The 57,321-nt window shown below is 46.2% G+C and carries 57 protein-coding genes (2 of these 57 only partly in view); 37 read left to right on the top strand and 20 right to left on the bottom strand.

The window, feature by feature from the left end; translation table 11 throughout:
* Positions 1-741 carry the 3' portion of a HAMP domain-containing sensor histidine kinase gene (locus KB186_RS08835; RefSeq protein WP_173608804.1) on the top strand. It extends 639 nt beyond the left edge of the window, so only the last 741 of its 1,380 coding nucleotides appear in the window; its start codon lies beyond the left edge, outside the window; it ends in the stop codon at positions 739-741.
* Between the two features lie 153 nt (positions 742-894).
* On the opposite strand, the gene KB186_RS08830 is transcribed toward KB186_RS08835, so the two are convergent.
* Positions 895-1,716 carry an S-layer homology domain-containing protein gene (locus KB186_RS08830; protein ID WP_232773432.1) on the bottom strand — a complete coding sequence of 274 codons (822 nt, stop codon included), beginning with the start codon at positions 1,714-1,716 and terminating at the stop codon, positions 895-897.
* Between the two features lie 203 nt (positions 1,717-1,919).
* Here KB186_RS08830 and catA point away from each other — a divergent pair, with 203 nt between their 5' ends.
* From catA to htpG, 3 genes are all read left to right on the top strand, one after another.
* Positions 1,920-2,579 carry a type A chloramphenicol O-acetyltransferase gene (catA, locus tag KB186_RS08825; RefSeq protein WP_232773431.1) on the top strand — a complete coding sequence of 220 codons (660 nt, stop codon included), beginning with the start codon at positions 1,920-1,922 and terminating at the stop codon, positions 2,577-2,579.
* Positions 2,580-2,660: 81 nt separating this feature from the next.
* Entirely contained in the window at positions 2,661-3,824 is a 1,164-nt protein-coding gene (locus KB186_RS08820) for a PstS family phosphate ABC transporter substrate-binding protein (protein ID WP_221867597.1), read from the top strand.
* 264 nt (positions 3,825-4,088) lie between these two features.
* Positions 4,089-5,969, top strand: a complete 1,881-nt coding sequence (gene htpG / locus KB186_RS08815) for a molecular chaperone HtpG (protein WP_221867598.1) — start codon at positions 4,089-4,091, stop codon at positions 5,967-5,969.
* Between the two features lie 69 nt (positions 5,970-6,038).
* Here htpG and KB186_RS08810 read toward each other — a convergent pair whose 3' ends face one another.
* Positions 6,039-6,800: an SDR family NAD(P)-dependent oxidoreductase gene (locus tag KB186_RS08810; RefSeq protein ID WP_221867599.1), complete on the bottom strand. Its 762-nt coding sequence runs from the start codon at positions 6,798-6,800 to the stop codon at positions 6,039-6,041.
* A gap of 114 nt (positions 6,801-6,914) precedes the next feature.
* Between KB186_RS08810 and KB186_RS08805 the strand changes: the two genes are divergently transcribed.
* The 4 genes from KB186_RS08805 to KB186_RS08790 all read left to right on the top strand — a co-directional run bounded on the left by KB186_RS08805 (position 6,915) and on the right by KB186_RS08790 (position 11,632).
* A complete protein-coding gene (locus KB186_RS08805; RefSeq protein ID WP_173608799.1) occupies positions 6,915-7,277 on the top strand; it encodes a MerR family transcriptional regulator in 363 nt (120 codons plus the stop codon).
* Between the two features lie 151 nt (positions 7,278-7,428).
* Positions 7,429-8,169, top strand: coding sequence for a LytR/AlgR family response regulator transcription factor (locus tag KB186_RS08800; RefSeq protein WP_221867600.1), 741 nt, complete (start codon positions 7,429-7,431; stop codon positions 8,167-8,169).
* 1 nt (position 8,170) lies between these two features.
* Positions 8,171-9,442, top strand: a complete 1,272-nt coding sequence (locus tag KB186_RS08795) for a sensor histidine kinase (RefSeq protein ID WP_221867601.1) — start codon at positions 8,171-8,173, stop codon at positions 9,440-9,442.
* Between the two features lie 138 nt (positions 9,443-9,580).
* Positions 9,581-11,632: a serine hydrolase domain-containing protein gene (locus KB186_RS08790; RefSeq protein ID WP_232773430.1), complete on the top strand. Its 2,052-nt coding sequence runs from the start codon at positions 9,581-9,583 to the stop codon at positions 11,630-11,632.
* Positions 11,633-11,824: 192 nt separating this feature from the next.
* Here KB186_RS08790 and KB186_RS08785 read toward each other — a convergent pair whose 3' ends face one another.
* The gene (locus KB186_RS08785) at positions 11,825-12,493 is read right to left on the bottom strand and encodes a DUF5701 family protein (RefSeq protein WP_232773429.1); all 669 of its coding nucleotides are present in this window, start codon (positions 12,491-12,493) and stop codon (positions 11,825-11,827) included.
* A gap of 161 nt (positions 12,494-12,654) precedes the next feature.
* Here KB186_RS08785 and KB186_RS08780 point away from each other — a divergent pair, with 161 nt between their 5' ends.
* Complete coding sequence (locus tag KB186_RS08780) at positions 12,655-13,362, top strand: MerR family DNA-binding transcriptional regulator (protein ID WP_173608794.1); 708 nt, start codon at positions 12,655-12,657, stop codon at positions 13,360-13,362.
* Positions 13,363-13,418: 56 nt separating this feature from the next.
* Here KB186_RS08780 and KB186_RS08775 read toward each other — a convergent pair whose 3' ends face one another.
* The gene (locus KB186_RS08775) at positions 13,419-15,248 is read right to left on the bottom strand and encodes an adenine deaminase (protein WP_221867603.1); all 1,830 of its coding nucleotides are present in this window, start codon (positions 15,246-15,248) and stop codon (positions 13,419-13,421) included.
* A 108-nt stretch (positions 15,249-15,356) separates the two neighbouring features.
* Here KB186_RS08775 and KB186_RS08770 point away from each other — a divergent pair, with 108 nt between their 5' ends.
* Positions 15,357-15,698, top strand: coding sequence for a hypothetical protein (locus KB186_RS08770; protein WP_173608792.1), 342 nt, complete (start codon positions 15,357-15,359; stop codon positions 15,696-15,698).
* Between the two features lie 49 nt (positions 15,699-15,747).
* Here KB186_RS08770 and KB186_RS08765 read toward each other — a convergent pair whose 3' ends face one another.
* The gene (locus KB186_RS08765; protein WP_173608791.1) at positions 15,748-17,118 is read right to left on the bottom strand and encodes an amino acid permease; all 1,371 of its coding nucleotides are present in this window, start codon (positions 17,116-17,118) and stop codon (positions 15,748-15,750) included.
* 417 nt (positions 17,119-17,535) lie between these two features.
* On the opposite strand from KB186_RS08765, the gene KB186_RS08760 reads away from it, so the two are divergent.
* The 4 genes from KB186_RS08760 to KB186_RS08745 all read left to right on the top strand — a co-directional run bounded on the left by KB186_RS08760 (position 17,536) and on the right by KB186_RS08745 (position 20,980).
* Positions 17,536-18,279: a metal ABC transporter ATP-binding protein gene (locus KB186_RS08760; RefSeq protein ID WP_173608790.1), complete on the top strand. Its 744-nt coding sequence runs from the start codon at positions 17,536-17,538 to the stop codon at positions 18,277-18,279.
* Complete coding sequence (locus KB186_RS08755) at positions 18,279-19,139, top strand: metal ABC transporter permease (protein ID WP_173608789.1); 861 nt, start codon at positions 18,279-18,281, stop codon at positions 19,137-19,139. The genes KB186_RS08760 and KB186_RS08755 overlap by 1 nt, the downstream gene beginning before the upstream one ends.
* A gap of 15 nt (positions 19,140-19,154) precedes the next feature.
* Positions 19,155-20,099 carry a metal ABC transporter substrate-binding protein gene (locus KB186_RS08750; protein WP_232773428.1) on the top strand — a complete coding sequence of 315 codons (945 nt, stop codon included), beginning with the start codon at positions 19,155-19,157 and terminating at the stop codon, positions 20,097-20,099.
* 161 nt (positions 20,100-20,260) lie between these two features.
* On the top strand, positions 20,261-20,980 hold the full coding sequence (locus KB186_RS08745; protein ID WP_221867606.1) for a YebC/PmpR family DNA-binding transcriptional regulator: 720 nt from the start codon (positions 20,261-20,263) through the stop codon (positions 20,978-20,980).
* 803 nt (positions 20,981-21,783) lie between these two features.
* On the opposite strand, the gene KB186_RS28425 is transcribed toward KB186_RS08745, so the two are convergent.
* A complete protein-coding gene (locus KB186_RS28425; protein ID WP_173608786.1) occupies positions 21,784-22,551 on the bottom strand; it encodes a carboxymuconolactone decarboxylase family protein in 768 nt (255 codons plus the stop codon).
* A 190-nt stretch (positions 22,552-22,741) separates the two neighbouring features.
* On the opposite strand from KB186_RS28425, the gene KB186_RS08730 reads away from it, so the two are divergent.
* Positions 22,742-23,119 carry a MerR family transcriptional regulator gene (locus tag KB186_RS08730; RefSeq protein WP_088906424.1) on the top strand — a complete coding sequence of 126 codons (378 nt, stop codon included), beginning with the start codon at positions 22,742-22,744 and terminating at the stop codon, positions 23,117-23,119.
* A 111-nt stretch (positions 23,120-23,230) separates the two neighbouring features.
* Here KB186_RS08730 and KB186_RS08725 read toward each other — a convergent pair whose 3' ends face one another.
* A complete protein-coding gene (locus tag KB186_RS08725; RefSeq protein WP_304502614.1) occupies positions 23,231-23,524 on the bottom strand; it encodes an ATP-binding protein in 294 nt (97 codons plus the stop codon).
* Positions 23,525-24,369: 845 nt separating this feature from the next.
* Entirely contained in the window at positions 24,370-25,308 is a 939-nt protein-coding gene (locus tag KB186_RS08720) for an ABC transporter substrate-binding protein (RefSeq protein ID WP_232773427.1), read from the bottom strand.
* Positions 25,309-25,525: 217 nt separating this feature from the next.
* On the opposite strand from KB186_RS08720, the gene KB186_RS08715 reads away from it, so the two are divergent.
* Both KB186_RS08715 and KB186_RS08710 read left to right on the top strand, forming a co-directional pair.
* On the top strand, positions 25,526-26,068 hold the full coding sequence (locus tag KB186_RS08715) for an RNA polymerase sigma factor (protein WP_221867608.1): 543 nt from the start codon (positions 25,526-25,528) through the stop codon (positions 26,066-26,068).
* A complete protein-coding gene (locus KB186_RS08710; RefSeq protein ID WP_173608783.1) occupies positions 26,052-27,434 on the top strand; it encodes a hypothetical protein in 1,383 nt (460 codons plus the stop codon). Before KB186_RS08715 ends, KB186_RS08710 begins: the two co-directional genes overlap by 17 nt.
* A gap of 58 nt (positions 27,435-27,492) precedes the next feature.
* Here the strand turns inward: KB186_RS08710 and KB186_RS08705 are convergent, their stop codons facing one another.
* Complete coding sequence (locus tag KB186_RS08705) at positions 27,493-27,975, bottom strand: GyrI-like domain-containing protein (RefSeq protein ID WP_232773426.1); 483 nt, start codon at positions 27,973-27,975, stop codon at positions 27,493-27,495.
* A gap of 232 nt (positions 27,976-28,207) precedes the next feature.
* On the opposite strand from KB186_RS08705, the gene KB186_RS08700 reads away from it, so the two are divergent.
* From KB186_RS08700 to KB186_RS08680, 5 genes are all read left to right on the top strand, one after another.
* The gene (locus KB186_RS08700) at positions 28,208-28,540 is read left to right on the top strand and encodes a PadR family transcriptional regulator (protein WP_221867611.1); all 333 of its coding nucleotides are present in this window, start codon (positions 28,208-28,210) and stop codon (positions 28,538-28,540) included.
* Positions 28,537-29,844 carry an FtsW/RodA/SpoVE family cell cycle protein gene (locus KB186_RS08695; RefSeq protein WP_173608780.1) on the top strand — a complete coding sequence of 436 codons (1,308 nt, stop codon included), beginning with the start codon at positions 28,537-28,539 and terminating at the stop codon, positions 29,842-29,844. Before KB186_RS08700 ends, KB186_RS08695 begins: the two co-directional genes overlap by 4 nt.
* An 80-nt stretch (positions 29,845-29,924) precedes the next feature.
* The gene (locus KB186_RS08690) at positions 29,925-30,341 is read left to right on the top strand and encodes a VOC family protein (protein WP_232773425.1); all 417 of its coding nucleotides are present in this window, start codon (positions 29,925-29,927) and stop codon (positions 30,339-30,341) included.
* Between the two features lie 253 nt (positions 30,342-30,594).
* Complete coding sequence (locus tag KB186_RS08685) at positions 30,595-32,325, top strand: ABC transporter ATP-binding protein (protein ID WP_232773424.1); 1,731 nt, start codon at positions 30,595-30,597, stop codon at positions 32,323-32,325.
* 1 nt (position 32,326) lies between these two features.
* Positions 32,327-34,171 (top strand): ABC transporter ATP-binding protein, encoded by a 1,845-nt coding sequence (locus tag KB186_RS08680; protein ID WP_232773423.1) that lies wholly within the window; start codon positions 32,327-32,329, stop codon positions 34,169-34,171.
* Positions 34,172-34,226: 55 nt separating this feature from the next.
* Here the strand turns inward: KB186_RS08680 and KB186_RS08675 are convergent, their stop codons facing one another.
* The 3 genes from KB186_RS08675 to KB186_RS08665 all read right to left on the bottom strand — a co-directional run bounded on the left by KB186_RS08675 (position 34,227) and on the right by KB186_RS08665 (position 36,069).
* A complete protein-coding gene (locus KB186_RS08675; RefSeq protein ID WP_221867614.1) occupies positions 34,227-34,964 on the bottom strand; it encodes a class I SAM-dependent methyltransferase in 738 nt (245 codons plus the stop codon).
* Positions 34,961-35,719 carry an MBL fold metallo-hydrolase gene (locus KB186_RS08670; protein WP_232773422.1) on the bottom strand — a complete coding sequence of 253 codons (759 nt, stop codon included), beginning with the start codon at positions 35,717-35,719 and terminating at the stop codon, positions 34,961-34,963. Before KB186_RS08670 ends, KB186_RS08675 begins: the two co-directional genes overlap by 4 nt.
* Positions 35,720-35,802: 83 nt before the next feature.
* Positions 35,803-36,069, bottom strand: a complete 267-nt coding sequence (locus KB186_RS08665; protein WP_232773421.1) for a CD3324 family protein — start codon at positions 36,067-36,069, stop codon at positions 35,803-35,805.
* A gap of 285 nt (positions 36,070-36,354) precedes the next feature.
* On the opposite strand from KB186_RS08665, the gene KB186_RS08660 reads away from it, so the two are divergent.
* Positions 36,355-36,570 (top strand): hypothetical protein, encoded by a 216-nt coding sequence (locus KB186_RS08660; protein WP_221867616.1) that lies wholly within the window; start codon positions 36,355-36,357, stop codon positions 36,568-36,570.
* Positions 36,571-36,661: 91 nt separating this feature from the next.
* A complete protein-coding gene (locus KB186_RS08655; RefSeq protein WP_056496517.1) occupies positions 36,662-37,492 on the top strand; it encodes a prohibitin family protein in 831 nt (276 codons plus the stop codon).
* A gap of 48 nt (positions 37,493-37,540) precedes the next feature.
* Here the strand turns inward: KB186_RS08655 and ahpF are convergent, their stop codons facing one another.
* A complete protein-coding gene (gene ahpF, locus KB186_RS08650) occupies positions 37,541-39,070 on the bottom strand; it encodes an alkyl hydroperoxide reductase subunit F (RefSeq protein ID WP_221867617.1) in 1,530 nt (509 codons plus the stop codon).
* 13 nt (positions 39,071-39,083) lie between these two features.
* Positions 39,084-39,647: an alkyl hydroperoxide reductase subunit C gene (ahpC, locus tag KB186_RS08645; RefSeq protein WP_016741021.1), complete on the bottom strand. Its 564-nt coding sequence runs from the start codon at positions 39,645-39,647 to the stop codon at positions 39,084-39,086.
* A gap of 307 nt (positions 39,648-39,954) precedes the next feature.
* Here ahpC and KB186_RS08640 point away from each other — a divergent pair, with 307 nt between their 5' ends.
* Both KB186_RS08640 and KB186_RS08635 read left to right on the top strand, forming a co-directional pair.
* Complete coding sequence (locus KB186_RS08640; RefSeq protein WP_232773420.1) at positions 39,955-40,446, top strand: PH domain-containing protein; 492 nt, start codon at positions 39,955-39,957, stop codon at positions 40,444-40,446.
* Between the two features lie 2 nt (positions 40,447-40,448).
* Entirely contained in the window at positions 40,449-41,957 is a 1,509-nt protein-coding gene (locus tag KB186_RS08635; RefSeq protein WP_232773419.1) for a PH domain-containing protein, read from the top strand.
* Positions 41,958-41,998: 41 nt separating this feature from the next.
* Here the strand turns inward: KB186_RS08635 and KB186_RS08630 are convergent, their stop codons facing one another.
* Positions 41,999-42,391, bottom strand: a complete 393-nt coding sequence (locus KB186_RS08630; protein ID WP_173608770.1) for a VOC family protein — start codon at positions 42,389-42,391, stop codon at positions 41,999-42,001.
* 155 nt (positions 42,392-42,546) lie between these two features.
* Between KB186_RS08630 and KB186_RS08625 the strand changes: the two genes are divergently transcribed.
* Positions 42,547-43,257 carry a YetF domain-containing protein gene (locus KB186_RS08625; RefSeq protein WP_232773418.1) on the top strand — a complete coding sequence of 237 codons (711 nt, stop codon included), beginning with the start codon at positions 42,547-42,549 and terminating at the stop codon, positions 43,255-43,257.
* A gap of 34 nt (positions 43,258-43,291) precedes the next feature.
* Here the strand turns inward: KB186_RS08625 and KB186_RS08620 are convergent, their stop codons facing one another.
* Positions 43,292-44,152 carry an S-layer homology domain-containing protein gene (locus KB186_RS08620; RefSeq protein ID WP_221867621.1) on the bottom strand — a complete coding sequence of 287 codons (861 nt, stop codon included), beginning with the start codon at positions 44,150-44,152 and terminating at the stop codon, positions 43,292-43,294.
* 36 nt (positions 44,153-44,188) lie between these two features.
* Positions 44,189-44,371, bottom strand: coding sequence for a hypothetical protein (locus tag KB186_RS08615; protein ID WP_173608767.1), 183 nt, complete (start codon positions 44,369-44,371; stop codon positions 44,189-44,191).
* A 138-nt stretch (positions 44,372-44,509) separates the two neighbouring features.
* On the opposite strand from KB186_RS08615, the gene hrpB reads away from it, so the two are divergent.
* Complete coding sequence (hrpB, locus tag KB186_RS08610) at positions 44,510-47,014, top strand: ATP-dependent helicase HrpB (RefSeq protein ID WP_232773417.1); 2,505 nt, start codon at positions 44,510-44,512, stop codon at positions 47,012-47,014.
* A gap of 254 nt (positions 47,015-47,268) precedes the next feature.
* Here the strand turns inward: hrpB and bluB are convergent, their stop codons facing one another.
* Positions 47,269-47,922 carry a 5,6-dimethylbenzimidazole synthase gene (gene bluB / locus KB186_RS08605; RefSeq protein ID WP_232773416.1) on the bottom strand — a complete coding sequence of 218 codons (654 nt, stop codon included), beginning with the start codon at positions 47,920-47,922 and terminating at the stop codon, positions 47,269-47,271.
* 138 nt (positions 47,923-48,060) lie between these two features.
* On the opposite strand from bluB, the gene KB186_RS08600 reads away from it, so the two are divergent.
* The 6 genes from KB186_RS08600 to KB186_RS08575 all read left to right on the top strand — a co-directional run bounded on the left by KB186_RS08600 (position 48,061) and on the right by KB186_RS08575 (position 54,086).
* A complete protein-coding gene (locus KB186_RS08600; RefSeq protein WP_173608765.1) occupies positions 48,061-48,744 on the top strand; it encodes a response regulator transcription factor in 684 nt (227 codons plus the stop codon).
* Positions 48,710-50,143, top strand: coding sequence for a HAMP domain-containing sensor histidine kinase (locus KB186_RS08595; RefSeq protein ID WP_232773415.1), 1,434 nt, complete (start codon positions 48,710-48,712; stop codon positions 50,141-50,143). Before KB186_RS08600 ends, KB186_RS08595 begins: the two co-directional genes overlap by 35 nt.
* Positions 50,144-50,290: 147 nt before the next feature.
* Positions 50,291-51,883, top strand: a complete 1,593-nt coding sequence (locus KB186_RS08590; RefSeq protein ID WP_232773414.1) for an efflux RND transporter periplasmic adaptor subunit — start codon at positions 50,291-50,293, stop codon at positions 51,881-51,883.
* A gap of 4 nt (positions 51,884-51,887) precedes the next feature.
* A complete protein-coding gene (locus KB186_RS08585) occupies positions 51,888-52,619 on the top strand; it encodes an ABC transporter ATP-binding protein (RefSeq protein WP_173608762.1) in 732 nt (243 codons plus the stop codon).
* Entirely contained in the window at positions 52,606-53,817 is a 1,212-nt protein-coding gene (locus KB186_RS08580; protein WP_232773413.1) for an ABC transporter permease, read from the top strand. The genes KB186_RS08585 and KB186_RS08580 overlap by 14 nt, the downstream gene beginning before the upstream one ends.
* Positions 53,818-53,870: 53 nt before the next feature.
* Entirely contained in the window at positions 53,871-54,086 is a 216-nt protein-coding gene (locus tag KB186_RS08575) for a hypothetical protein (protein WP_232773412.1), read from the top strand.
* A gap of 341 nt (positions 54,087-54,427) precedes the next feature.
* Here the strand turns inward: KB186_RS08575 and KB186_RS08570 are convergent, their stop codons facing one another.
* Positions 54,428-54,769 carry a hypothetical protein gene (locus KB186_RS08570; RefSeq protein WP_232773411.1) on the bottom strand — a complete coding sequence of 114 codons (342 nt, stop codon included), beginning with the start codon at positions 54,767-54,769 and terminating at the stop codon, positions 54,428-54,430.
* Between the two features lie 216 nt (positions 54,770-54,985).
* Here KB186_RS08570 and KB186_RS08565 point away from each other — a divergent pair, with 216 nt between their 5' ends.
* Genes KB186_RS08565 through mscL form a run of 3 tightly spaced genes read left to right on the top strand, consistent with a single transcriptional unit; the run spans position 54,986 to position 57,249 of the window.
* Entirely contained in the window at positions 54,986-55,834 is an 849-nt protein-coding gene (locus KB186_RS08565; RefSeq protein WP_232773410.1) for a nucleoside hydrolase, read from the top strand.
* A gap of 4 nt (positions 55,835-55,838) precedes the next feature.
* The gene (locus tag KB186_RS08560; protein WP_232773409.1) at positions 55,839-56,771 is read left to right on the top strand and encodes a nucleoside hydrolase; all 933 of its coding nucleotides are present in this window, start codon (positions 55,839-55,841) and stop codon (positions 56,769-56,771) included.
* A gap of 13 nt (positions 56,772-56,784) precedes the next feature.
* Positions 56,785-57,249, top strand: coding sequence for a large conductance mechanosensitive channel protein MscL (mscL, locus tag KB186_RS08555; RefSeq protein WP_221867627.1), 465 nt, complete (start codon positions 56,785-56,787; stop codon positions 57,247-57,249).
* 36 nt (positions 57,250-57,285) lie between these two features.
* On the opposite strand, the gene KB186_RS08550 is transcribed toward mscL, so the two are convergent.
* A protein-coding gene (locus KB186_RS08550) for a YheC/YheD family protein (RefSeq protein ID WP_173608755.1) crosses the window boundary here: on the bottom strand, positions 57,286-57,321 show its 3' end. The gene runs 738 nt beyond the window's last position; 36 of the gene's 774 nt are visible here — the last part of the coding sequence; its start codon lies off the right edge, out of view; its stop codon occupies positions 57,286-57,288.

The following is a 57,321-nucleotide window of genomic DNA, read 5'->3' as shown; positions in this document are numbered from 1 at the left end:
ATCCGGGAAGCGTTTAACGGAATGGCAGAACGACTACAGCAGACCTCGGCAGAGAAAGAAGCGGTAGCGGACAACAAAAGAAACATGCTGCTGCATTTGTCTCACGATCTGAAAACGCCGATTACCTCTGTATTCGGTTATTCTCAGTTGTTGCTGGATAGGCCGGAGCTAGAAGAAGAGCAAAGGCGTCAGTATGTTCAATATATTAACGACAAATCGTCTTATATGGCCCATTTGATTCAAAATTTGTTCGAGCTGGCAAAGCTGGAAGACCAGCACGTGAGACTTGATAAAGAAAAGGTGAATATCAGTAAGTGGTTTATGCAGCTTGTTGCGGAATTTTATCCGGAAATAGAAGATAGGGGATTTCAGCTGGATGTGAAAATTCCAGAGGAGCCGCTGTTTGTCATGTTCGACAAAATGCATATGAACCGCGTTATTACGAATTTGATCGGTAACTCACTAAAACATAATCCTCCGGGAACGCAGCTATTCGTTTCATGCGAGAAAATAGAAGCCGGCGTTGTTCTGTGGTTGGGTGATAACGGTACAGGTGTTCAAGAGGATGTTAGGGAACACATTTTTGAAGAGTTCATAAAAGGGAGTAATCCTGTGAAAGATAGCACCGGACTCGGTCTAGCCATTTGTAAAAAAATTATAACGTTACATCAGGGGACCATTCATTTGGAAAGAAATCAACGGTATACGACTCTATTTAAAATAACGTTGCCTCTTGAATGAGCGGTACTGTCCGGGAATGTATGGGGTGGGCTTCGCTGAAATCTGCTTGTATATGGATATGAGCAAAATGCAGATGGAGTAAAAGGTGCATTTGCTAAAAGGAGCCTTCCAAATGTGAGGGCTCCTTTTCCAAAACGAGAGTTTGGGCGAGGGTTATTTACTCGTATACGTTGAGAGAGACCCATCCGCTAATAATACGTTGTAAGTACGGTGCAGCATGACTACTGCCTCCGCTCGTGTGAGTGGATCGTGTATTTCCAATTGGTTATCCCACGTACTCATGATGTCGTTGCCCACTAGCCATGCGAGTGCATAAGCTTTTAATGCATCAATGTCACCATTGGCGAAAGTTATTTCTCCAGAGTCGAGGTGACTGTAGCTAATTGTGTATTCGGCGTTAGGAATAGCAGTGGAACCAGGATAAGGTGATCGATAGTTAGGTGAATCGACCGACTGTACGGTAATATCGTCAATTCTAGCGAGGACTTGCAAAACTTGATCGGCGGGCATTTGATACATCTCTTGGTAAAAAAACGTTTGGAAGAAGTACATAGCTTCCCACCGCGTTACCTTTTTTTCGGGATAGATGTAGACTTTGTCCCAGTCCCAATCTACAACACCAAATGAGTTTGCATCGTACATTTCCATTAATGGCTGATAGGCCCAATGTTTTTTGGGGACATCTTCAAACTTCTGTATTTTCTGCTCGGAGGATTCTTTGTTTAGATTCGGACGGAGCTTATTAAACAGCTTATGAAACATAACAGTGAGCTCGGCTCTGTCAATCGCCTCATTCGGCCTGAAGGCTCCATTGGAATAACCGCTTAATACACCTTTTTTCACCATGAAATCAACGGATTCCCGAGCCCAATGTCCATTCGGGATATCGCTGAACTGACTGGCTTGAACAGGCATGGAAGTTGAGAAAAGAATCGAAACGATAAGAGCTAAGCATAAAGACATATTTTTCATCATGTTCCTCCTTTACCATCCCTTTCCTTTTCCCTTCCCTATTTCTGCTTAAACATTGGAGCTATACACAGGCTGATGTCAAAAAGAAATACAAGTGGTATGCTGGAGGAGTAAGGCAGGATTGGAGAAGGGGATGGTGTTATGAAAAGGACACGCAAAATCACCTCCTAAAATCATGATGTTTTCGATTTTAGGAGGGATATCCAATGAAATTTCAGCGAATCGATCTAAACAATTGGAGCAGAAAGTCTTATTTCGAGCATTATCTGAACCGAGTGAATTGCACCTTTAGTTTGACAGCCAACATTGATATATCGGGATTGCTCCCCGCTCTACGGCAAAAAGGGATGAAGCTGTACCCGGCTTTTCTGTATATGGTGACAAACGTTGTCAATGAGCATCGTGAATTTCGGACATCGTTTCATGCGGATGGCGAGTTGGGCTACTGGGAGAGCATGATACCCAGCTATACTTTTTTTCACAAGGACGATCAAACTTTTTCTACGATGTGGACGGAATTCGCTGATGAGTTCCCTGTGTTTTATCAAAATTACGTAGCGGATATGAAACAGTATGGGGACAACAAAGGTTTTGTAGCGAAAGAACCGGAACCGCCTTATACCTTCCCTGTCTCGTGTATTCCCTGGGTTAGCTTCAGTGGGTTTAATCTGAATATTTCGGGAGATGGGCGATATTTGCTGCCGATCATTACGAGCGGAAAGTATTTCGAGCAAGGAGGCAAAACGTTATTGCCTGTTTCTTTGCAAGTCCATCATGCGGTTTGTGATGGCTATCACGCCAGCTTGTTCATCAACGATTTGCAAAAATGGGCAACAAATTATAAGGAATGGTTAGGTGTCGAGTAAATTGGCTCGTTTGGTATGCTTCTTCTTCCTAATCTCTCCCAATCATTTATAATAACGGTAGGAGAACTGGGAGGAGAAGGAATGAACAAAGAATTGGTAGGAAAAATCTTCGGCTGTATTGTTTTGGGTGCGATCATCACTGTGATCGGAGTCGTGGCGATGGTGATGACTGCCTTGAACGCACAGGGAAGAGTTTATTGCCTACTTGTCGCTGTCACGACGGTCGTTTTTATCATCTACATCATCGGCCAAATGTTCGCCCCGCAAAAGAGTCGGTTATGGAACCGGGCCCTCTTTGTCTATTTTCTCTTTTGTACGCTGCCAGTTGCAGGATATGAGATCAGCAGCTATTACCATAACAGCATTCCTGTGGTCAGTGAGGCAGAGGTCGATCTGGAACAGTATAAACCGTTCGCCACAGACTCCAAGGTCCATAAACTGGATCAACCAGCGACATTGTCATTACAGTCTGATTTGCCCAAAATAGATGGGGCGACGGCCTTGTATCCTCTTTACGCTTCCTTTGTGCAGGCTGTTTATCCCGAGAAAAATTATGATCTTTACGACAGTGAAGTCATGGTAAACAAGACGCCAAATGCGTACGAAAACTTACTGGATGGCAAAGTCGATATCATTTTTGCGGCAGCGCCTTCCGAGGAACAGCTCCTGTCAGCAAAAGAAAAAGGCGTAGAGCTTAAGCTGACCCCGATTGGAAAGGAAGCTTTTGTCTTTTTCGTCCATGCAGAGAATTCTGTTCACGGACTCACTACCCAGCAGATTCAGGACATTTATGCGGGAGACATCAATTCCTGGGATCAAGTCGGGGGCGGGTATGAGTATATTCGATCCTTTCAGCGTCCTGAAAATAGTGGAAGTCAGACGATGCTCAAGAAGATCATGGGAGACAAAGAGCTCATGAAAGCACCACAAGAAGACGTGGTAACAGGAATGGGTGAAATCATCGAGCAAACAGCCAACTACAAAAATTATTCGAATGCCATCGGTTACTCGTTCTTGTTTTATGCCACGGAGATGGTGCGAAACGGAAACATTCGTCTGCTCGCGATTGATGGGGTAATGCCTAATAAGGAAACGATAAAAAGCAGAGCGTATCCGTTTGCGGCCGATTTTTACGCAGTGACAGCCGGGACGGACAATCCGAATGCAGAGAAGCTGATCGAATGGATTTTGTCTCCACAAGGACAAGAATTAGTAGAAAAAACGGGCTATATTCCGGTGAAATAAAATTAGGCGAAGCAAAGGAGACCCTTGGGAGATTGACCCGAGGGTTTCTTCTTCGCTCTCCCTTTGTCTCGATTTTGGGTCGTGATTGTCGCGATGATCCGGGAGTCAGGCTTGCAGGCTGGCAGGCTGGCGGTTTTATTTCTAGTTGGATCATATTGACAGAAAAATCTAAGACTGTTATAAAAATAGTGAATAGCACTCGCGAGGTGAGAGTGCTAACATCGAAAAAGGAATACATAAGAAGTCCGGAAGGGTGGGTATTTCATGGAAAAAAAGCAGTTTCAAGCAGAATCTACACGTCTGTTGGAAATGATGATCCATTCTATTTACACACAAAAGGAAATCTTTTTGCGCGAGTTGATCTCCAATGCGAGTGACGCGATTGACAAAATTTACTACAAGTCGCTCACCGATGATCAATTGGTGTTCGATAAAGAGAACTATTACATCAAAGTAGAGGTTAACAAAGATACCAGAACATTGACGCTGACAGATACCGGGATCGGCATGACGCAGGATGAGTTGGAAAATAATCTGGGTGTCATTGCGAAGAGTGGGTCTTTGGCGTTCAAAAAAGAAAACGACGCGAAGGATGGCTACAACATCATCGGTCAATTCGGCGTTGGTTTCTACTCGGCTTTCATGGTTGCCGACAAGGTTACGGTTATCAGTAAAGCACTGGGCAGCGACACTGGGTACAAATGGGAGTCCAGCGGTGCGGATGGCTACACGATTGAGCCTTATCAAAAAGATTCCGTCGGAACCGAAATCATTCTCGAAATCAAGGAGAATACGGAGGAAGAGAATTACGACGAGTTTTTGGAAGAGTACCGATTAAAAGCGATTATCAAAAAGTACTCCGATTTCATTCGGTACCCGATCAAAATGGACGTTACGCAGCATAAGCCAAAAGAGGGCAGCGAAAACGAGTACGAACAGGTGAAGGAAGAGCAAATCGTGAACAGCATGGTTCCGATTTGGCGTAAAAATAAAAGCGAGCTGACCACGGAGAATTACGAGCAGTTTTATGCGAGCAAGCATTACGGCTTCGACAAGCCGCTGACGCACATCCATATCAATGCTGATGGAGCCGTTGTTTATCAGGCGATTTTGTACATCCCGGAGAGCATGCCGTTTGATTACTACTCGAAGGAGTACGAAAAAGGTCTGGAGCTGTATGCGAACGGCGTACTCATCATGAACAAATGTGCAGACCTGCTTCCCGACTACTTCAGCTTTGTAAAAGGGATGGTTGACTCCGAGAGCCTGTCGCTCAACATTTCCCGTGAGATGCTCCAGCATGACCGTCAATTGAAGCTGATTGCAAAAAACATCACGAGCAAAATCAAAAGCCAGCTGCAAAGCATGCTGAAAACAGAGCGGGAGAAATACGAGCTGTTCTACAAGTCGTTTGGCAGACAGCTGAAATACGGTATGTACAGCGACTACGGAAGGCATAAAGAAACGCTGCAAGACCTGTTGATGTTCTACTCTTCCAAAGAGAAAAAGCTGGTGACGCTAGAAGAGTACGTAGAGAGAATGCCAGAAGATCAAAAGTACATCTACTACGCATCTGGCGAGTCGATCGAGCGAATCGAGAAGCTGCCGCAAACAGAGCTCGTATCCGAGAAAGGCTACGAAATCCTGTACTTCACAGATGACGTCGATGAGTTCGCGATCAAAATGATGATGAACTACAAGGAAAAGGAATTCAAATCCGTATCGAGCGGGGATTTGGGAATCGAACCGGGTGAAGAAGAAAAAGCAGCCGAAGCAGAAAACGAGAACAACAAAGAGCTGTTCGACTATATGGCATCGCTGCTCGAAGGAAAAGTCAAAGCTGTCAAAGCCTCCAAGCGCTTGAAGTCACACCCTGTCTGCTTGTCGACTGAGGGTGAAATGACGATTGAAATGGAAAAAATCTTGAATGCGATGCCGAACAATCCGAACGTCAAGGCCGACAAGGTGCTGGAGATCAATGTGAACCATGCGGTGTTCCAGTCGTTGAAGGGTGCATTTGACACAGACAAGGAAAAGGTCAATTTGTATACGGCGCTTCTGTACAATCAGGCTCTCTTGATCGAAGGCTTGCCGATTCAAGACCCAGTAGAGTTTACGAACGATATTTGCAAAGTAATGGTTTAATCATCAAAAAGGGGATGAGACTTACTCATCCTCTTTTTGATGTGGAAAATGTCTCGGAATGATAAAAAACTAGTTGCTTGGCCTCGATACATACGTGAAGATTGGATCTCTTAGCTCGAACTCATATGTTGCTCCATTCACGATTCCAACGACCTTCTCACTGTCATATAAATCGAGCAAGAAACCGGCCATTTGTTTAGCTGTATGGAACTTAGGAACTGCACCAGCATATTCAAAATGATCCATATCAAAGGAACGCTTCGCAAATTCGGTCTCTGTTGCAGCAGGTGCCAAGACTTTTGCTCGCATTTCTGCTCCGTTCTCCCTCAATTCTTGTGCTAGACCTTCCGTAAAGGCACTTACATAAAACTTCGTTGCACAATAGGTCACGGCGTTAGCAATGATTCTGTAACCTCCGCCTGAAGAAATATTGATGATTTGTGTTCCTTTCACATGTGCATAGTCATGAGCATAACGAGAAGAAAGAATCGTTAGTGCTTCAATATTCAAGTGAAGCATGGACTCAATTTTATTCAAGTTTTGTTTTCCAACAGAAGCAAAGTTTCCAAACCCCGCATTATTAATCCAGGTCTCAATCTCATAATCCTTTAGACTGTCGTAAAAGTCATGAACATTTGCACGTACACTTAAGTCAACTGTTCGAATGACTACATCCAATTTTGCGTTGATTTCAGCCACTTTTGATTGTAACTTTTCTAATTCATTCGTTCGACGTGCTGCTAAAATTAAGTTTTTTCCACGAGCAGCAAATGCCAGAGCGGTTTCAAAACCAATTCCTGAACTTGCCCCCGTAATGACCGTATAATTCATGTATACCCCTCCTGAATTTATTCAATAGCTTCCATTGAGATTGAATGTTTCATTGAGTATACAGATTAGAGTAAACTCTAAGTCAAGGGTATAAAATCCATTCGGAGGTTTCTCATGCACACGATTGGTGAAGTGGCACATCTATTAGGGATCAGCACACATACGCTGCGATATTATGAAAAGGAAAAAATAATTATTCCGGATCGCGATGAAAGTGGTGACAGGCGATATAACGATTCGCATATTCAATGGCTGCGATTTGTTATCAAGTTAAAAGAAACGCAAATGCCTATCTCGAAAATCAAGAAGTACGCTTCACTATTTTTAGAAGGAGAACATACTGCTTCAGCTCGATTGAGTCTTTTAGAAGATCATAAACACTATATTGAGCAACAAATAAAAATTTTAATCGATGTGGACGGTATGCTAGAACGTAAAATTGTTGCTTACAAAGATTTCATCCGTAACAGAGATTGATTTTCCATTCATAAGGGCCAGGGGGGTGATTGTGATTTAAGGGATTCAAATTTGCATTTCATCCAAAATCTATCTATATAAAGTTAAGAGGTTGTATCATGTTTATGATAGAACTTTAAAATAAAGGTAATGGAACGAGGGTACATCATTTATGTATAGAGTGGCTATTTGCGATGATGAGGAGAAACACAGAGAGTTTGTTAAAAGTATTCTACTTACATTGTCGATAAAGACAAATATTGAGTTTGTAATCGAATCATTCGACTCGGGAGAGCAGTTGGTATCTTATTATGAGCGCCAAGAAATTCCGTTCCATATTTTAATTTTGGACATTGAAATGGGTGGAATGAACGGAATTCAAACAGCCCGAACCATAAGAGGGTTACATAACCTGGATGAACAAATTATTTTTCTGACAAGTTACCCAAAATATATGGTGGAAAGTTTTGACGTCATGACATTCCAGTACTTGATAAAACCCATTGAACCTTCGATCTTGGAGGAGAAAATCATCAAGCTACACCAATACTTTCAAGCACTTGATAAAAAGTATATGGTCATCAAGTCAGGCTATGAAGAAGTCGTATTGAAACATGATGAACTTATTTGTATTGAAGCTGCCAAAAGCTTAACCATAAAAAGCAAGCTGCATTTTACGACCACGAATCAAACCTACGAAAGCAAAGGCATCATTTCTGATTATGCTCTGGCCTTAAAGGATTGTAACTTCATACAAATCCATCGTTCCATTATTATTAATCTGCTTCATGTGAAGAAATTTGCTAGTGGAGTGGTTCTCATGTCCAATGGGAGGGAATTGCCTATAGGGCGTTCTAAAATGAAAGAGGTTAAAGACACTTACACCAAATTTATGATTATGAAGGTCGATTGATATGATTCAAAATAATTTTCCGATTGTCTTTTGCATTATACTTCTGATGGGTGTGCAAGTTAATTTTTTCTTCAATTCGGTATTTGATAAATCAGCTAAAAAACAAAACCGATTTATATACTTCATTATCTTTGGATTGCTCGATTACCTATATTTAGTTATACCAGCCTCTCTTATTTTATCTTCGATGCTATCTTTTCTTGTGATATTTAGTTTTGCGCAATCTTATACAGTAGAATTTAAAACGAAGTTTACTTTTTCTATACTTTACAGTGTTTTAGCATCTCTCTCTTATTTTATATCGCTATATTTATTTTATTCCCTAGATTCCGTTGACTTTAGCTTTCACTCTATAAATGAACAAGATCAAATAGCCAATACGAAAGCTATTTTACTCAGTTCCATGATCATGTTTGCGATCATTCAGATCATACGACTACTTGCAAAACGTAGAAGTTTCTCTTTGGATAATCGTTACTACGCATTATTCTTGGTTATTCCTGTCGTAAGTATATACCAGCTGAGTATTCTAACTTATATGGACGTTTATTCTTTCATTTCCGTCATTGGAATGCTTCTCTTAAACGTTATTATTTTCTATATTTTTGATAATATCGTTGATAAATTTCAATTTATGCATGAGAATTCGCAATTGCAACATCAAATGGACTATCAAGATGCGAATTACGAAAAAACAGTTCACAGCTTCAAATCGATTAAACGAATCATTCATGATACGAACCAACAGCTTTTGTATATCGAAGAATGTATTAAGCGAAATGAGTTAGAAGCGGCAATGGAACATATCAAGACTACTTTAAATAAAGTCGAAGGAGCCTATCATCGCGTTAATACGGGGAATCTGGTTATAGATGCCCTTGTCACAAATACGCTTAATATTGGACAAGCCAATGGTATAAGAATAGATACTAAGATCAACTTATATTCACAGGAAGTTAATATTGACCGTTATGACTTATGTGTAGCTCTAGGAAATATGCTAGATAACGCAGTGGAAGCTTCTAAACGAGTAAAAATCGCAGAAGATAGGTACATTCTAATCAAAATATATTCTACCGAGTCTACCCTTCTCATTCACATCTTGAATCATATGGAGAATGAAGTTGCCTATTTGCACAGCCAAAAATCAAACGCGGAATTTCATGGTATCGGATTAACAAACATAGCTAGAATTTGTGAAAAGTACGGTGGTCATATGACCATTGAAACGAAACATAAAGAATTTAATAATATGGTCGTACTTCCATATTAAAGCAACAATCCTTAGACAACATGTTGTTTAGGGATTGTTTTTTTCGTTTCAGGGTCATTTTTATTCTAGTAGACTTTTTCCTTGTATGATCATTTCAGCGAAGTACAATACAGCAAGAATTACGAGGAGGAATTAACAATGAAGAAGGTGGTTTCTGTATTCATGACCGCTATTCTTGTTGCAATACCAGTCACCCCTGCTTTTGCTCTAACGAATCCTGATACTGTAGAAGAAAAGGCACGGGAGCAGGCTTCGAAGATCGTATCCGAATATGGTGCTAGTGGATTGCAGTATGCAATTAGGGATCATGGATCCATTGTCTTATCAGGCAGTGCTGGTGTATACGATAAAGAGACCAAGAGTCCGATCACCGAAGACACGATGTTTGGAATCGGCTCGGTAAGTAAAATGTACGTGACTGCTGCAACGATGATGCTGGCTGATTCTAAAAAAATTGATATTGATAAGCCGCTAACCACGTATATCAAGGACTTTAAAATGGCAGATAAGCGATATAAACAGATTACGCCACGTATGTTGATGAATCATTCTTCAGGAATTTACGGTAGTCAATATGGGAATAGTTTTTTATTTGATGATAATGATACGAAAAATCATGATGAATTATTGGTAAGATTACAATCCGAAAGCTTAAAGTCAACTCCCGGCGAGTTTTCAGTATATTGCAATGATGGTTTTCAGCTGCTTGAAATATTGATTGAGCGAGTGAGCGGTTTACGTTATAGCGAATTTCTTGAAACCTATATTTCTGATCCTCTTCAATTGACCTCTACCAAAACACCACTTGATTCTTTTGATAGAGACAGGCTCATAAAAACTTATTATCCTGGGTTGGATCAAGCTTTACCCGTTGAGAATGCCAATCTCATAGGGACAGGAGGCCTTTACTCCACGGCTGAAGAAGTAACTGAATTCGCTGAAGTATTAATCGGGAATCGAACGGATATTTTATCTGAGAAGTCAGCAAAGGCTATGCAAAGTCATGAGTATAGAAAAGGCGTGTGGGTTCCTGAAGAGACAAACTCGATTAACTATGGTCTTGGTTGGGATGCTGTCCGTTTAGCACCGTTTAGTGATTACGGAATAACAGCATTATTTAAAGGTGGAGATACGATTATGTATCACGCTGCTTTGGTGACCTTACCCGAACATGATATTACGATTGCTGTGCTTTCATCGGGAGGCAGTGGTATCTATAATAGTTTAGCTGCATCAAATATTTTATTGGAATATCTAAGAGCCAAAGGCACCATTAAAGAAATTTTACCTGAAAAAACATTTGAACCTCCAGTGAAAGTGGACATGCCATCCGATATGCTTGCATACTCTGGGTTATACGGTAGTGTAGGTAAAACGGTAAAACTGGAGATAAAGAACGGGGAGATTCATTTACCTGATCTAGCATTTGGAGGGGTACCGCCGCAAAAATATGTATATACCGGCAATGGACAGTTCAAAAACAACGATGGGAATGCAACGATAAGCTTTGACCGAGCGAAGAATGGAAAAACCTATTTAAAACTTAACGCTTATATAAATAATCCAGGATTAGGTCAAGCGTTTTCGGTAACCTATGAATTTCAAAAGTTAGCTTCCAATCCACTAAAACAGTCAATGAAAACAGTATGGGAACATAGGGATGGAAAAAAATACTACGCTGTAGATGAAAAGATCACTTCAGTAATGTATCTAAACAATGCGCTTGTGACCAAAACTATATCCGTTGATATCAGCCATGGATACGCTTCAGGCACTAAAATTGTTGACAAGAATAATGCAGTAAATGTAATTCAGATTCCTGTTGCAAACGGAAGAGACGCTTTTGATTTGAATTTCTATCATAAGAATCAAAAAGAGTATGTAAAGATCAATGGATTATCCTATATCAGTGAAGATGCTATTCCAACCTTTCATGATGGGAAAGATTCATTATGCATCATACCATCGGATGGTCAGGCTAGATGGTATAAAATCGATGCAAAATCAGCCAACCGAGTTATCAACGTTGAGACTCCGGTAAGCGGTGGATTCGCCGTTTATGACAAGAATGGAATGACTGTGAACTTTTCAAAGGCAAGTAACAAGCATTCGGTAGTACTGCCTGAGGGTGGGATGATCGTTTTTGGTGGGAATGCGGGTGATGTATTTAAAATTAATTTTGAAGAATAGATAGATGTAAGCATAAAAGTCCGCATTACTAGTAATATCCCCTTTGAGTAGACAGTGTTAAAAGCCCGCCAAACTAACAGTGGGTGGTACACTCTCCTTGGAGGGGATTTTACTATGGCTAAAAAAAGGTCAAACATTCAAAACCAGTGTGCCCCGGTCGAATACCGAAACACACTGGCTACTTAGAATTTTCTAGTTGTGTTTACTTGACAGGGGTAAGACCACCTCAAGTTTTTTTTCACCCAAACGAGCTTTGCAGGAAGCCGAACCAAGCCACGTATGTGGATTGCCAGCCCAGCACCAGCCTAGCTTTGGCTTGTTTTCGCTGATCCACATGGCCGTTACTCGTCGATCGCCACAACGAGAGCCGAGTAGAGAAAAGCCGTTGTTTTTCTTTACCAGATCCGGGAAGTGGGTGATCAGGGCAATTCCTTCCTCCAGCGTGAGCGGAGAACGCTGCTGCTCCAAGAGGATGGGCATCGCGTCATTCGGAGTGATGTTCAGCGTTTCTTTTCCCGTATCAATTCCGGTCATCAGGTAAGCCATTCCTGTAGGAATCTCGATGTCTTCGATGGGTGTAAATCGCCGGATTTCTTCTGCATCCATGACACTGAAGCCAGCTTTCTTTTTCCGCTCGATGGCTTGCATCGCTTTTTCTCCGTCGAACCATTCGCCTTTTACCACGAGAACAAAGGGGACGACGCCCGCTTGCAGGTCGTCTTCTTGAATGGTGAGAGCTTCTGCCAGTGGTTGCAGCGGGGTCAGATTTTCCCGAAATTCATCTGCTGTCATGCCCGCCATTTCAGGATAGCCCTTATGAATGAGTGTTGTCAGTTGCCGTTCGAATTCAGCTTTGTGCATAAGTTAATGCGCCTCCTTCCACTTGTCACATTCATCTTACAACATTCGCGCTAATTGAAAGGTTTCTCCAAAAGAAAAGGAATGAAGCTGATTTGGGTTGAAGTAACTTTACAAATAAGCTTTAATCTTTGTGGAAGAAAATCGGAAGGAGGCTGGCTGCCGTGCGCCCCATTGATATTGCACGTAAGCTGAAACTGAGTACGAGCGCCTTGCGCAATTATGAAGCACATGGGCTGGTTCCACCTGTAGAACGGTCAGTGAGCGGCTACCGGAAGTATACGGAGGAACACGTCGCTTATTTTACCTGTATCCAAGCCATGTCCCCAGGCTTTGGAATGGATGTGACGGCGCAGGTCATGCGATTGATTCAGGATAGACAGTTGCAGGCTGCTCTATGGCTTGTGAATGAGGTACAGGCTAACTTGCAGAGGGACAAACAGTTAGCGGAACGAAACGTGGCGATGCTTGAAGACGGTCCAGCTGGAAAGGGTGAGGAAGCTGGAAACGGCGAATGGATGACGATTGGGGAGGTAGCAACCATGACTTCTCTGCCGAGCTCAACCATCCGCCACTGGGAAAAGGTTGGACTTATTACGACTTCCCGCGATGAGAAAAATGGCTACCGTCTCTTCAATCGCTCGCAAATCCGCAAAATCATGCTGCTACGCACGCTGCGACCTGCTGTCTATTCCTTATCGGTTGTGGAGCTGAAGGAAGCTATCGCGAACATGAATGAAGAGGATGTAAAAGAGGCGCGAAACATCGCTTTGGAAACGCTGCGCTATCTGGATCAGATGAATCTCGTACAAACGCGTGGGGTTTTCTATTTCTATCAATTATGCAAAGTGGTTCAGTTGGTCGAAGAATAGGGTAGCGAAAAGAGAAAACCCTCTTCTGCACATTCGCAAAAGAGGGGATGTCATCGTTATTCCACAAACAGTGATACTCGCTCAAATCCTGCATCTGAAATGCGAATCAAGCCTGTATCGGATATGTGCAAAGTCGGTATGACGACCAGAGCAAGCAAAGACAATGTCATAAAGGCGTAGTTCATCGTGCAGCCAGCTTTCACCAAGGCTTGGCTAATCTCCATGGATTGCTGCACAACTGTTTCATAAGGCTCGGTCGACATCAGTCCAGCTAAACGCAGCGGAAGCTCCACCATTTCGCCGTCTCCAGTCACGACAGCGATGCCGCCTTGCATGCTGATCACAGCATTGGCTACTTGTGCCATCCGCTCATCATCGTTTCCGATGACAAGCACGTTATGGCAGTCATGGGCGACAGTCATGGCAATCGCTGCTGGCTGGTTAAATCCGACATTGCCGACAATCCCGATGCCAGAGCCGCCTGTTTTCCCATGGCGTTCGAAAACAGCCATTTTGCACAAGGTACTCTCGGGCGTGATCTGGAGCTCGCCATTTGCGACAGCCACATCGACAAATACTTCGTCCGTCTCTACATGATTTTCGCGGACAACTGCGACGCGTGTCTTGATCGTCCCGGACGGAACGGGGGTCTTGATGATGAAGTCAGATGGAGTGAGCTCAGCCTTGATTTTCACAGAGTTGATGGCAAACTCAGGGTAAGGGAACGGAGAAAGTTCGAGCGTCATTTCACCGTTTTCCGCCACTACGTCACCGCGTGCGATCGTCGTCACGACATTTACATCAGCCAGATTCCCGTCGAGCAAAATGATATCGGCGATGATACCCGGTGCGATCGAGCCTACATCTCGTGCGACACCGAATCGTTCTGCTGTATTGATGGTCGCCATCTGAAAGGCAGTCACAGGCTTGACTCCTTGCGAGATCGCATGTCTGACGATGAAGTTCATATGACCTTCTTCTTTCAACGAATCACAGATGCGGTCATCGGACACGAGCATCATCCGGCGGGAGTCAATGCCCTGTTCGGTGTGTGCCTTGATCGTTGCTGCAACATCGTGCCAGGCTGAGCCGCGGCGCATTTTGGCATACATGCCAAGGCGTACCCGCTGTGCGACATCTTCGCTGGTCACACACTCATGGTCGCCGGTTACACCCGCAGCTGCATAAGCAGCCAGACGTGGATCACTTGACGGCCATGTATAGTGACCATCCACTACTTTTCCTGCCCGCAGTGTCGCTTGAATCTCTCCAATCATTTTCGGGTCTCCGTACACGACCCCAGGGAAATTCATGACTTCTCCGAGCGCGATCATATCGGGTCCCCAGCTCAATGCTTCCGCGACTTCCGCTGGTCCGAATTCTGCCCCAGCCGTTTCAAAAGAAGCATCCGTTGAAGGGACGCAGGAAGCGACCTGCATGTAAGCAGCCATCGGGGTTTGTCTCGCCTCATCCAGCATGATCCGCAAACCAGGTAAACCGAGAACATTCGAGATCTCATGTGCGTCGAAAAAACCGCCTGTCGTTCCGAGGGGCAGTACCGCATTGGCGAATTGCGTCACGGACAGCATGCTGCTTTCGATATGACAGTGCCCGTCCAACAGTCCTGGTGCCATATACTTTCCTTTTGCATCGATGGTCCTGGTGGATTCATCCGTCATCCCTTCTACAAAAGGACCGACATAGGCGATACGTGTGCCAACAACAGCGATGGACATATTCGGCAAGATTTCACCGGAGAGAACATTGACGAGAGTGCCGTTATGGATGAAGAGGGTCGCTTTTTTCTCCCCTCTGGAAAAGGCAACGAGATCAGGAATGCAATCTGCGAGTGGAGGTCTTGCAAAGGACGGATGCTGCTGTGTCATGTTTACTATCACCTCATGCTGGATTTGGTTTTTTACATATAGTACACATCGAAGAGGAAGGAAGCTAGTTTTCTTTTAGAAAAAATTTAAAAAAAGAGGGTGTAGTGGATGACGAGAGTAAAAGTCATAAACATAAAAATATCGTCCTACATCAAGCTGTGTGCGGGAGCCGGGGTTTCGATCGGGGTTTTGGATGGTGCCTTTCGTTTCCTATTTTTACTTGTAATGGGGCAGTTTGGCGCTTCGGAAGCTTTGATTTTCAGTATGCAGGTCAAGGGATGGACAGCGGGAATCTTGCATGTGCTTTCTGTACCGCTGCTGTATGGATTAGGCGCAGTCCTATTTGGCTTTGTCTCCTATTTTCCGTTTATGTACTACCTAAAGTGCAAGAAGGGTATTGTGATCGAAGGGGTATTTGAAGGGGAGCAGCGCGAGGAGATACCAAAATAAAGCACCTCCCGTTTTCACCGTTGTTGAAAGTGAAAACAGGAGGCGCTGCTTAGTGTTCGGCTACCTCTATTTCATTTGTTCTCGTTTTCCGCAGTTTGTAGATCACGACGAGCAGAATAAACCATACAGGTGTGATAAACAAGGCGACTCGTGTATCTTCCGCGAGTGCAAGGACGACCAGGATGAAGGCAAGGAATGCCAGGATCAGGTAATTGGCAAAAGGATAGAGCGGCATTTTAAATGGGTTCGCTTTTGCTAATTCTGGTCTCGTTTTGCGATATTTCAAATGACAGATGACCGTGATTCCCCAAATAAAGATAAAGCAAACGGTCGACACACTAGTAATCAGAGTAAATACGCCCTCTGGCATGACGTAGTTCAATACGACTGCGATTAGAATGACAACTGTCGAAAAGAGTAGTGCATTTGCCGGGACCTTGTTGGCAGTCAGTTTGGTAAGGGGCACAGGTGCATTCTTTTCTTTGGCAAGGGAGTAAACCATCCGGCTTGTACTGAAAATGGCGCTATTACATGCGGAAGCGGCGGATGTCAGTACGACAAAGTTGACGATACCGGCAGCGGCTGCAATGCCAATCGCTGCGAAGACCTGCACGAATGGACTCTCCAACGGGTTGATCGCGTTCCAAGGATAAATGCTCATGATGACGATGAGTGCGCCAACGTAGAAAATCAAAATTCGAATCGGAATTTGGTTAATCGCCTTTGGAATGACGCGTTTTGGGTCTTCTGTTTCACCGGCCGTCAGACCGACGAGCTCGATCCCAACAAATGCGAATACGACCATCTGGAATGAGAGAAGGAACCCATTGAAGCCGTTCGGGAACATACCGCCATGACTCCAGAGATTCGTAAAGGTGGACGCACCTGCATTCGTAGAAAAACCTTTGATGATCATGAAAATGCCGACAAAAATCAGGGCGAGAATCGCGATGACCTTAACGAGCGCGAACCAAAATTCCATTTCTCCAAAAAGCTTCACCGTAGCCAGGTTCATGATTAACAAAATCACGAGGGCGATTAAGCCTGGCATCCACTGCGGTATTTCCGGAAACCAAAATTGCGTGTACAGACCAACCGCTGTCAGGTCGGCCATGGCGATGGAAATCCAGCAAAACCAGTAAGTCCAGCCCGTGACAAATGCGGCCATATTCCCCAAATAGTCTTTGACGAAATCCACGAAAGAATGGTAGTTCAAATTGCTCAAGAGGAGCTCACCGAGGGAGCGCATGATTAAAAAGCAGATGACGCCCGTAATCAAGTAAGCAAATAAGATGGATGGGCCGGCTAAATGAATCGATTTTCCTGCGCCCAAAAATAATCCTGTTCCGATTGCTCCACCGATCGCGATGAGTTGTACGTGTCTGTTTTTTAGACCTCTCTCCAATTTTTGATCCTGCATACGATCCACCTCTCTCTATTTTTAGTTAGTTTTCAATTTTTAGATTTTTATCAAACAGATAATCTTCATATTAACATAACTATAGCGATTTAACATATGTTTATTTATTTTTATAGAAAAAAAGCTTTTGGATATGAACGGAATAGGAACATCCTGGAAGTGCTGACTCTTTTAAACATAGGCTGCACTTTTTTTGTATTTCAGAAAAAAGAATATATTGACATGAGAATGGAAATCATTTAATTTTGCGTTAGGGCAACTTTTTTATACGAATGCATATTAGTTTGTTTAGGTTAATATTATTGGTACAAGACTACATTGTTGTGTGTAGGCATATGTACATGTGGGATTTACCCGTTTCACCATCGGTTTTTGGGCGGGATCATATAACGGGCTATTATTTGGAGGGAAAAAATCATGGAATCTGCTATCGCGGTAAGGGGCTTGCATGTCTCCTACTTTGGGAACGAAGTTGTTCGGGATGTTTCTTTTGATGTTGAAGTAGGGAGCATGGTTGGAATCATCGGTCCAAACGGGGCAGGGAAGTCAACCCTGATCAAAGCGCTCTTGGAACTCATTCCGAGAGATAAGGGGAATGTGCGGATTTTTGGGAAAGAGACAAATGAATTCCGGAAGAAAATCGCCTATGTACCACAGCGGAGCATAATTGATTGGACGTTTCCGATCACCGTCATGGATACAGTGCTGATCGGGACATACCCAAGTGTTGGACTGTTTAAATTTCCGAAGAAAAAGGAAAAAGCGTGGGCGTTGGAATGCCTGAGAAAAGTAGGGCTGGAGGATTTCCGCGACAGGCAGATTGGGGAGCTCTCCGGCGGGCAGCAACAGCGTGTCTTCCTGGCAAGGGCACTTGCGCAAAAACCAGAGCTGCTGCTTCTGGACGAGCCGTTTGTGGGAATTGATGTGGCGAGCGAGGATACCATCATTCGCATTTTGAAAGAGCTGCAATTTCAGGACAAAACAATCGTCGTCGTCCATCATGACTTGTCCAAAGCATATGCGTATTTTGATCAACTCCTTTTAATGAACAAAGAATTGATCAAGTTCGGTACGGTCGATGAAGTGCTGAATCGAGAAGTCATGTCGAGAGCATATTCCTATCAACTCCCATTTCTCGAAAAGACCGAGGTGCTTGCATAATGGATTTCTTGATGGCAATTGGACAGTATGAGTTTTTGCAAAAAGCAATGTTTACATCTGTAGTGGTTGGGTTAATCTGCGGCGTCATCGGTAGCTTTATCATCTTGCGTGGAATGTCCTTGATGGGGGATGCCATCTCGCACGCTGTATTACCTGGGGTGGCACTCTCCTATGCTTTTGGGATCAATTTCTTCGTGGGCGCTGTTTTAACAGGTGTGCTCACCGCTGTTGGAATTGGCTACGTGAGCCAAAATAGCCGCATCAAGAACGACACGGCGATTGGGATTATGTTCACGTCCGCCTTTGCAATCGGAATCATCATGGTTACGATGCTGAAGAGCAGTACGGATCTCTATCACATTTTGTTCGGGAATGTATTGGCTGTGCGTTCGTCAGACATGTGGGTGACAGTCGGTATCGGGGTTATCGTCATCGTGACAGTCTACGCTTTTTTCAAAGAACTGTTACTGACTTCGTTCGATCCGACCATTGCTGCCGCCTACGGCTTGCGTAACAACCTCATTCATTACTTGCTGATGACCTTGTTGACGATGGTAACTGTCGCTTCCTTGCAAACTGTAGGAATCGTGCTCGTCGTCGCCATGCTGATTACACCGGCTGCTACTGCTTATCTTTTGACGGACCGTTTGTCGATCATGATCTTTTTGGCTGGCGGTTTTGGGATGTTGTCTTCGGTTATCGGCCTTTATTTTAGCTTTACCTATAATTTGGCCTCTGGTGCCACAATTGTCGTGGTTGCAACTGTGCTCTTCTTCCTGGCCTTTCTTTTCTCCCGAAAACACGGGGTAGTATGGAAATCAATCCGAGCCCGGCAAAAACGGGTCGAGCTCTTAAAGTAAAGGAGAATTATTGTTATGAAGAAGTGGAATCTGTTTTTCGTTTTTCTACTATCAACCGTATTGATGGCAGCGTGTGGTGCTCCGCAAAGTGCGAACGAGCCCACGAAATCAGATAGTGATAAGCTGCGGGTCGTAACCACGTATTCCATCCTGTATGACATCGTGAAAAACGTTGGGGGGGATCGGGTAGAGATCCATAGTCTCGCTCCAATTGGCTCCAATCCGCATGAATATGATCCACTGCCTGCTGACGTGCAAAAAACGACGGATGCAGACGCTGTTTTTTACAATGGACTGAACTTGGAAGCCGGTAACTCCTGGTTCGATAAACTGATGACCACAGCAGGCAAATCAGGTCCGGATGCACCTGTGTTCCGTCTCAGTGAGGGCGTAGCTGCCAAGCACTTGACGACGAAAGGCAAAGAGAGCGAAGAAGACCCGCACGCTTGGCTGGATGTACGCAATGGCATCAAGTATGCGGAGAATGCAAAAAATGCCTTGATCAAGGTGGACCCAGCGCACAAGGAAACGTATGAGCAAAACGCCAAGAAGTACATCGAACAGTTGACTGCACTGCACGAGGAAGCGGTGAAGCAATACAACCAGATTCCGAAAGAACAGCGTTTGCTTGTGACGAGCGAGGGAGCGTTCAAATATTTCAGCGAAGCGTACGATTTTGAAGCGGCGTACATTTGGGAAATCAACTCGGAGAATCAAGGAACACCAGAGCAGGTTACGCAGGTGGTCGATACGATTCGTGCGAAAAAAATCCCGGCTCTGTTCGTAGAGACGAGTATCGATCCGCGTAGCATGGAGATGGTATCGAATGAAACGGGTGTACCGATTGTCGGGAAAGTATTTACGGACTCTCTCGGAAAGCCGGGAGAAGATGGTGATACGTACATCAAAATGATGGAGTGGAATATCAAGACGATTTACGAAGGATTGACCAAAAAATAAGCCTGGCAAAAGCAAAGCACAGCTCTCCTAATCAGGGGCTGTGCTTTTAAATTCTTCCACTGCTTAACATCTTTCGTCAGATTGAGGTATAATAGGCTAGTGTGTAAAAGGAATCCGGAGTATTCATATTTTAATCTGTCATATTGAAAGAGAGTGGGATTATGGGTCGTAAGTGGAACAATATTAAAGAAAAGAAAGCTTCTAAAGACGCGAGCACCAGTCGTATTTACGCGAAGTTCGGGAAGGAAATTTACGTAGCGGCAAAGCAAGGCGAGCCGGACCCAGAGTCCAACCGTGCTCTGAAGGTCGTCCTGGAGCGTGCCAAAACGTACAGCGTACCGAAAGCGATTATCGACCGCGCGATTGATAAAGCAAAAGGCGGCTCTGATGAAACGTTTAGCGAGCTGCGCTATGAAGGCTTTGGGCCAAACGGTTCCATGATCATCGTGGATGCACTGACCAACAACGTAAACCGCACAGCTCCTGAAGTGCGTGCCGCTTTCAACAAAAACGGCGGTAACATGGGCGTATCCGGTTCGGTTGCTTATATGTTTGACCCAACAGCGGTATTTGGTATGGAAGGCAAATCCTCTGATGAGGTGCTGGAAATCTTGATGGAAGCAGACGTAGACGTCCGCGACATTTTGGAAGAAGACGGTGCTGTCATCGTTTACGCAGATGCCGAACAGTTCCACGCTGTACAAGAAGCACTTAAAAACGGCGGCGTCACAGAGTTTACCGTAGCTGAACTGACCATGCTGCCACAAAACGAAGTAACGCTGACAGAAGATGTACAAGCTCAGTTCGAAAAGCTGATCGATGCTTTGGAAGACTTGGACGATGTGCAGCAGGTGTACCATAACGTTGATTTAGGTGAATAATTTTTTCGATGGGGGAAGACCTTTGTTTTAGGACAGAGGTCTTTTTTATGTTGCTTTGGTGAAGAGAAGAATATTTCCAGTCTAGGCTCCAGGCTCCGTCCCGCTGGGGGCTGGGGCTGTCCGCTCCGAAGGGATTTGCGGGGAAACGCAAAAGTGGTAGCCGCTTCGTAGCGTGGGCACGTTGCGTTTCTGTTGCCCGCAAATCCCTTCTCCGCTCGGTAGGACTCCACAAGTCGCTACGTCTGGAAATATTTTTCTCTGTCGTAACAGATTACATTCTCCCATCTTTTAAGGCTTTTAAAACCCGTCTAACACGGAATGCTCGTAGAGGAAACAGGAGAAAAAAGCAAAACACGCCCTTAAGCGTCCACCTCTGAAAAAACATCCTGAAAGGACCACTTTGGACGCGGTTTCGCTTTTTGCATAGTTATTGAGATTAATAAATAGAGTGTTTAAAGAAATAGTGAAATAATACGGGATTCTGAAGGTTCTGATAGGATTGTGAAATATGAGGGGAGTTCATATTGGAATTTAATATGACTTGGAAGGTTCTCTGGGTGTTTTAGTGATGTAGATATAGCGGAGGTGGTTTACACCATTTTTGTGTTAGTTGGATTAAGCAAGATAAAGGGTATGCACATCCATCACCTAAGAGTAATTTTCGACAATCACTGATTCCAACATATAGGAAAAATGATGAATGTACACTGAAAAAAGTAGTAAAATTTATCTAATTAAAAAGACCGGAAAAACTCTGTGAGTGAAGTCCGGTCTTTTTATCAACTTGCCCTATCGGTGAATAACTATGTTAAAAATATCTTTTTGGCAACATTTATAGCATTCAAGACTTTAGGAAATCCCGTGTATGGGTAGCATTGCAGTAATGCCTCAATCACTTCTTGTCTCGTTAGACCTACACGAATGGAGGCATTGAGATGAACGTGCAACTGTGGCTCGCATCCACCTTGAGCAGTTAAGGCTCCTAATGTGACGAGTTGGCGCTGTTTAGGGTTTAGTCCTGAGCGGCTGTAGATTTCACCAAACGCAAATTCAATGATTTGTTCAGCTAATACAGGGGCAATCTCGGCAAGTGAATCGGCAACCGCCTCACCATGTTTGCCGTCGATTTCTTGAAGTTTTGCTATGCCTCTTTCCCGTCGTTCCCCTACAGAATGTAGTAGTTCGTCCTCGATGTTTACTTCGATATTTTGTTCTGCAAAAAGTTGTTTCGCAACGGTAATGGCATTTAAAGCACGAGGAGCGCCGCAAAACGGAATACAATGGGTAGCAATTTCAATAATTTCGTTCGGCGTAATTCCAACTTTCAAACCGAAGTTCATGTGCCATTTGAGTTGATTTGGAGTATCACCTAACGATATTAACGCAGAGATCACGATTATTTCTCTTTGTTCATAGGTGAGTACGGGATTATTGAAAACTTGCCCAAAAAATTCAATAATGTACCGACTTATGTGGGGAGATACATCGCTTAAAGCATGAATAACCGCTTGGATTCCTGATTCATCAGTTTCTTGAAAAAGTTTTTTTCCATTTTCATAGTTTGAGTTCATCGCTTAATTGCCTCCAGTTTTGAGGTTTTCTATTTCCCGGTACTTCTAATGTAGTTTATTATTGCTGCTCGAAGTCAAATATAGGTTTTTACAATAGAATTTGCTATTAGTGTAGAGGTTACTAAAGCATTTTTCTATTTTTTTGATCTACATTTCGTTATAGTAACTATAACGAAAGGGGACGGATCGGATGTCATTTTCAATGAAATATGTAGTTGATAACTTACATGTGTCTGCAAATACACTCAGATTTTATGAAACGGAAGGGTTGTTAAGAAATATTTCTCGAGATTCAAATGGTCGTAGAATATATAATGATGAAGATTTGAGATGGATCAACTTTATCCGATCTCTGCGGTTGACAGGAATGCCTATTTCTAAAATAAAAGAATATATCGATCTTTATGAATTAGGCGATGAAACATTCCTGCAAAGAAAAGAAATGATGATGCAGCATAAATTAGAAGTGCAGAATAAAATCAATGAAAACCTAAAACATTTAGAAGTAATAAGTTATAAGGTTGCGATGTACGAACTTCAAGAAAGGAAAGACACGCAGAAAATTTAGTATACTGGACTGTAAGATAAAAGCTCGGCTGTATGCCGAGCTTTTCCAATGATTACACAGTTGTTTCAACATGGTTGTTTGTTACACGTTCCCACGCCATATGCTTTTTAGTCAGTCCAGCTGAACATAAAACGTCGTCTTATCGTTCGGCACACTCTTCGCATAGATCTTGCCCGCATGTTCGGCGGGGATGCCCGGACCAGTATTGGTCACCGATAGCTGGATATGGCCCTGATGCTTTTTAAGCGTTAGGTGGATTGAGCCCTTTGGATTGGCATACTTGATCGCGTTGTCCAGCAGGATCATAAAGACCTGCTCCATTTGCTCGCTGCAGCCGGTGACGGTGAGGCCGGGTTCGATGTCGTAGTCTAGCGCGAGATCCTTCTCGAAGATGACGGCTTCCATTGTGAGAATAACGCTCTCGACAGCTTCGCTCAAGTTGAACGGAACGTGAAGCGTCCGCGACCTTGTGCCGTCCAACTCGGTGAGATACAGCAGATCGTTCGTGAGCGTTTCTGTTGAAAGTTCCTGAAACGGTGAGTATCGGAACAAAATCGAATCTCAGGTGCTATTTTCCAGAGGATCGTTTGAATTTTTGACCTGTTGAAGTGCCAGGTTTGCGTTTCTGTTGCCCGCAAATCCCTTCTCCGCTTGGTAGGACTCCACAAGTCGCTACGTCTGGAAATATTCTTCTCTGTCGTAACAGATTACATTCTCCCATCTTTTAAGGCTTTTAAAACCCGACTAACACGGAAAGCTCGCAGAGGAAACAGGAGAAATAAGCGAGGATCTTTGGGACACCGACCGAGGCGCAAAGAAAAAAAGGGAAACAAGCTCTTAGCGTCCACCTCTGAGAGACCTCCTGAATGTACGACTTTGGACGCGGGTTTCGCTTTTTTTCATGGAGCCGGGCAGTGAATCCAACAGGAGGTGGCCCTAGAATCTGAGCGTTTTCTCCTGTTTCCTCCCCACCCCTACCGCCCGATAAACGCACTTTAAAAGAAATAAAACCGCCTCCATAAAGGAGACGGCATATATCGAGCTCGTTAGTTTTGAGGTGTTACCGATCATCACGTGCGACGCATCTACCTCCAATATGAAGTTAGAAGCTTAAAGCAGTGTACGGTTTCCCTTACTCACTAGGTGATCGTGTAAATCATCCATGGCACATCGCCTCCGTAAAGGACTACAGCCTGATTGAAAACACACCACCGAGCTCGATGAGTATAGTATGAGCAAAGCCCATCTTTTTATTCACTCATCTTTAGCATCTGTTTTCGAATTGCATTTAAAAACGATTGGTTGCTGTAGGCTGTGCCACCAGCCAATCCTGGTTCAACGGCATTCACGTACATTTGACCCGTTTTGACTGCGCTTAGATTTTTCCATGCAGGCTGCTCTTGCAACTGCTTGAAAGCGGGCTGGTCCTCTTTGTTGACCATCACAAACAAGTAGTTAGGATTTTCTTTTGCCAAAGCATCCATAGGGAGCGCTGTACGCTCCTGCATATTCGCGACGACATCAGGGACAGGCAGGGCCAAGTCCGTATATAACAGGTAATTGTACCGTTCATCCTTTGGATACGCGTAGAAGGAGCCTTCTTGGAACCATAGCGTCAGCACTTTCTTTTCTGGGAGTTCGGCGAGCTTGTCGCGGAGTTCCTGTGTGTTTTGCTTCACTTTTCCTATAAAGGTATCCAAATTGTCGTCTCTTCCACGAACATCAGCAAGCAGACGCAAGTTATCTTGCCAATCAGCTCCGTTGGTAGAGACGGGAATGACGGATGCAGCGGTTTGTAATTTGGCCAAGTCTTCCTTGGAGGTCTTGTCGGTTGTCATGATGACGTCAGGATCGAGGGCAACCAGCTCATTTAAGTTATCTACTATATGATAAGGGAGATGCTTGGCATTTCTGATCATAGCTTGATATTCCGCCGGAAACTTTCCGTTTTTATCCACCGTAGCTGCGACGGGCGGGACTCCCAGCAAGAAAGAATCTTCATAGGAAGCAGGGAAGCCAACGAAAACAATTTCTTTGGTTCTGGCTGGAATTGTATAAGTGTTGCCTAGGTAATTGATCGATCTGGTCGGTTTCGATGCCGCAGAATCGCCCGTTTGTCCACCATTGCCGCAAGCTGCCAGGACGAGGAGCAAAGCGGCAAGCGGGATAGCTAGTAGCCGTTTATACATACAGGTCACTCCGTTCTTACTTCTGTGTTATCAGGAGAGTAGCAGGACTCATGTAAATTATAGGCTACCCGATCCATCCGTCGCTGTTGCATTCCTGAACATTTTCAAACATTCTGCTGTAACCTTTTTCCTGCTCAAGACACTAATGGGTATCCAAGAAAATTTTCGCATAGGAAAGTAGTCGATCAGCCGACAGCAAGAGAATGGAGGAGCTTCTTTGTATGAAGAAATGAAACATCAGGTCATGACCATCTATGAGCGGCATTATCACGATGTGTATCAATTTTTGCTGTACTTTGCCGGCAGTCAGAATGATGCGGAAGATTTGACACAGGAGGTATTTTTGCGAGTGATTCGCTCGCTTGAACGATTTGAAGAGCGATCTGACGTGAAGACATGGCTGTTTGCGATCGCGAAGCATACAGCGATGAATTACTATCGAAAACGCAAGTGGCAAAAGCTGTTGTCAGGGGACTGGCTGGCTGTTGTGATGCCAGCCTCGGAAGGGAATCCGGCACAGGAAGCGGAAAGCCGGGAGGACGAACAGGAATTGATCGATGCGATCAAGGGACTACCACCGCATCACCGCATGGTTGTCATTCTGCGAGGCATTAAAGAGTACAGCGTCAAAGAGACTGCTGAAATACTAGGTTGTTCTGAATCAAACGTGAAAACGACAATGCACCGGGCACTGAAGCTGCTGCATGGCAAACTTTCGCATACGAAGAAGGGGGAATTGTACAGTGGATTGGCAAAATGAACGAGATATGCTGGAACGGTTAGTGACTCTGCAAAAAAGTACACCCCCACGTAAGGAGTTTGTAGAGAGTTTACGTACAGTGCTGGAACAAGAAGTAATTCGGGTCGGCAAGGGGAGACGGCTGTTCATGAATCCGCTGACAGTAGGGTTGACAGCAGTGGTGATCGCTTCTGGATTCGGCCTGTATATCATGGCTGGGATGGGGCAAAACGAAAGCGTGAACCCTCAAGTGACGGCAACCAGTAGTCCGCAGCTTCCCGCCCATCCTGTATACGAGCAGGCGAAGAAGCTGCTACAAGAATTGGCAGGGCGAGATGCAAGTCAATATGCGGTAAACGGCATGCTGTCCAATACAGAAACAGGTCATGTCGTGATGAACAAGACGGTTAACAACATTCCGGTTCTTGACGACCAATACACGTTTACAATAGACAAGGCGGGCAGGCATCATAAAAAAGTGGTACAGACAAACGATACGACAGGCATGGTCTTTCCAGATCCCAACAAGGCAATGCCAGTAAAAAAGGCAGAACAAATTTTTGGGCAAAGCGCCCGGCTGCTCTATTCAGAGTGGGAATGGCGATTGCAATATGAGTTTCCTTTTTCAGGTGACATTGATGCCATTACAGGAGAAATTTACCCCACAGAACGCTATCATCCCGATTACAGTCTAGTAGATATGCCGCCAATTCCTGTGAAACCGGGAGGCATAAAGCTGGTAGCTCCCAACATCGAAGAAGCAGATAGACTTTTTCGGGAGTGGGGATTTGAGCCTCCGTTTTCCTTCGTTATTCAAGAAGGCTCAGGCGTACATACGTACAAAATGGAAACCCGAACCAAACAGAAAATAGAACTGGACGTAGTAACAGATACAGGAAAAATTCTGAACTATCGGTATGAAAAGGTCCATGAGAAAAAGGAAAAGCTCCCTCATCCAAAGCTGGAAAACGTACAAGAAGCAGCAAAGCAATTTCAGAAATACCTTCCGTTAGACACCAAAGAACTGTTACTTGGTTCTGCCACTAGAAAAGGCAACATCGAAACCTATCAATTCTTCAAGTCCCATCAGGGAGTACCGATTATGGGGGGGTATACGGTTCATTTTGATGTGGACAGAAAACAGGTGATCGGGGTCGATCCTACGTATACCATGGAGTCTAAGCAGCTTCCTGACAAAAGCAAGGCAATGTCACGGGAAGACGCGACTAGCGTATACGTCACCCATCGCCCGCTCCGATTGGTCTACAAGTTGATGGAGAATCCAACTACAGGAAAATTAGAACCCCGTCTCGTCTATCATATTTATTATCACGACACACCGCTCTATATGGTTGATGCGCTGACAGGGGAGTGGGTGCGTAGTTAATAACATCGAAACAACAGAAAAACCAGGGAGGAGATTCCCTGGTTTTTCGCTATGTCGCTTATTTGAAAAGCGGAACATAAATATCAATCTCATTATCTTCTTGCTCTGGCTTGTAGCGCTCGTCCCAGCACTCAAAATCAAATCCGGCATACTCATATCCCGATTCAGAGAGCCAGAACCCGTAAAGAAAACCATACGTCTCGCCCAAGTTTGTCTCAGGTCCCTTGTGTGTTACTTTTGCAAATGTCCCCGCGGGAATCGTGTGACTGACCATCCCTTCAGGAATATCGGCCAGGCTGGAAACTTCGAGTCCAATAATTGTGGTAAAGGGATCTACCGCCGCATCGAAGTCAGCTTTGTCAGGATAGATTTGAATCAGATATTCGGCCTCACCAACCTGATGGTGAATCTCGCTTTTTCTAGCTCGCAAAGCTTCCGTTGTAGTAGCGGAGAGCTTTTTGCCCAAGTCTTCTGTCACATTCGCCGTAAAAGTGATACCAATTACGTGTGTTTCCTCGCGGGAGAGAATAGTTGGCTCCACGAAATAACGTCCCTTCATTTAGTAGAATAGGGAAAAGGCTAATCCAGCAGCTATTTCAGCTCTCGGGCAAAAGGGTCTTTTTTCTTTCGTTTTTTATCTGTAGACGGTAGACGTACCGTGAAAGCTGATGTTACACATGTGTTGATCTTACAAGATTTGGGTGATAGAATCATATACATAGATTTATGATGTATTGTTTATCTAGGTATTTGCGGTTAAATCGGGAGGCACTATGAAAATCAACAAGGAGCTTTTAAAGGGCAGTACCGTGATCCTGATCTTGACGATGCTGGATCGAAAGGAAATGTACGGGTACGAAATCGCGAAAGCCATCGAGAAGGAGTCAAATGGTCTGTTTACGCTAAAAGAAGGGACGTTGTATCCGATCTTGCATGCACTCGAAGCGGAGCGTTATGTGGAGGCGTATTGGGATGAGAAGGATGGGAGGAAGCGTAAATACTATCGGATTACGGCAGAAGGTTGCGGGCAATTGAAGGAGAAAAAGCACGAGTGGCATACGTTCCGCGATGGGATTGATCGGGTGCTGGGAGAGGGAAGAGCATGAAGCAGACGAATACACATCCATTGATTGCAGACTATCTCGATCAAGTATGTCGCCATGTGCGGGCAACGGAAATGCATCGCAGAATTCGGGATGAGCTGGAAAGTCACTTGCTAGATTTGATGGATGAGCAGATGGACGAGGGGTTGGGAGAGGAAGAAGCGGTAAGGCAAGCCATTTTGCAAATGGGGGATTCTGCTGCGGTTGGGAAGCAGCTGCATCGGATTTATAAGCCCAAAGTGGAGTGGAGGCTTCTAGTGTATGTGGTGGCTTTCCTGGCTGTAGGGTTGTTTACGATGTATGGCATGCAGGTCAGTTTTATCGAGTTTAAACTGGACAGTTACTGGTTCTATGCCTTATTTGGTATCGGGGTGATGCTCGCTGTTACTTTTACGGATTATCGCAAGCTTTTGCGGTACTCGTTGCATTTGTACATGCTGACTGTGGGCGTGTTTTTTCTCATTCTTGCGTACGGCTATACAATGAATGGAAAAACATATATGTACCTTGGTGGCTCGATTAGGATCGATTTTGTGGCAATGTCCATGTATTTGTTTCTCATAAGCGTTGCGGGTATGCTTCTTACCAGGACGTGGCGATTTCGGAGCACGGCTTCCAAGCTGACCGTATTTGTTTTGCTGCCAGCTTGCCTCTTTGTTATGGCTGGATCGATTATGGAACTCATGCTGTACCTATTTGGATTCATGATACTCATGATGTATACGAAAACCGTCCGGAAAGAAAAACTCTATCTAATGATTGTGTCTGCTATTGTTTGGACAGCTGCCTGTTTATTGGATAGATACACGCTAGGAAGGGTGCAGGGCTGGGTACAACCGACCCAAGATCCGCTCGGAAAGGGATATGAATATCTAGAGGCGATGGAAGCAATTCGCTCGGCAGGTTTTTGGGGAAGGGGCTCCAATGCTCCATTACCGAGAATGCCTTATTTAGACTCCGATTTCAAATTTACTTACTTAATCCATAGTTATGGCTGGATTGCGGGCATTTTGATCTTGTTAGCCATTGTTCTGTTTATAATAAGACTGGCTCGGGTAGTCAAGGAAGTGGACGAGCCGTATGGGAAGCATCTCATTGTCAGTATCGTTCCTTTATTCTCTCTGTTCTTCGTTTGGCCACTGCTGATGTCAACCGGCATGCTGCCAATCGTGAATATTGAGATTCCTTTTCTCAGCTATGGCAACATAGGGACTGCTTTGGCTCATTTCGCTGTCTTAGGTCTCGTTCTGAGCGTCCATCGGCATAGAAGCTCAATTGGAAAGCCACATACTTACATGGCAAAATAGCAATCGATGAGAAGCCTCGGGTAATCGGAAATGCTAGGATATAGACATCAAGGAAAAACAAACCCGAGGAGGAATCACACATGGCATTGCAATCCAAACAAATTTTCGTTAATTTACCCGTGAAGGACCTCAACAAATCAATCGACTTTTTTACGGCGATCGGGTATGAATTTAACCCGCAATTTACGGATCAAAATGCAGCATGCATGGTGATCGGCGAAAACATTTTTGCCATGCTGCTCGTTGAAGAGTTTTTCCAAACGTTTACGAAAAAAGAGCTGACGGATGCAACCAGAAGTACCGAGGTCATTGTCGCGTTGTCTGCGGACAGTAGAGCGCAGGTCGATGAGATCGTAAACAAAGCACTTGCTGCGGGTGCAACTCCATCGAAAGACCCGGTTGACCATGGCTTCATGTACGGCTGGAGCTTTCAAGATTTGGACGGCCATCTGTGGGAGTTCTTGCATATGGATCAAAGCGCTGTTCCACAGGAATAAAAGACGGAGTAAACGAACTGAGGGCAAAAAGCATGGGATCGAAAAAAGATTCCAGCTTTTTGCCCTTTTTGTCCATTCAATACTGGCACATCCCAAGTGGATTCCCGTCCGGGGTCAAAAAACGTCAGCACTATAAACCCCTTCCATGCCTTTTAACAGTGATTGAGCTACACACTTTCATTTTGACAATCACTCGTGACATTTCGCTAGCTAAGCGTTATCTTGTACGTAAGAACACAGATGGGGTGAACGGATGCGCTTCTACACAGCCTATATAAAAAAATACGGCGTAGTCGCTGGGATTTCCATGTTTTTCTTAGCTTTGGAGGCGGTATGTGATCTTTTGCAGCCGACGATCCTGTCGCACATTATCGATACGGGTGTAGCAAACCGGGATATGGATTACGTGCTCAAGACCGGTGGGCTGATGCTGCTCGTTACGGCGCTGGGGGCAATTGCGGCATCGATCCGTAATGTGCTGGCTTCATACGTCTCGCAAAACTTTGGTGCGCAGCTGCGCGCAGATTTGTTTTCCAAAGTGCAGTCCTTATCCTTTGAAAACTTGAACAAATTCGACAGAGCCTCGCTCGTGACACGTCTGACCAATGACGTCAATCAAGTACAAATGTTTGTAAACGGAATGATGCGAATCTTCGTCAAAGCGCCGTTGATGTGCATTGGCGGGTTGTTTATGGCAACCCAATTGAACGCGGATTTGGCGGTGATTCTCGCCATTGTCGTGCCCATTGTGGGATTGTTTATTTTCTTGAATATGAAAATCGGTTTCCCGTTCTTCCTGAAGGTACAGCAAGCGCTCGACCGAGTGAATGGTGCGATGCGTGAGTATTTATCTGGGGTACGAGTCGTTAAGGCATTCAATCGCTTTAATTTTGAGCGTGGCAAATTTACACGGGCAAACGAAGAGCTGCAATCCAAATCGGTCTCGGCTACGCGGGTAATGTCCATTTTCAGTCCAGCGATCATGCTGACGATGAACCTCGGAATTGTCGCGGTCCTCTGGCTTGGGGGGCTTGGCGTAGAACAAGGAAGCATCGAAGTCGGACATATCATCGCATTTACGAACTACATGACGCAAATCCTGTTTTCACTCATGATGATTTCCTTGGTATTTAACATGTTTGTGCGGGCTAAAGCATCAGCGGGACGCATCGGAGAAGTATTTGCTGAGGAAAACCAAATGAGCTGGAAAGAAGAACAACCTCAGGAGCTTCCAGGCAAAAAGGGACGCATCGACTTCGAGGAGGTCAGCTTCTCGTATGATGGAGAGGGTGGCCAGCCGGTACTCAAGCAGATTTCATTTACTTGTCTGCCGGGGGAGACCGTCGGGATTATCGGGTCGACAGGCGCTGGAAAAAGCAGTCTGGTTGGCTTGATTCCACGGTTTTATGACGTAACGGAAGGCACGATTATGGTAGATGGCATCGATGTACGCGACATCGAACCGAAGCGATTGCGAGAAAAAATGGCGATTGTCCCGCAAAAAACCATGCTGTTTACAGGCACGGTGATGGAAAATATTCGTTGGGGCAAGGCAGAGGCTACCCACGAGGAAGTCGAGCAAGCGGCACGCATGGCACAGGCTCACGAGTTCATCTCCGCCACTCCTGAAGGCTATGAAACACGCGTAGGGCAGGGAGGAGTCAACTTTTCTGGAGGGCAAAAGCAGCGCATTTCCATCGCCAGAGCCTTGGTGAAAAAGCCGGAAATCCTCATTCTCGACGATAGTACGAGTGCGGTAGATGTGGCGACAGAAGGGAAGATTAAGGATGCGCTTCGAGCCTATGCGGCTGGCCTCACCTGCATCCTGATTGCCCAGCGGATTACGTCTGTCATGGATGCGGATAAAATCATTGTACTCGACAATGGAGAAGTTGCTGGCATCGGTACGCATGACGAATTGATGGTCTCTTGCCACGTATATCAGGAAATCTTTCAGTCACAAATCGGCCGGGAGGTGAAGTAAGGTGGGTCAACAGAAGCAACAACAACCTGTCTTTTCACCGAGACCTGGTCGAGGCTTTGGACATGGTGCTGCCAGAGGACCAGTGAGTAAGCCCAAAAATTTTTCAGGTACACTAAAAAGGCTCTGGCAAGCTTTTGGCAAAGAAAAAAAGCTGCTGCCGATTGTATTCGGCATTGTTTTTGTCGATGCACTACTCATGCTGTCTGCGCCTTATTTGATTGGTAAGTCGATTGATGCGATGACAGGTGGCGAGGAAGCTCTTAGCTTTTTGTCTATCATCATTCTTGCGTTGCTCGGCTCGTACATCTTGGATGGGGCACTGACGTTTTTGCAAAGCTGGTTGATGGCAGGCATCTCGCAACGGATCGTCACGAATCTAAGGCAAACCCTTTTTGACAAGCTGCAAAAGTTGCCGATTGCTTATTTCGACGCTCGCACGCACGGCGAGTTGATGAGCAGGCTCACGAATGATATCGACAACGTCAGCAACTCCATTTCCCAATCCACAACGCAATTGATGTCAGGAGGGATCGTGCTCCTCGGTTCGCTGGTGATGATGCTCGTCTTGTCTCCGATCCTGACACTCGCATGCCTGATCACGGTGCCACTCGTGTTCCTGCTCACACGCACGATTGCCAAACGAACGAGCGTACTGTTCAAAAATCAGCAGATGGAGCTAGGCAAGCTTAACGGACACATTGAAGAGACGATTTCAGGCATACAGGTAGTGCAGGCCTTCAATTATGAGCAAAAAGCCATTGAGGACTTTACGACGATCAATGAACGGCTCTGCAAGGTCGGGATGAAGGCACAGGTATGGACGGGCTTTCTCATGCCGATCATGAACGTGATTAACAACCTCGGCTTTGCCATGGTGGCGATTGTCGGAGGCGTTCTCGCTGTCAAAGGATTGATCACAGTAGGTGTGATTGCGAGTTTTCTCAGTTATTCCCGCCAGTTTGTCCGTCCGCTGAATGACCTCGCGAATATTTTCAATGTGCTTCAATCCGGTGTTGCTGGGGCGGAGCGGGTGTTTGAGGTATTGGATGAACAAGAGGAGCCAGTGGATTCTCCGGGTGCCACTGTGCTCGCACAGCCGAAGGGTCACGTTGTTTTCGATCAGGTCAGCTTTGGCTATCGTCCCGATCAACTGATTTTGAAAAATATCAGCTTCGAGGCACAGGCAGGGAGCACCATCGCGCTAGTCGGACCGACGGGTGCAGGCAAAACCACTATCGTGAATTTGCTCACGCGGTTTTATGATGTGACCTCGGGTACGATTTATTTGGACGGAAAAGACATTCGAGAGTATTCGCGGGACAGCTTGCGGCGCAGCTTTGGCTTTGTTTTGCAGGATACGTACTTGTTTTCTGGTACCATCAAGGAAAATATTATGTACGGCAAGCCGGATGCGACAGATACGGAGGTAGTAGCCGCTGCGAAAATGGCAAATGCAGATGTGTTCATCAATCGGCTTCCGATGCGTTATGATACGATGCTGACGGAAAATGGGGGCAACCTGAGTCAGGGACAACGCCAGCTTTTGGCGATTGCCCGCGTCATACTCGCCAAGCCCTCGCTGCTCATACTCGACGAGGCGACAAGCAGTATCGACACACGGACAGAGCTGAATATCCAGGATGCGCTCCTCACCATTATGGAGGGACGTACGAGCTTTGTGATTGCACACAGGCTTAATACCATTCGGGATGCCGACACGATTATGGTCGTGGATCGGGGAGAGATCGTGGAAAAAGGCAGTCACGACGAACTTATCGAACAAAAAGGTACCTACTATCAATTGTTTTACAACCAGTTTAAAAATCTGGAGGCTGCTGGGGAATAACAGAGCACCCCGTCCAAACACGGAAATGACGTGGAGGACGGGGGCTTTTTAATAGTTAGGATGCTGGTTTGCTGGCAGCGATCAACAAGAAGATCGGCCGACGGATTTCGTCTCGCATCCCGGGTATATCCAGCATTTCTTCAGGAGGGCCAGGTTCGGCGACTTTTGTTAGGTGAAATCCGGCAGCAAGGAGGTCGTTCATATAGCTCGAAAACGTTCGGTGATACTTGACAACTTCATGATCCAGAAAGCTGGTATGCCGGATGCCTTCCTGCTGATAGTTGTCCACTGGCCAGTGCAAGCGTTCGCCTTGGGGGCCGTAATGCCAGTCCTGTTCAGCCAGAGCAGTGAAGACGGGATGCTCCACGGAGAAAACGAAGGAACCTCCAGGAGCAAGACAGTGATAAACACGTTGGCAAAGCAAGTCAAAGCGCTCCACATAATGAATGGCCAAGGAGCTGATGACGACGTTGAATTGCTCTGGAGCAAAATCAATGTCTTCAATCGGAAGACGCAGATACTCAATGGCGGGATCTGTTGTCGTCTCTTTGGCACGAGCCAGCATTTTTTCGGAAAGGTCCACACCTATAACGGAGCGGGCCTGCTGCTCGCGCGCATAACGGCAGTGCCAGCCGAAGCCACAGCCTAAATCGAGTACTTTTTTCCCGCGAAGGGAAGGCAGTAGCTCCCGAAAAGCGTGCCATTCTCCTGCGGCGTTCAGTCCCTCAACCGAACGGGCCATTTGACTGTAAGTGGTGAAAAAAGTTGACTCATCGTATTTGTTCTGTTTCATCCGTTCAAAACCTCCGGCGTCGGGTCGTAGGCTTGGATTAAATCTCGAAGTGCTTGCTTGACGTCCCCCTGGAACAATCCACCATGATAGCAAATCAACTGCTCGATGTCATAATCGAGCAAGCGGCGGACAGAGCGAATCGCTTCCTGCATATCCAGCGTATAGGACGGATTGGCGATTTCGAGTCTACTGTTTTCGATTACAACAGCATCACCGGCAATCAGCGTTTTGCTTGCGATCACATACAACGAAATATGTCCCGGCATATGTCCAGGTGTGTGAATGATCTCGATGCCGCCGCACCAAGGCAGGCGTTCGCCATTCGTTACGGTTCGATCAACCGCTGTGGGCTCGATGGACTGTAAAAAGCGAATAAATTCATGAGCGTTCTGCTTTTCATCCAACGACAGATGCTCCAGTGTTGCTTGCGCCTGTTCCAATCGCAAAGATGTCTTTTGTCCGGCGATGTATGGTGCTTCTCCTTCGTAGGCGATGATTTCGAGGTGCGGATAGGTTCTTTTTAACGCTGCCAAAGAACCGATGTGATCCATATCGTGATGCGTCACAATGACCTTCGTAAGGTCATCGAGCGTAAGCTGTTGCTTGTGTGCGGCCTCCAGAAGCAGAGGCAAAAAGTCCGGATACCCACAGTCTACAAGAATCAGTTCATGCTCATCCTGCAACAGCACCGGGGTAATGACCTGTGCAGATCCATTGTACATAAACGAAATGTCGAGAAAGTGAATCTGGTTCATACGTTGTCCCTCCTGACTGACTGATCTTAAAAAGGAGTGTAACGCAAGAGTAGAGCAGACACACGGTCGACTTTTTCTCTGTCTCATTTATGTCCACGAATAATCCGCCGAATACTGTGTTCGGTCAAGTAATGCTTCTGGGCAAGCATTTTGACAGAAGCCCCTTCGTGATAGGCCTGCCAAATAGCCTGATTGCGCTCGCTTAGCCATTGCTTTGTGTCTGTGGAGGCGCCCCATTGTCGTTTGTTTTCGTGGTGGATGGGGATATACAAGTAACTTCCTTGTATATAATGCTGAATTTGCCGCAGCAGATCGTCTGGCAAAAGGTCTTGTGCATTTTTGTATTTCATGTGCTTTGCTCCTGTCTATATAGCGTGATGTGCGTATATAGATGAGCAAAGAGATCTTCAACTCAATATGGGGAAGGCTCTGAACCAAGAGAAAGAAGAACTCTTTGCTCAGAGCCGCATTCGGCTCTTCGTACATAAGGGTCTCGCATTTGAATCATCTCCCTTCTTGTCTCTATAGTAGTGAGAAAGGGAAGTTCCTTCAATAAACATCTTTTCCTTGCTTGCGAAAGAAAGGGTAAGATGAGAGGGATACGTAGATTGTTTTTTGGATGGAGATGAGAAAAGATGAGTCTTGGCGGCTTTCAAAGCGGCTTTTCCGCCCGCAAGGTACCACGTTCTGAAGTGCGGTGGGGACAGTTTTTAATATGCAATCACGGGTGTGAGGAAGTTATCCAATTGATTTCGCATGTATCTGGTGAAGTTGAATTTGAGCTATGTAAAATCGAGGCAGAGCGCATGGCGCATGTCCTTTTGGAGGCTTCGAAAGCAGAGCGCACATGACATGACATGTACTTTTCATAAATTTCTTGAAACTTACAGCCCACTCTCTCGTATAAATGAATGAGCATGTATAGATAGAGGGAGGACGAGTATGAGCGACAAAAATGTTGTAAAAATGAGTCCCTTTCAAGCAGGAGGAAAGCTGATCGCAACGATTGTGATACTGGTTGCGTTGGTCTTGCTTGGCACGCAATCTTTTACGATTATTTCTGCAGGGCATAGTGGGGTTGTGCTGCAGCTTGGAGCGGTACAGCCAAAAGTGCTGCAAGAGGGCATGCATTTTAAAATTCCGTTCATCCAAACCGTAGTGCCGATGGAAGTGCGGGTGCAAAAATCAGAAATGAGTCAGACTTCCGCTTCACGTGACCTGCAAACCGTATCTACGACGATTGCTGTTAACCATCATTTGGATGCAGAAAATGTCAATAAACTGTACCAGCAAGTGGGATTGGAGTACAATAGCCGAATTGTTGATCCTGCCATTGCCGAATCATTTAAAGCCGTGACCGCTCAATACACAGCAGAAGAACTGGTATCCAAGCGTTCCGAGGTCAGCCAAAAGGTAAAAGAAGTCCTGCATAAAAAGCTGTCAAATTATAACATTATCCTCGACGAAATCAATATTCGCGAGTTTACTTTCAGTGATGAATTTAACCGCGCTATTGAATCCAAGCAGGTAGCTGAGCAGCAAGCGCTCAAATCGAAGCTGGACCTGGAGCGGATCAAGATCGAGAAAGAGCAAGAAATCACGAGAGCAGAAGCACAGGCACAAGCACTGCGCCTGCAAAAACAAGAGGTAACGCCAGAGCTGATTCAGCTCAGACAGATTGAGGCGCAACTCGAAGCGATCCGCAAATGGGATGGAAAGCTGCCGAACGTTACAGGCGGAGCTACTCCGTTTATCAACGTGGGTACCCCATAACCGAATAAATAAACAAAGCCACTCCCTTGAAGAGGAGTGGCTTTGCTATTAGTTGCGGATGAGATAATCAAAAGCTCCCAAGGCAGCAGTAGCACCAGATCCCATCGAAATGATGATCTGTTTATAAGCACTGTTCGTGCAGTCACCGGCAGCAAAAACACCAGGGATGTTTGTAGAACCATGGCTGTCTACTACGATCTCACCAAAGCGAGTACGCTCAATCGTGTCTCCCAACCAATCTGTATTCGGTACCAGACCGATCTGTACAAACACACCTTGCAATTCAATGTGCTTGGTTTCGCCTGTCTCACGTTCGATGTAAGAAATGCCGTTTACTTTATCCGTACCCGTAATTTCTTTGGTTTGAACGTTTTTGAGTACTGTGACATTTGGCAGACTGTAAAGACGATCTTGCAAGACTGCGTCAGCTTTCAGTTCTGGCGAGAATTCCAGAACGGTTACATGTTTCACAATACCTGCGAGATCAATCGCTGCTTCCACACCTGAATTACCGCCGCCAACAACGGCAACATCTTTGCCGATGAACAAAGGACCATCGCAGTGAGGGCAATAAGCTACACCCTTGTTCTTGAACTCTGCTTCACCTGGTACACCCAGATTCCGCCAACGAGCACCTGTCGACAGGATGACTGTCTTACTCTTCAGAACAGCGCCGTTTTCGAGTTCAATTTCGATCAAATCCTTCTTCTCCAAACGCTTGGCACGTTGCAGCTTCATGACATCAATGCCATACTCTTTTACTTGCTTTTCCAAGTTGGCTGCGAGCTGAGGACCTTCAATGTATTTCACACTGATGAAGTTCTCAATGCCCAATGTGTCATTGACTTGACCCCCAAGGCGTTCAGCAACGAGACCAGTACGAATCCCTTTGCGTGCTGCATAGATCGCCGCACTAGCACCTGCTGGGCCACCGCCCACAACAAGCACATCGTACGGGTCTTTATTGTCAAACTCGGATGCGTCCGGAGCAGACCCCAGCTTGGCAAGGATTTCTTCCACGGTCATACGGCCGCTTTCGAAAAATTCGCCATTAAGGAAAACGCTTGGCACAGCCATCACGTTTTTGCTCTCTACTTCGTCCTTGAATACGGCACCGTCAATCATTGTATGAGTAATACCAGGATTGAAGATACTCATCAAGTTCAGAGCTTGGACAACATCTGGACAATTGTGGCAACTCAAACTGATGTAAGATTCGAACTTATATTCACCACGAAGGTCTTTGATTTGATCAATGACACTTTGCTCGACCTTTGGAGCTCTTCCGCTAACTTGCAGCAGAGCCAATACCAAGGAAGTAAATTCGTGACCCAGCGGAGTACCGGCAAAAACAACGCCAGTATCTTCGCCGACACGGTTTACGCTAAAGCTAGGTGTGCGAGTAAGTTCAGCTTTCTCCACACTGATCTTCAAAGACATGCTGGCTAGCTCATCAACCAGTGCAAGCATCTCAGAAGATGCTTCATCCGTGCCTGCACTGACTTTGAGTACAATATCGCCTTCCAAGAGCTCGAGATATTGTTCTAGTTGCGCTTTGATTTCTTGGTCAAGGGCCATTATCTATCACACCTTAAATTTTGCCTACGAGATCAAGGCTTGGTTTCAGTGTTTTGCCACCTTCTTGCCATTTAGCTGGGCAAACTTCACCTGGATTGTTGCGTACATATTGTGCTGCCTTGATTTTGTTGATCAGAGCACTTGCATCACGGCCAATGCCACCTGCAGTAATCTCAACAGCTTGGATGACACCGTCTGGGTCGATGATGAATGTACCGCGATCTGCCAAACCTTCAGCTTCGATCAATACGTCGAAGTTGCGGGAGATCACATGGGAAGGATCGCCGATCATGATGTATTCTACTTTGCTGATTGCTTCAGAGCTGGAGTGCCATGCTTTATGAGTGAAGTGAGTATCTGTAGAAACGGAGTATACTTCAACGCCGAGTTCTTTCAAAGTTGCATATTGGTTTTGCAGATCTTCGAGTTCAGTAGGGCAAACGAAAGTAAAGTCTGCTGGGTAGAAGCAAACTACGCTCCATTGACCTTTGAAGTTTGCTTCAGTTACTTCGAGGAATTTACCTTTTTGGAATGCTTGTGCTTTAAAAGGCAATACTTCAGTTCCGATGAGTGACATAGTGTTAGCTCCTTTATATGTTTTTTGTATTTACATATTCAGGACATGCGTAACGAGGCATGCTTGAATATAATTTACAATGATTATTATTTAATAAATGATTCAGTAAGTCAAGTTTTTTATAATGATTATAATGTGATAATTTCTACAAGGGGCTTTATCCATTATTTAGTATGATTCGAACGGCATAAGAGTATTCGCTTGCTGTGCGAAAAATTGACGATTGGTCTGGAGAAACCGGGCGGATTGTTTTACGTATGAAATAAAGAGCGAATGGACAGTGGAATAAACACACAGGAGTGATGATATGCCATCTCCAATTCACGCACCGCAAAAATGCTTGTCCAAGGATGCGTTCAAAGTACAGCTTATTACCGAGGGGATTACAGTTGTGTTCGGTCTTGTTATTTTGGCCGTTCTTTATTATCTGGATAATCGTTTTGTCTGGAAGGAATGGATCGGATGGGGTTTGCACGGATTGCTCGTTATCGGTGTGATCGCGACGATTTGGTCTTTTGTCGAGCCGTATTTCTTATATAAAAGCTGGCGGTATGATATCGATGAAGATTTCCTGCAAATGAAATTCGGGGTGATTACAGAGAAACATTTTCTTGTCCCCATGACGAAAATCCAAGCAGTCTCAACGAAACAAGGACCGATTTTACGAAAATACGGACTGTACACCATCTTGATAAAAACGATGGGCTCCTCGCACGAAATTCCAGGATTGCCGGGGGATGTCGCTGCTCAATTAAGAGAACAGATTGCTCACTACGCCAAATTAAAGGAAGTGGAGTAGTGATGGAAGCAAAACGATACCATCCACTAACTATCTTTTTTGATCTCATCATCCAAGTAAAACATCTGTTTTTTCCTGCGTTGATTTTGTTTGTGTTCAATTATGACTCGACGAACGCATTCATTACGTACGGAAGAATTGTTTTTTACATCTATGTAGGAGGAATGCTGGTCTATCTGCTTTTGAAATGGGTTTCGTACAAGTACAGGCTGGATGATACGGCTTTCCATCTTTACGAAGGGATTTTTACGAAGACAAAGCAAACCATTCCCTTTACCAAAATCCAAAATGTCAATCGACATACGACGTTGCTGCACCGAATTTTTCACGTGACTTCTATCCGGTTTGAGACAGGGATGGTTGGGGATGATTCTTCCGTGGAATTCGCGGTGATTTCTCTGAACGAAGCGGATCGACTGGAGGCTTACACGAAACAGGCAGTGCGATTAGAGAAAGAGCCTGAAGCTAAAGGGAGAGAAGGAATCCCTTCGGTGGAAATCGGTACGCCGTATGCCACTCCTGAGAGAATCATTCACTTTACGCCAACGAAAAAAGAGATTATCAAGGCTTCCTTCACTTCTCTCAGCTTCCTCGGGATGATTACGTTATTGGTATGGGCGTATTTCAAACTCACCGAATATATCGACGTGGAGGAGCAGGTAGTAGGAATTTATTCGCTGATTACGAGTTCCTGGACATGGGTCACGCTGACTGCCGTTGGACTTCTCGTCCTATCCATCGTATTCGGCATGATCACGACCTATATTCGTTACGGAAAATACGAGATTTCGTCGGATCATGAGCGGATTTACATTGCCAAAGGAGTCATTGAAGAAACAGCTTTTTCGATTGCAAAAGAGAGAGTGCAGGCGATTAAAATCAAGCAATCTTTGTTAAAGCGCATGCTGGGTCTCGCCGAAGTTAAGCTGACGGTTGTCGGCGGGGATAGTGATTCGGATAAAGATAAACAGGATGTCAGCTCACTCTATCCATTTTTACCGGTAAAACGTGCGTATGAGATGATCTCCGAAATATTGCCTGCGTATGAAGTGACGGAAAAAATGACGAGTCTCCCCAAAAAATCGTTATGGGTTCGCTTGGTCAGATCGAGCTGGATTTGGATCATAGGCACAGGTGCGCTTTCCTATTTCAAGCCGAATATTTGGGGATGGGAGCAAGCGTGGTGGGTCATATCCATTGCGTTGACACTGCTCATCCTGGCGTTCGAAGTCATTGAATTCTACAACACCCGGTACACCTTGAATGATCATTTTATTCAGTTCCAAACAGGGAGCCTAACTACGACTTTATTTGTCTCCAAACGAGAAAAGATTATTGAGGTCAGCGTCAAAAGGGGCCTCTTGCAAAAGCAGCTAGGGCTTGCTTCCATCAAAACGGTCAATCGGGCCAAACCAGTGAGTCATAAAGGGGTAACAGATGTGCCGTTAGAGTTGGCGGAAGGGTTTTATCAGTGGTATATGGGACGTAGAAAAGAGATCAAAGTAGAATAGAAGGAGAGGGGGCGTAGAAGGAAAAGGAGGACCTTTTCCCTCTACGTTCTTGTGCTTTCAAATAGCTCCAGCCATTCTCCATTTGGACCTTTGAAGAACATATAACGAGAGCCGTTCGGCAATGTGGTTATTTCCTGATCGATAAAAGTTACATGTAGTTGCTTCAATCGGTCGATTTCAGCTTCGAGGTTGTCCACAGCAAACGCCATGTGGTGGACTTTGCCCTCTACCGGAAGGGAATCGCTGTATCCGTGAATGAGCTCCAGCTCTGTCTCTGTGCTTTCCGGAAATCCAAGAAAAGCAAGCGTAATGACTCCGTTGGAATGAGCGAGCTTTCCTTTGAGCTCCATCCCAACCACTTCGGTGTAAAAGGCAATCGAGGCCTCCATATCTTTTACCATCAAGCCCACATGCTCCAGCTTTTTGATCGCCATATCAATTTCATTCCTTTCCATGGGTATGATTTTTTTCTATTGTAGAAGAATTTGTAGGAAATGTCTGTATGCTAAACGGTCATGATAGGTTTTCCAATGCTAAACATGGCTATAATTGGGGTATGGTGCAAATTTCGTCATCCCCGGGGTGGAGCATGGAATCTATTGTGGAAATGATTGCGAGAGCAGTGCTGGCTTTTGCGATCATGATGATCATTACTAGGGTGTTGGGCAAGCAGACGATTGCGCAAATGACGTATCACGATTTTGTCGCGGCGATCACCTTGGGGGCGCTGACAGCAAATCTTGCCTTTAACACCATGGCCAAAATATCGCACATGCTCGTGACATTACTCACTTTTAGTGGTATCGCCTATTTGTTGATGATTCTCTCCCTGAAAAACCGGAAGATGCGAAAATGGTTTTCGGGCCAACCGACGATGATTATCCAGGATGGAAGAATTCTCGAAGATAACATGCGCAAGCAAAAGCTGTCTTTGGATACGCTGAATCAAGAGCTGAGGGAAAGAAACATTTTTAATATCGAAGAAGTTCAATATGCTGTGCTGGAGTTGAATGGAGAGATATCCGTCCTGCGAAAACCGCAGTTTTTACCTGTCACTCGCGGGGATTTGCAATTGAAAACGGGAAAGAGACAGACATTCCCGATTGAACTGATCATGGATGGCCAAATCATCCAGAGCAATTTACGCCAACATAGCTTAACCATCGAGTGGCTACTCTCACAGGTGGGCAAAAAAGGATTGAGCGTCGCGGAAGTGAATTACGCCGTGATTAGCTCTAATGGACATATTTATTTCGACCCGTATGAGGACGGTATTACTAATCCGATCGACAAAGAATAAGGTGTCGCAAAAAAACCTCCGAGATGGAGGTTTTTTACTTGCTCGAGTATTGGCTGAGTGTACCTGTTTTCTTCAAATGGTTATAAAATCGGTGCAAAATAGTGACAGCTTCCGCGCGGGTCAGCATTTCTCCACCCTCGAACTTGCCGTTCCACGCAGTCATGATCCCTGTTTTTTGCAAGAGGGCGAGGTTGGTTCCTATGATTCCACTGTAGTCATCCGAAAACAAAATTTCATCGCCATCTTGGCCAAAGAGAAGCGGATACAGGATGTTCGTTTGGTCTCTCCCGTCTTCGTTGTACCGACCATCCTCCTGGAAGAAGTTTTCAGGCGAGTTTGGGTCAAGCGAATACTGAGTCAAGATGATGGGAATATCCCGCATGCCGGAAAGGATTTGTAAGACCTCTGCCGCCGGAATGTCTTGGTTTTCTAACATAAAGACGGGCAAGACGTTTGCCGCACCAATTCGATTGAGTTTTGTGTCTGGGGAAAAAAGGTAGCCATTGGACGAATAGCGGACAGCATTCCACCAGTCTCTTGTGACAATCGAGCTAATCTCCGTGTACGCCCAATGATTTTGGGGCACGTCGGCAAATCGCTCGATGTGATAGTTGCTGTAATCTGTCTTTTGGTTAGCTTTGTACGGTCTGTACCGATCAAACAGGCGATAGATCATGACGGTCAATTCTGCTTTGTCTACCAATCTTTCAGGCTGAAAGCGACCGTCAGGATAACCACTCACCACACCCTTATCTACCATAAAGGAGATCGAATTCATGGCCCAGCCGTATTTCTTCGGATCGACATCATTAAATTTCGGTGCCGCATAAGAAACCGCAGGATAAATACCAGATAACCCCAAAATGAGTGCAAGTAATACCGTGATGACTTTCATATGTTCTCCTCTCTTTTTTCTATGAAATGGTAAGGATTATCCTTCTAGTATACTATCAGGCTCTGGAAAAGGAAGGTGAACTGCAAGAACAGATGTGACGATATAGAGCGAGTCAAACTCGCCAGACGAAGCCGCGATGATCGGTGCCGATTCCCAATCCCCGACGCGAACAATCCCTTCGAAACAGGCTACATCTTCCTGATGATGAATGTGAATCATACCGCACACCTCCCCTAGTGATGGAATCATTATACTATTGAATGATTATTCAGTCATTTTCAATTACGATCCACACTCATCCTACATCTCTGTATCGTGTATGATGAATAGGGATGATTGCTCGTATGAGGTGAAAACATGAATGCATTGCCGATAAATGAAGTATTGCCCGAGCTGGTAAACACGCTTCGCAAAGAGACAAACGCAGTGTTGGTAGCCGCTCCAGGTGCGGGGAAGACGACGCGGGTACCATTGGCCTTGCGTGACGAAGCTTGGTTGGACAATCGCCGAATTGTAATGCTGGTACCACGACGACTGGCCGCACGTCAAGCTGCTGCCTACATGGCTGCTTTGCTGGGAGAACAAGTTGGGCAAACGGTCGGATACCGGGTCAAGCGTGAATCAAGAGTCGGTCCAGGTACACGAATAGAAGTGATTACAGAAGGAATTTTAACGAGAATGCTACAGGATGATCCAGAGCTATCTGGTGTCGGTCTTGTTATTTTCGACGAGTTCCACGAACGGAATTTGCACGCGGATTTAGGGCTGGCCCTTTGTCTTCAGGCACAAGGCTTATTTCGAGAGGACCTGCGAATTCTCGTGATGTCCGCTACCCTCGATGCAGAGCCCGTGTCAGCCTTGCTGGGGAACGCTCCTGTTGTCAGCAGTAAAGGAAGGATGTTTCCGGTGGAGACGCACTTTTTGACTTCTCCGATGGAGGGCCGTCTGGAGGAAGCGGTTGTCCAGATGATCTTCCATGCGTTGAGACAAGAAGAGGGAGATATGCTCGTCTTTTTACCGGGAGCCAAAGAAATTCATCGGGTGCAAGCGTTGCTCGAAGAAAGCGGTGTGGGATCGAATATACGGATTGCGCCTCTTTACGGAAATTTGTCGCAGGAGGAACAAGATAAGGCGATCCAGCCCGGGAAAACAGGAGAGCGCAAAATTGTCCTCGCTACGACTATTGCCGAGACGAGCTTGACTGTCGAGGGTGTGCGCATCGTGATTGATAGTGGTTTAAAACGGGTCCCGCGCTTTTCTCCACGAACGGGGATGACGAGACTGGAGACTGCAAAGGTATCGAGAGCATCTGCTGACCAACGGCGAGGAAGGGCTGGACGTCTTGCACCCGGGGTCTGCTTTCGATTGTGGACAGAGCAAGAAGATCGCATGCTCATTCCACAGCAGGCACCTGAAATCATGGAAGCGGACCTGGCTGTGCTCGCTTTAGAGATGGCTCTGTGGGGAGTCGGGGCACCGGACGAGCTGGATTGGCTGAATCCCCCGCCGAAGCCAGCAATGGCACAGGCTCAAGAGCTGCTGATTCAGCTGGGCGCATTCGATGAGCGGAAGCAAATCACAGCACATGGACGAGTGCTGGCTGGGATGGGTGTACATCCGAGGTTGGGCCACATGATTCAAAAAGCGAATGAGCTGGGGGAAGGTGAACTGGCCTGCGAGCTGGCTGTTCTCTTGGAAGAACGAGATATTATGAGGGGGCGCCAAGCTTCGGCAGATGCGGATATGCGTACGCGTGTTGAGCTGCTCCGACAGGTAGCAAACAAACAGAGTGTTGCAGCGGAGCTTCCGATTGATATAGGAGCATGCAAAAGACTTTGGAATGAGGCGGCTCACTTTAAACGGATATGGATAAACAACATGCCCAGTGATGCGACCACTCGTACAGAAGCAACGGGAAGACTACTGGCGTTTGCGTACCCGGATCGGATTGCCCAGCGAAGAGCAGATGGACGCTATTTGCTTCGAAATGGGCGTGGGGCGGCTTTTTCCGTGCAGCAACCACTGACTGCTTCACCGTATATTGTGGCAGCAGAACTCGATGACCAAGGTGCAGACAGTCGGATATTACTGGCGGCTAGTGTGGAAGAAAGCGAGCTGTTGAATGATTGTGCGATGCAGATTACCGAACGAATGAACGTATGGTGGGAGCATACGGCTGGGGCAGTTCGCAGCCGCAAGCAAAAGCGGTTGGGCGCGATCCTGTTGGCAGAAATACCTGCGGAGGCTTCGCCAGATGAGGTGTTAACAGCGTTTTTGGACGGAATAAAAGAAGAGGGCTTGGAGATTTTGCCGTGGAACCGGCAGGCGAGACAGTATCGGGAGCGTTTGCTCTTTATGCAGCGTCTGGAGGAAGGTTGGCCGAATATGGAAGATGAGGCACTGCTTGCTTCCTTGGAGGAATGGCTCGCTCCCCATGTGTATGGTTTCAGAAAAAAGGAAGACCTGCAGGCGCTGTCAGTGACGACGTTGCTGGAGAGTATGCTGTCATGGGAGCAGCGCAGACAATTGGACGAATACGCTCCGACCCATGTGATCGTCCCGAGCGGTTCCAAAATTCCTGTCGATTACAGCGATCCAGCGGCACCGGTGCTTTCGGTCCGGTTACAGGAGTTGTTTGGTTGGCAAGACTCTCCGCGAATAGGCAGAGGCAAAGTACCGCTGACATTGCACCTGCTTTCGCCAGCTCAGCGTCCGGTACAAGTGACACGGGATTTGGCGAGCTTTTGGGCACATGCGTATTTTGAGGTGAAAAAGGATTTAAAGGGACGTTATCCCAAGCATTACTGGCCAGAAGATCCGTTAGCGGCCATTCCGACAAACCGGACGCGACCACGCATATAAATCGATTGGCTAGGTATATTCGGGCATAGAGGGAGGGCTTCGTGTCAGGTGAAATTTCCCATTTTGCTAGTTCCATGTTCGTGAGTCACATCAATTGTGAAACCTTCTTCGTGCTTGCGTACGTCAGGAAGATACCGTGAATCACGTACTACCCCCTCTATTTCTCTGGGCTGCCTGTTCCATCAGGCGGTCTTTTTTTTGTAAAAAAAAGGTGCCGCAGTTGCAGCGCCCTTTCTTTCGTATGGGGTCAAGGCTTACGCCTTATTTCCCCACTGCTCCCGATAAATCAACTGTTGCAAGTCCTCACGTTGTCTCCATTGGTGCAGCTCCAAGAGTGGACGTTCCGGATAATGATCCGTGTAACCGATCGACAGCAATGCGACAGGATCGATATGCGGCGGTATGTTCAGGATACGACGCACGTCGGCCTTCTTGTAAAAGCTGACCCAACCCATTGCCAAATCTTCGGCGTAAGCTGCCAGCCACATGTTTTGGATCGCGCAGCTGACAGACATGATATCTGTTTCCGGGATGGAATTGCGTCCGAGTACATGGTCTCCGCCACGTGTAGGATCACAAGTGACACAGATGGTGACAGGCGCTTCCTTGATCCCTTGAATTTTTAACTCCAAAAAGGTCGACTCTCGTCCCGTCCCTTCGTAGTGGATGGCAAGCGCCCGGCGTTCTTTATCCGCACATTCTGCGAGAACTTGTTTGGTTGCGTCGTCTTCTACCAGGACAAAATTCCATGGCTGCATGAATCCGACAGAAGGAGCGTGGTGGGCAGCAGCCAAGATCATGGCGAGCTTTTCCGGGGCGACAGGATCTGGGCGAAAGGTACGAATATCGCGACGATTGCTAATGGCTTTATACAAACCGTTTTTTTCTTCCGCGGTTAAGCGTTTCATGAGAAAACCTCCCTATTTGCATTCTGGTCTCTTTATTTTACTTACAAAGTATGCTTCCTTCCAGACATCTGCTTGACATATTCATGTCCTACGCTAAAGGGAAGATTAGTCCGAGCAGAGGGGAGAAAGAGTACGAGTATGCAAAACATCTTGATCGTGGAAGACGAGTTACCCATCTCTCGGGTATTAAAGGCGTATTTGGAAAAAAACAACTTTCGGGTTGAACAGGCATTTAACGGCGAGGAAGCTGAGCGGAAGTTTGATTCACTCAATCCTGCGCTCGTTTTGCTAGATGTGATGCTGCCTGGACGAAGCGGATGGAGTATTCTCGAATATATTCGGGCGAAAAGCTCGTGTCCTGTCATCATGCTGACAGCGTTGGGACAAATCGATAACAAGCTGGCGGGTCTGAACCAAGGTGCTGACGACTATATCACCAAGCCCTTTATTGCCGACGAAGTGGTCGCTCGCGTACATGCAGTATTACGTCGCTCGAAACAATTAATAGAAGGCAATCATGTGAAGCAGTTTGGCAGTCTGAGAATCGACTTCAAGGCGTATTCCGTCATGCTGCACGGCATCGAACTGGCGTTCACACCAAAGGACTTGTGCCTGTTTCTTTTTTTGGCGCAGTACAAAAACCAGACGTTCACCAGAGAACAGCTCATCGAGCAGGTGTGGGGGATGGATTACGAAGGAAGTGATCGCGCAGTAGACCTCGCGATCAAACGCATCCGGCGATCTTTGGAAAATTGGCCGACATCCGAAGGGGAAATCCGTACCTATCGTGGCTTGGGCTACAAGCTGTGCGTATATGAGTGAGAAAAAACGCACCTCTTTGTTTCGCTATTGGACGACGCGATACTTGATCATCTTGTGTATCGGCCTTTTCGTGATCGGGATTGCATCCAGCTACTGGATTTCTTATAGCGAGACGCAAAAACGCCTTGATTTTATGAGACTGATGGCAGCGGAAGTAGCGGATCGGGTCATTGATGTGGAAGGCAAGGTAAAAATGGCTCCGTTCTTGTTTCGTATTGTGGACAGTCGTCAGGAGTCACTCGGAGTCAATTACAAGCCAATTATGATGATCTTGGATGAACACAAGCAACCGGTATTTGGCGTACCTGGTCCTTTTTCCGGGGAATTAAAGCGCATTGCGCCTGATCTGGTGGAAGCGGATGACAGCCTGTCACAGTTTGAGCTTGCGCGGGGCGAAGAAGTGCTTTTCGTGAAGGAAAGCATTAAGGTGGATGAGCGAGTGGTTGGATGGGTCATGCTGTTCACCCCACAAAAACAGGTGATACGAAGCATGACTGAATTTCAATTGCTCGCGATCATGCTTCTGGGTCTCGGTTTGCTTGGCTGGCTCGTCATTTATTTGCTGACGAAAAAGCTGTCTCAGCCGATTAAGGATGTGGCAGACGCTGCCAAGCAAATCGTGCTGGGAAACTACGAGATTCAATTGGATAAAAACAAGCGCGAACAAGAAGTGTATGAGCTCATTCATTCCTTTGGAGAAATGGCAGAGCGATTGAAGCAGCTGGAAATGATGCGTACCGAGTTGTTGGCAGGGGTGACCCACGAACTCAAAACACCTGTTACGTCCATCAGTGGGCTGGTGCAAGCCGTGAGGGAAGAGGTTGTGAGCGGTGAGGAAGCCAAGGAGTTTTTCGATATTTGTACGAAGGAAACGACACGTCTGCAAAAGATGGTAGAGGATTTGCTCGATTTTAACTCTTTTGCAGTCGGTGACATTCGCATTCGCAGGCAGCCTCAAAACATGCAGGAGCTGGTCCGGGAAATTACGCACCAATGGAAAATTATGCAGGAAGAAGAGAAGCTCTGCCTGGACATCGAAAGTACCTCTGATCCGATCATGATAGATACCGACCCGCTGCGAGTGCAGCAAATCATGTACAATCTCCTAAATAATGCAGCACAAGCGATGGAATCGGAGGGGAGGATCGTCGTGTCACTATCTGCATCAAGAGAAGAGATCCGCATTGACGTGAAGGACAATGGACGTGGGATACCGATAGAAGAACAGTCTTTGATCTTCGAGAGATTCTACCGTGGCGAGGACAAGAAGCACATCGTCCGTGGGCTGGGGCTTGGCTTGTCTTTTAGCAGAATGATTGCCCAAGCGTTAGGAGGTGTGTTGATTCTGACTGAGAGTACCGCGTCAGGCAGCACCTTCACGTTGATTTTGCGCAAATAATCCATGCATGATCGAAAAGCGACCTGGTTTCTCTCCGGTCGTTTTTTTTGTGCCTTCATCTGACTTTTCCCTGACGTATTCGTTCCGTATAGTGGTCGCAACCAAAAAGACAAGTCTTCAATCAAGCAGACGGTAGGAGGACTGAGCGTGACTCACAAGGAGAACAAGAGAGAGTTGTTTTCGAAGACAGGAAGCAACAGGAAAAGGTGGATCGTTGGAGTTTTGGCTGTCGGGGCCGTGATCGTTTCAGGAGGTATATTTGGCTACCAGTCATTTTTTACCCCACAAGCGGCGCAGGCCGCTTTTCAAGTGGAGACGGTAAAAAGGGGAGACATCTCAGAAGTCGTGCAGGCATCAGGTACTGTCCAGGCTTCCAAGCGCTCGTCTCTCTCGTTTTCTGATGCAGAAGAAGCCAAGGATGCGATCTCTACTATTCAGGTCGGCGTTGGTGATGCCGTGAAGGCAGGGCAAATTCTGGCGACGATGGACGATTCTGTAGCGAGAATCCAGGTGACGAATGCGGAAGCCAATCTATTGTCGGCTCAAGCCAAGCTAGAGGAGGCGCAAAAGCGCAAAAGCCCTGCTGAAATCACTTCTTTACAAGCCGCCGTCAATCAGACCAAGAACGAATGGGAGCTCGCCAAGCAAAACATTGACGGAAAGAAAGCGGCGAATGACGTAGAAAAGGCAAAGGCAAACCTGGAGAATGCCCAGAAGACGTACACTTCCCAGCAGACCTTGTTCGCAGCAGGTGCGATTGCCAAGAGCGAATTCGACAGTGCCCAAGCCTCGTTGGACCAAGCTAAACGCGATTACAACTCGGCTGTATTGACTGCCGGACAGACGACAGGGCAGGCCAGTGTGAAGGTAGAGCAAGCATTGGCTGCGTATCAAACAGCACAAGAAGAGTTACAGGAAGCCAATGAAGGTCCGGATGCCGCCACAGTACTATCAGCCAAAGCAGCGGTGGAACAGGCAAAAGCGGGGTTGCAACAAGCACAGAAGGCATTGAGGGCTGTCACCTTGAAAGCACCGATGGACGGAGTGATCGTCCAGGTGAATGGCAATGTAGGCGAAATACCCGGGAATGATTTCATTATCATGGATAATTCGAATAGCGGAAATTTAGAGGTATTGGCCCAGATCAGCCAGAGCGACATCGGTAAAGTGCAGGAAGGCTTGCCTGTGACGTTTACAACGAGTTCTTATGCGGACGAGACGTTCCATGGAAAAGTAAAGCTGATCTATCCGGAAGCGAAAACTGACGCTGGAGTCACCACTTACGATGTGCTGTTGTCTGTGGCAAACCAGGATAACAAATTGAAGATCGGAATGACGATGAACGTCGCGATCGAACGAGGAACCCATAAAAATGTGCTCGTGGTACCTGCGCAAGCGCTGCAAACGCAAAATGGCAAGGATGGCGTGTATGTACTAATGGATGCTGCTGCACAACAAGCTGGTGAAGGAGCAGAAGGGAATAAGGCTGAGGCGAAGCAAGTGAATAACCGCAGTGGAGGCAAAGAGGGCAGAGCGAATATGCCGTATCGATTTGTTCCAATCAAAATGGGATACTTCACTGCCGATCAGGTAGAGGTGACAGAGGGGCTTACTGAAGGAGATCGTGTCGTCATCCTCGCGAACACACAGACCTCATCTGGAACGAGTCAAAATGGAAATCGAATGGGCGGCGGTATGCCGGGATTCGGCGGAATGGGCGTCCAGATAAGGGGACGGTAGGCAGATGAAACCGGTCATTCAAATAGAAGAGCTGAGAAAACAGTACATCATCGGAGACCAGGAGATTTATGCGCTCAGGGGTGTCAGCTTGTCGATTGAGGAAGGGGATTTCGTGGCAATCATGGGGCCATCGGGTTCAGGCAAGTCTTCGATGATGAATGTGATTGGCTGTCTGGATAAGCCTACCTCGGGAGAATTTTTTTTGGACGGTTATCCTGTATCACAAGCCCATGATGATGAATTGGCAGTCATCCGCAATCAGAAAATCGGTTTTGTTTTTCAAAATTTCAATCTGTTGCCACGTACAACCGCAGTCGAAAATGTCGAGTTGCCTCTGTTATATGGAGGCACGCCTGCACGGGAACGAAGAGAAAAAGCCATCCGGGCATTAACGAGTGTCGGACTGGCAGAGCGATTGAACAACAAGCCCAATGAGCTGTCAGGTGGACAACAGCAACGCGTATCGATTGCGCGAGCTCTCGTCAACGATCCCGTCATTCTGCTCGCAGATGAGCCGACAGGAGCGCTGGACACGAAGACGAGTGAAGAGATCATGGGTATTTTTCAAAAGCTGAACGATGCGGGCAAAACGGTTATTTTGGTGACACATGAGCCTGATATTGCGGAGTATGCCAAGAGGATCGTCCGGTTTCGCGATGGGCAAATCATCGCGGATGAAGTGGTGGAGGATCGCAGAAGGGTGTCGATGGAGGGTAGAGCAGATGAGCTTTCTTGAATGTGTACGCATTTCTTTTCGCAGCATCAGGGCAAATGGCTTGCGCTCCGTCCTCACGATGCTGGGAATCATCATCGGTGTGGCTGCTGTTATCGCGATGGTGGCGATTGGAGAAGGGACTTCCACGTCTGTTGCTTCGCAGATCAATGGTTTAGGGAGCAACCTGTTGATTGTCACACCTGGTCAGGCGACACAAGGCAGGGTAAGCCTTGGGGCTGGCTCTCTGAATACGCTGACGATGGCAGATGCAGAAACCCTGATGCAAAAAGAGTCCATTTCGGATGTGGCTCCCAGCGTCAATGCGCGGGGGCAGATTGTTTGGGGAAGCAATAACTATTCCAGTATGCTCGAGGGGACGTCAGCCGATTTCCCGCAGGTGAGGAATGTAGAAGTAGGACAAGGACGCTTCTTTAGCAATTTTGAAGTGAAGATGCAATACAACGTGGCTGTCGTGGGGACAGAGGTGGTCAGCAACCTGTTTAAAGGAGCGAATCCAGTGGGGCAAACCGTTCAGATCAACCGGATTCCGTTTACGATCATCGGCGTATTGCAGAGCCAGGGTAGTTCAGGTATGACAAACAACGATGATCGGATCATCATTCCGATTACCACTGCGATGAACAGGCTGACTGGAGGCAAAAATGTGGGCTCGATCTATGTCTCGGCAGCATCGTCGGACTTGATGGAGAAGGCGCAACAAGATATTCAGCAAGCCCTTCGTTCCAATCACAAACTACGGCCACAAGCTACCGATGACTTCCGCATTACGTCTCAATCTGACATTTTAAGCACGGCACAGTCAGTATCCAGCTCGATGACGGCGCTTTTATCTGGTATTGCTGCCATCTCGCTGATTGTTGGTGGAATCGGCGTAATGAACATTATGCTTGTTTCTGTCACAGAGCGGACACGGGAGATCGGAATTCGCAAAGCGATTGGAGCGAAGCGGGGAGATATTCTCCGTCAGTTTTTGATCGAAGCGGTTACGCTTAGCCTGATTGGCGGGGTGATTGGCATTGCCTTAGGGGTAGGGGCTGCGTTTTTGGTTAGCAAGCTCGGTCAGATGGCAACCTCAATTAGTCTGTCGCCGATCATGTACGCGTTTTTGACCTCTACATTGGTTGGTGTCATTTTTGGTGTGTATCCGGCGAGAAAAGCAGCACAGCTCAAACCAATTGACGCACTGCGGTATGAGTGAGTGTGTAATTTTACCAATCCGGGGCATACTAGCCGTGAGAGGTGTTGGTGCTGATGGAAAAAAGCGTTCAATTTTCCGTACCATGGCGAGAAGCGACACGCATTGTGAAAAGGATCAAAACAAGCAAATTGCGTTATTTTGTCAGACAGCAAGAGGGCAAGAGCAGTGTTGCGTTCGTCTTTCCTCGCGTTAGCGTCAGCCAATATGTCTATTTGTATATCATTTTTGGACCGAGAGCTGCTGATGTGCTCAACAACGATAGCAAATAGAATGCTCCCTGATGGCCTTAAGCAGGCGTCAGGGATTTGCAATAATTCACAGGAAAACAAAACCTGACACTTTTCGATAGGACTGTTTCATAGTACAATTCGAATATGAACGAACTTGGGGAAGTTCGGGATGGCGGCACCCAATCTGTGCAGAAGGGCCGCCTCTTTTTTTTGATCATAGGATATAATAGGTACATTTACCTGAATATACAGCTAGAATGAGTGAGTAGTGGGATATAAAATAAGCTTATTCACGTGAATATAACGTACTACTCTCTCCCAAGATTTGATCTTGGGGCTTTTTTTTGTCCAAAATGCATGAAAAAAAGCCGTTTCGTTTCTCATGACGGCTTTGTTATCGATAGGGTAGGTTGAAAGCTTCCTTTTAGCAAGGCATCAATAAATTGCTCCTGTGTGAGAGAAATCGTGATGCCCATCCCAGGCAGATCGACAGAAAAAACATTCTCTCGGTACAAATACCAGAGGTCGCCTGTCGGCTCGATGGAATAGACGTGTATATTTTTCTGGGAATGCTGGCCTGCCTTTTGGATTTCCCGTAACGATGTAAACAGTTCTCCCCAAACAGGCAGATAAGGCTTCGCTTGGTGCAGCATAATCGCTTGGATCAGTTGGTTTTTCACGAGAGAAATAGCATCCATGTTTGAGTGGTTCAACGAAGGCATGACCGTTATACTCCTTTAGCATGGCTTGGCGCATTAGTCTTGCGTGATGGCGATTTTTGTCGAAGTCATGAATAAGTGTAAAATAGTTATCCGTTCGATGCAAGAGAAGAGAAGGTAGAGATGAGTATTTGGATATTTGACGGTTGCTCTTGATTTGGATAGCATAGGAAAAGCGGTTTTGACAAATGGCAATAGCGAGAAGCGGGAGATGAGATTGTGGCAAAAAAACACCGGTTGATCATCGAGTTTTGCGGTGGATTTGGACAAGGGCTGGCCTTGCTGTATGCTTTGCGATCGTCTGATGTTCAAGTAGCAGGAATCATTTGCAGAGACACGCAGTCAAGCTTGGCTAGCAAACTGATTGATTTTGCACAGCCAGGTTATGAAATTCCAATCGTTACAGGTGCCAGGCAGCCGCTTTTCTCAGGAACGGTAGAAACGACCACCTCGGAAGGTGTACGACTCCTTGCAGAAACCACGCAAGATGAGGAAAGTGAATTGACGCTCGTGACGTTTGATCGTTTGACGACGCTAGCTCTGGCTGTCGCGCGTGATCCATTGTTGGCCAGTAAATTTACGAGAATCGTGGTGCAGGGTGGAGCGATACGCGTACCAGGAGATGTAACGGCTATTGCCGAAACAAACATGCATGGTGATCCGGAAGCAGCTGCGCTCGTTTTGGCAGCACGCTTGCCGCTTGTGCTCGTTCCATTCGATACAACCAGCTCGTTTCGTCTGACGGAAGAGCAAGTACATATGCTAGGAAGTCTCGCAGAAGCAGTTGGTCTAATCGATAGAACGACGATGTCGGACATGCAGTTCGCGGCTTCTGCTCGTGGGTTACATGCATGGATAGCGATGCTCGTGGCTCTCTCGCCTGATAAAATGCGAACCGAGCAGATGAAGCTCTCAGTCGAATGCAAAAGTGAATTATCACGGGGTGCCATTCTAGCTGATCTACGGGCAAAACCAAGTGTAGGAACCGATACGGCTGTATGTGTTGAGGTTGAGATGGCAGAGGCAGAGCGCTGGCTGCAAACCGTTTTGGATCAGGGAGGGTTATAAGCGCATGGAAAAAATCATTTTGGATGTAGATACCGGGATTGATGATGCGCTGGCGATTGCTTATGCCGTTCACTCGCCTGCTCTTGAAGTGTGTGGGATTACCACGACTTTTGGCAATATTACGGTGGAGGAAGCAACACGCAATACCTTACAGGTGCTCGAGCTGCTGGGTGCGTCTGCGATTCCTGTCTATCAGGGGGCATCGAAGCCGATTGTTCGCGACCTTACAGGAAAAGCAAGGCTATTCCACGGTGAAAACGGGCTAGGCAATGTGGTCCTTCCAGATCCATCGACAACGGCTCAGCCACAGTGTGCCACACAATTTCTCATCTCTGCGATTAAGGAAAATCCTCACGAATTGACGCTCGTGACCGTCGGGAGCATGACTAATTTGGCGAGGGCGATTATGGCTGCTCCAGAAATCGTATCCCTTGTCAAACGAGTGGTCGTGATGGGGGGAGCTGTAACGGAGCCGGGGAATCGCACGCCTGTAGCGGAGGCGAATATTTGCGCTGATCCGGAAGCCGCAGCGTACGTCTTCCAGTCTGGTATTCCCGTGACGCTGGTAGGCCTGGATGTGACGATGCAAACGCTGCTTACCCGCGAACATTTGCAGGAATGGAGAGCGAAGGATACACGCTTAAGCCATGTTTTCGCGGATATGTGCGAGGTTTACATGAATGCCTACGCGACAGTGGGCAACTTGCGCGGCTGCGGTCTGCATGATCCGTTGGCGGTAGGTGTCGTCATTGATCCAACGTTTGTGAAGTCAGTCCCAATGCATGTTGCGGTAGATACGTCCGGGGGAGCCAGTGATGCCCGTACGATTGGAGACAGACGGGAACATCCAGCCCAGCCGCCGAATGTGGATGTGTGCCTGGAAGTTGATCATGAACGCTTTGTCAGCCATTTTTTACAATATGTTTTAGGTAGGTAAGGAGGAAGTCATTATGTTAAAAGAGTTTAAAGAGTTTGCGTTAAAAGGAAATGTCATGGATCTCGCTGTCGGTGTTGTTATTGGTGGGGCTTTTGGTAAAATTGTTACCTCACTCGTTAATGACATTATTACCCCATTGATCGGATTACTTCTTGGCAAGGTAGATTTCTCCGGTTTGTTCATCAATTTGAGCGGGGTTCCTTATAAGACGATCGCTGAAGCAAAAGCAGCTCATGCTGCCACGCTGAACTACGGGTTGTTCCTCAACTCTGTGATTGATTTTGTCATTATTGCCTTTTCTATTTTTATCGTCATCAAACAGCTCAACCGTTTCAAACGCAAGCAAGAAGTGGAGAAAGCACCAGAGACAACGAAAGAGTGCCCGCATTGCATCTCCGCGATTCCAATCAAGGCTACGCGCTGCCCGAACTGCACCTCCATGCTGGAGACAAAAGGAACGGCATTGGCACCCGAATAAGACACATACACGAATCAGACGAACAGAGGAGGGCGATTATGCCTTCCTCTGTTTTCGTTTCACGCGGTTTTT

The sequence above is a fragment of the Brevibacillus sp. AF8 genome, assembly GCF_021270385.1.
GTDB lineage: Bacteria > Bacillota > Bacilli > Brevibacillales > Brevibacillaceae > Brevibacillus.
The sequence above is the reverse complement of the archived record's forward strand: the minus strand, read 5'-3'. Positions and strand labels throughout refer to the sequence as shown.

Excerpts from the sequence above, each read along its gene's own strand:
- KB186_RS08625 (WP_232773418.1), top strand. The coding sequence starts at position 42,547 with ATGGAATCTATTGTGGAAATGATTGCGAGAGCAGTGCTGGCTTTTGCG.
- KB186_RS28425 (WP_173608786.1), bottom strand. The coding sequence starts at position 22,551 with ATGAACTCAAACTATGAAAATGGAAAAAAACTTTTTCAAGAAACTGAT.
- KB186_RS08770 (WP_173608792.1), top strand. The coding sequence starts at position 15,357 with ATGACGAGAGTAAAAGTCATAAACATAAAAATATCGTCCTACATCAAG.
- KB186_RS08675 (WP_221867614.1), bottom strand. The coding sequence starts at position 34,964 with ATGAAACAGAACAAATACGATGAGTCAACTTTTTTCACCACTTACAGT.
- hrpB (WP_232773417.1), top strand. The coding sequence starts at position 44,510 with ATGAATGCATTGCCGATAAATGAAGTATTGCCCGAGCTGGTAAACACG.
- KB186_RS08820 (WP_221867597.1), top strand. The coding sequence starts at position 2,661 with ATGAACAAAGAATTGGTAGGAAAAATCTTCGGCTGTATTGTTTTGGGT.
- KB186_RS08585 (WP_173608762.1), top strand. The coding sequence starts at position 51,888 with ATGAAACCGGTCATTCAAATAGAAGAGCTGAGAAAACAGTACATCATC.
- KB186_RS08685 (WP_232773424.1), top strand. The coding sequence starts at position 30,595 with ATGCGCTTCTACACAGCCTATATAAAAAAATACGGCGTAGTCGCTGGG.
- KB186_RS08670 (WP_232773422.1), bottom strand. The coding sequence starts at position 35,719 with ATGAACCAGATTCACTTTCTCGACATTTCGTTTATGTACAATGGATCT.
- KB186_RS08665 (WP_232773421.1), bottom strand. The coding sequence starts at position 36,069 with ATGAAATACAAAAATGCACAAGACCTTTTGCCAGACGATCTGCTGCGG.
- KB186_RS08580 (WP_232773413.1), top strand. The coding sequence starts at position 52,606 with ATGAGCTTTCTTGAATGTGTACGCATTTCTTTTCGCAGCATCAGGGCA.
- KB186_RS08690 (WP_232773425.1), top strand. The coding sequence starts at position 29,925 with ATGGCATTGCAATCCAAACAAATTTTCGTTAATTTACCCGTGAAGGAC.
- KB186_RS08755 (WP_173608789.1), top strand. The coding sequence starts at position 18,279 with ATGGATTTCTTGATGGCAATTGGACAGTATGAGTTTTTGCAAAAAGCA.
- KB186_RS08790 (WP_232773430.1), top strand. The coding sequence starts at position 9,581 with ATGAAGAAGGTGGTTTCTGTATTCATGACCGCTATTCTTGTTGCAATA.
- KB186_RS08660 (WP_221867616.1), top strand. The coding sequence starts at position 36,355 with ATGAGTCTTGGCGGCTTTCAAAGCGGCTTTTCCGCCCGCAAGGTACCA.
- KB186_RS08695 (WP_173608780.1), top strand. The coding sequence starts at position 28,537 with ATGAAGCAGACGAATACACATCCATTGATTGCAGACTATCTCGATCAA.
- KB186_RS08775 (WP_221867603.1), bottom strand. The coding sequence starts at position 15,248 with ATGACACAGCAGCATCCGTCCTTTGCAAGACCTCCACTCGCAGATTGC.
- KB186_RS08730 (WP_088906424.1), top strand. The coding sequence starts at position 22,742 with ATGTCATTTTCAATGAAATATGTAGTTGATAACTTACATGTGTCTGCA.
- mscL (WP_221867627.1), top strand. The coding sequence starts at position 56,785 with ATGTTAAAAGAGTTTAAAGAGTTTGCGTTAAAAGGAAATGTCATGGAT.
- KB186_RS08720 (WP_232773427.1), bottom strand. The coding sequence starts at position 25,308 with ATGTATAAACGGCTACTAGCTATCCCGCTTGCCGCTTTGCTCCTCGTC.
- KB186_RS08765 (WP_173608791.1), bottom strand. The coding sequence starts at position 17,118 with ATGCAGGATCAAAAATTGGAGAGAGGTCTAAAAAACAGACACGTACAA.
- KB186_RS08785 (WP_232773429.1), bottom strand. The coding sequence starts at position 12,493 with ATGCACAAAGCTGAATTCGAACGGCAACTGACAACACTCATTCATAAG.
- htpG (WP_221867598.1), top strand. The coding sequence starts at position 4,089 with ATGGAAAAAAAGCAGTTTCAAGCAGAATCTACACGTCTGTTGGAAATG.
- KB186_RS08700 (WP_221867611.1), top strand. The coding sequence starts at position 28,208 with ATGAAAATCAACAAGGAGCTTTTAAAGGGCAGTACCGTGATCCTGATC.
- KB186_RS08830 (WP_232773432.1), bottom strand. The coding sequence starts at position 1,716 with ATGATGAAAAATATGTCTTTATGCTTAGCTCTTATCGTTTCGATTCTT.
- KB186_RS08570 (WP_232773411.1), bottom strand. The coding sequence starts at position 54,769 with ATGCCTTCGTTGAACCACTCAAACATGGATGCTATTTCTCTCGTGAAA.
- KB186_RS08750 (WP_232773428.1), top strand. The coding sequence starts at position 19,155 with ATGAAGAAGTGGAATCTGTTTTTCGTTTTTCTACTATCAACCGTATTG.
- KB186_RS08810 (WP_221867599.1), bottom strand. The coding sequence starts at position 6,800 with ATGAATTATACGGTCATTACGGGGGCAAGTTCAGGAATTGGTTTTGAA.
- KB186_RS08615 (WP_173608767.1), bottom strand. The coding sequence starts at position 44,371 with ATGATTCACATTCATCATCAGGAAGATGTAGCCTGTTTCGAAGGGATT.
- KB186_RS08640 (WP_232773420.1), top strand. The coding sequence starts at position 39,955 with ATGCCATCTCCAATTCACGCACCGCAAAAATGCTTGTCCAAGGATGCG.
- KB186_RS08560 (WP_232773409.1), top strand. The coding sequence starts at position 55,839 with ATGGAAAAAATCATTTTGGATGTAGATACCGGGATTGATGATGCGCTG.
- bluB (WP_232773416.1), bottom strand. The coding sequence starts at position 47,922 with ATGAAACGCTTAACCGCGGAAGAAAAAAACGGTTTGTATAAAGCCATT.
- catA (WP_232773431.1), top strand. The coding sequence starts at position 1,920 with ATGAAATTTCAGCGAATCGATCTAAACAATTGGAGCAGAAAGTCTTAT.
- ahpF (WP_221867617.1), bottom strand. The coding sequence starts at position 39,070 with ATGGCCCTTGACCAAGAAATCAAAGCGCAACTAGAACAATATCTCGAG.
- KB186_RS08655 (WP_056496517.1), top strand. The coding sequence starts at position 36,662 with ATGAGCGACAAAAATGTTGTAAAAATGAGTCCCTTTCAAGCAGGAGGA.
- KB186_RS08575 (WP_232773412.1), top strand. The coding sequence starts at position 53,871 with ATGGAAAAAAGCGTTCAATTTTCCGTACCATGGCGAGAAGCGACACGC.
- KB186_RS08725 (WP_304502614.1), bottom strand. The coding sequence starts at position 23,524 with ATGGAAGCCGTCATCTTCGAGAAGGATCTCGCGCTAGACTACGACATC.
- ahpC (WP_016741021.1), bottom strand. The coding sequence starts at position 39,647 with ATGTCACTCATCGGAACTGAAGTATTGCCTTTTAAAGCACAAGCATTC.
- KB186_RS08600 (WP_173608765.1), top strand. The coding sequence starts at position 48,061 with ATGCAAAACATCTTGATCGTGGAAGACGAGTTACCCATCTCTCGGGTA.
- KB186_RS08760 (WP_173608790.1), top strand. The coding sequence starts at position 17,536 with ATGGAATCTGCTATCGCGGTAAGGGGCTTGCATGTCTCCTACTTTGGG.
- KB186_RS08745 (WP_221867606.1), top strand. The coding sequence starts at position 20,261 with ATGGGTCGTAAGTGGAACAATATTAAAGAAAAGAAAGCTTCTAAAGAC.
- KB186_RS08635 (WP_232773419.1), top strand. The coding sequence starts at position 40,449 with ATGGAAGCAAAACGATACCATCCACTAACTATCTTTTTTGATCTCATC.
- KB186_RS08800 (WP_221867600.1), top strand. The coding sequence starts at position 7,429 with ATGTATAGAGTGGCTATTTGCGATGATGAGGAGAAACACAGAGAGTTT.
- KB186_RS08620 (WP_221867621.1), bottom strand. The coding sequence starts at position 44,152 with ATGAAAGTCATCACGGTATTACTTGCACTCATTTTGGGGTTATCTGGT.
- KB186_RS08795 (WP_221867601.1), top strand. The coding sequence starts at position 8,171 with ATGATTCAAAATAATTTTCCGATTGTCTTTTGCATTATACTTCTGATG.
- KB186_RS08630 (WP_173608770.1), bottom strand. The coding sequence starts at position 42,391 with ATGGCGATCAAAAAGCTGGAGCATGTGGGCTTGATGGTAAAAGATATG.
- KB186_RS08805 (WP_173608799.1), top strand. The coding sequence starts at position 6,915 with ATGCACACGATTGGTGAAGTGGCACATCTATTAGGGATCAGCACACAT.